This window comes from Enterococcus sp. BWB1-3, from assembly GCF_016745275.1.
In the GTDB taxonomy this organism is placed as follows: domain Bacteria; phylum Bacillota; class Bacilli; order Lactobacillales; family Enterococcaceae; genus Enterococcus_L.
Genome location: NZ_JADOEP010000028.1, coordinates 1 through 51,846, shown reverse-complemented (window position 1 = coordinate 51,846; position 51,846 = coordinate 1). Strand labels below are relative to the sequence as shown.

Below are 51,846 nucleotides of genomic sequence, written 5' to 3'. Positions count from 1 at the left end.
ATTTCGGCAATTTGTTCTGCAGAATAACGATGATATTTCATGGCAGGCACCTCGTTTTTACTTTAAGTGTAACACGTCTGGCAAGTTACGCTATGTCATCGATTCTTTTACAGGTTATATATATACTGTATTTAAAAATATAGCAGCAAGTGGCGGTTATTACATTTCTGCTGGATCAGATAAAATATTTGCTACGGAAGAAACAACAACTGGATCAATTGGTGTCATTATCTCTGGTTTAAATTATTCTGGCTTATTAGAAAAACTTGGCGTAACTGATGCGACGTACAAAAGCGGTGCATTAAAAGATATGATGTCACCTCAACACAAACCTTCAGAGGAAGAGAATAAAGTTATACAGGAATTTGTGATGAGTGCTTATAATCGCTTTGTCAATGTTGTAGCAAAAGGAAGAAATATGGATACGAATGCAGTAAAAGAACTTGCGGATGGAAGAATTTATGATGGTAACCAAGCAGTAGAAAATGGGTTGGTGGATCAAATTGGTTACTCTGAAGATGCATTAGATGCTCTAAAAAAAGAAAAGAAATTAACTGATGCGACGGTTATAGAATATAAAAATGACACAACTGGCTTTGCTTCTTCTTGGTTAGGTAATAAGATTGCTGAATGGCAAGGACTAAAGGCGACTACATCAGATCGTGTAATTTCAGTTTTTGAAAAACTTGGATTTTCTGATACTCCAAAACCAATGTATTACTATGGGGGGCTATAAAATGAATAAGAAGAGTGGTGTTGAAAATTTACCTAACTATGTATTTGCGGGATTTTGGTTACGATTTTTTGCTTTTCTTATTGATTTAATTTGTATTAGTATTATCACCCATGCTACTATAGGTCTCTTTTACAAAATCATGGGATTGGAATCTGACAAATCTATTATTACTTTTTATGGTATAGCGTCAGTAGCCATTTATTTAACCTATTTTGTACTTTTGACTAAGCTGAATTCAGGACAAACAATTGGGAAGATGATTTTTGGGATAAGAGTAGTGAGCTTTGAAGAAAAAGAGCTAAGTTGGCAAACTGTCTTTATTCGTGAGTGTGTATGCAGGTTTATATTAAAAAACTTTGTATTTCAAATTGGGTATTTGGTGGCTGCGTTCACATCTAAGAAACAACATGTTGGGGATTATTTTTCTAATACTTCAGTGGTTATTATTCATTCATTAGAAGCTATTAACTATGGAGAAAAAATTTCTAATTCTAAAACGCTTAATTTGGAGGGAATTCAATGAATAAGAGAAAAGCAGAGTTTATTTTGATTTTAATTAGTGGAATAACAGGGATTTTATGTAGTCTTTTAGCATTGTTGGGTGGTATATTTCTATCTTCTATTGATTCAACTACTTTAAATACTACAGAACTAACCAGTAAGGATATAGATATGTTAGTTAATCTAAGTGGAAATGTTGCTTTATTTGCAGGAATTGCCTTAGTTTTTTCGATAACTATTTTCATAATAGGTTTTTTAATAAGAAAAAATCTAAAAACAGGGGTCTATGGTATTAGTTTACTCATTTTATCTATTATTCCATTTTTTCTTTTAACATTATTGTGGGTAATTCCTGGAGTTTTAGGTATTATTGCGGGATTGATGCTTCTAATAAGAAAGTCTTAATTAGGTAATGTAGACAACATGAAACGAATTAATCAATAAAAAGCTAAATACGTTTTGAGAAATGATAACCTGTAGTCAATGGAAGACACGTAGATAAAAAAACTACGTGTCTTTTTTTTTTTCTAGTTTTTTCGAAAAATAGGCGCTCTCTGATCGTTGTATTAGTGGAAAGGGGAAAAAGGAGCATATTTATTATGAAACAAAACTCTAATGAAATTTCTATACAACACCAATTTGATGCCTACTGTAAATGGATAAATGTCAATAAAGTAGACACAAAAAGAGCAAATACCTAGTGAGAATCAAAGTATTTGTCCTCCATTTCATTTGGTGTAAGCATATTTAGGGTGCCGTGAGGGCGTTGGGAGTTATAGAATCCTTCGATGTACTCAAAGTATGCCAGTTGTACTTCTTTGAGAGAAGAAAAAAACTCTTCTGTTGAGTTCCTCTTTTTTCATATATTTGAAAAAAGCTTCTGTGACAGCATTGTCTCAAGGATAACCAGATAATGACTGAATAATAGAATGATCCTCTAAATATTGTCTGAATTCAAAAGAAGTATACTGAGAACCTTGATCTGTGTGAAAAAGAACAGAAGTCTTGAGCTTCCTAGTTTGAATGGCTTTTTCTATTATTGTAATAGCCAAAGCAGTATCTATTTTTTTGCTGACAGTCCAAGCAATGACTTTTCTGGAAAATAGATCTAGAATCACGCAAAGGTAAACAAAAGATTTTTCCCAAATAGGAATATAAGAAAAGTCACTAGTCCATACTTGATTCGGTGCTGGAGGATTAAAAGCTTGTTTTAAATAGTTTGGGCGCTTCAAAGAAACCTGACTTTTGGTCGTTTTAAAGACAGGTTTCACTGTAGACATTTCAGGTAAATTCATGGTACTCATTAAACGATAGACTCGACCAATACTTAATAGAAATACCATAGTCACGTAGAAGCATACATCTTACTTTTGCAGGACCTACTCGTTTTTTAGAAGTCGTATAGATTTCTAAAATGATCGTTCTTAATTATTGATTCTCTGCTATTCTAGGAGCTATTTTTCCAGAAAAGCGTTTGTAGTAAGTCGAGCGATTGACTTTAAGAACCCTGCAGAGAGTGACAACAGAGTGCTCATGTCGTAGGATACGAATCGCGCTTAATCGTTTGTTGAGTGTGGCGTGAATATGGCAATCGCTTTTTTTTTTAGGATTAGATTTTCTTCCTCCAATTGGAGATTTCTTTTCTGAAGTTGTTTAATCTGACGAGCCGTGAGGATCGTATCGTCATCGATTTTAACTTCAGAATATTGTTTCACCTGATGTTAGCATAGAGTTAGGACAAGGCAAAATGAGAATACTCTGACCGCATGGTACACTTGAAGTACCAGAAAGAAGGAGGAACTCATCATGGTCAAGCCGTATGATAAGCAGTTTAAATTGGCTGCAGTTCAGTATTATTCGGAGCATAAAAATCTGGGGTTGAAGGGATGTGCCAAGAATCTGGGCGTCAGTTACCAAACCCTCTCCCGCTGGAAAAAAGAACTACGAGAATCCAGAGTCATTCACCCTAGAGATTCTGGCAACTACAGCTCGGATTTAGCCAAAGAAAATGTCCGTCTCAAATGTCAGCTACGGAATACAGAAGAGGTACTGGATGTCCTAAAAAAAGCCATCAACATTCTGGGAAACTGACAGAGACACTTTATCAGAGCGTTTCTGATTAAGATGGAGGCAGAATCAAAGTAGGAGCGCCGTCCCTCCATCTCTGGAATGTTGGCAGTCTTAGGTGTCTCCCGATCCGGTTACTATGCTTGGTTGAATCCCCAGCCATCCGCCTGCCAAAAACGCAAGGAACAGGTCAAGAAGAAAATTCGAATACTCTACCACGCGTCTAAAGAAAACTACGGTGCTCCTAAGATTACGAAAGAGTTGCGCAAAGATGGAGAAATCATTGCGCAACGCACGGTAGGTAATTATATGCGTCAGGAAGGTATCCGGGCTCAGTGGGTCAAACCTTGGATGGTTACAACGAAACCCACTGATTTCTCTAGTAAACTTCAAACTATTTTAGAAGAAGACTTCAACCCAGAGCGTCCCAATGCGATTTGGTGTACGGATATCACGTATGTTTGGACAGAGACTGGCTTTGTCTATCTAACCAGTGTCATGGATTTGTTTTCCCGTAAAATCATTGCCTGGAACGTGACGGATACGTTGGAGGTTTCCTGCGTGGTGGATACTGTCAAAAAGGCCAAGAAAGGTCGGCACATTTTTCTGCCGTTGGTTTTACGCAGTGACCGGGGGAGCCAGTATATTTCCAAAGAATACCAACGCGTCACAGCTGATATACAACTGAGCTGCTTAGCCAAGGCTGCACCATGGGAGAATGCGTGTATCGAGCCCTTTCATGCTCTGATTAAACGGGAATGGTTAAATCGTTTTACTCTCAAAAATTTCACTCATGCCTACCATATGATTTTTGAATACATTGAAACATTCTACAATACAGTTCGAATCCCCAGCCATTGCAATTATCTGTCCCCAAATGAATTTGAAACGGTGTATGAACAAGCCGAGAAAAGGAAATGTCGACTCATTAGCTAAAAGCAGAGGGCGTTCTCATTTTAACTTGTCCCAATTCTTGACTTAGGACCATACAGTCTGACGCATGGTGGTTTGAGAGGTCGGTGAGTGAACTAATCGCTCACCTCCTACTCGATTGAGTCCTTCATGAGCAATAACTAAGTGGTGAAAGTTGGCTACAGGCTTGGGAGAAAAATTGTGTATTTTGAATGATGAAAATTAGGATGATTATTATTCTATACCTGCTACTATTCTATCTATTTATACTGTATAATTATTTTTGAAATAGGTTAATATGCGTAAGGCTTATTCAACAAATATTGGAAAGGTAGGTGTTTTTGCCGTTAAGATTGTTTTCATGTAGTTGTCATAAATGGGGTTAAAATAAGAAAGAAGTGGGGAGAAAAATGAAAAAAAAATTATTTTTGGGGATTAGCTCTTTAATGATACTGAGTACATTATCAGCCGTATCTGCTCAAGCGGTAGAACAACAGTCAGTTTTGAATAAAAATGCTGTATCTGCTGTTTCGACTCAAACAAATGAAAATGTATATCCTGTGTCATTAGAAGAGTATAATAATATTATCAGTATGCGTGATGAATACCGTGAGATTCAAAATGATGCTGTTTCAATAGAGAAATTTATTGAATTACCAGTTCTTCAGGATGGGGTTTATACACTAGGGACTTTCAAAGTTCAGACAACAGAGAATGCTACAAGAAATCTAAATTTCATGCGTAAGCTGGCAGGAGTTTCCGAGATTCCGTATTCTCAGTCTGACTTTGAAACTTCCCAATATGGGGCTGTAGGGATGGCGGCGGCACTATTGCAAAAACACGGACTTGATGATTCGAAGAAACCAGAAGATATGCCTGATAGTTTTTGGGAAAAGGCAAAGCAGGCAACAAATAGTTCAAGTATTCATTCTCATTTTAAAGAGGTGTCTCTTGAGTATCATACACGTGCGTTTATGACCGATTTTGGATATACAAATACCTATGCCGGGCATCGAAGCCATATGCTTGGAATCGCTAATACGAGTGTTGGATTTGGGTATGCGATAGCCAATGGAAATCCAGAATCAGGAATTAAGTATTACACTAGTGTGTATGCAACTCAAAATTATACTTCAATGAGCAGTCGTTACAGTAATGATACAATTGCTTATTGGCCAGCTGAGGGTTTATTTCCATATGAATTGTACAATACTGACAACCCGTATGCAGATGAAGCCTATGCAAACCGTCTGGGCCAGGATTACGAGAAGAATATGCGCTGGACAGTTCATTTTAATCTTTTTGGCTATAGACTAACAGAAAATATAAAGGTAACAATTGAAAATACAGAAACGAATGAATTAACTGTAATGAAGAATGATGATAACAGCGGAGAGTTAACAATAGCTACTGTCAGAGAGAATATGTATGGGAATGATGGATATAATACAGTAATCTTTAGACCCAACAATGATTTTACTGCTGAAAAAAATGTTTTGTATAAGGTAAAGATTGGAGGAATACTCAAAGATGGAAAAGAGTATACTCATGAGTATGAAACAAAATTTGTTGGTTTGGAAGATAACTATGAAATTAAAGCAGAAAAAATAGAATTACCTCAAGCTCTTGAAGTAGAACTAAATCAAGACATTCCGTTAACTGTTACGGTGCTTCCAGAAGAAGCGACAGATAAAACAGTTATTTGGACAACAAGTGATGAATCGATAGCATCTGTGAATGCTCAAGGAGAAGTAACTGGTCTGAAAGAAGGAACTGCCATAATCACAGCTTCAACAAAATCAGGAAAAGTAAAAAGTTCTTGTGTTGTAACAGTGACACCAGAGAAACCAAAAGGGACCTTTGGTACAACTACATGGGTATGGGATAAAGATAGTCAAACAGTGGCTTTTAGCGGCGGAGAATTTCCTGTTGGAGATTTTTCTGAACATTACATCAGAGATGATATAGAAAACCATTCATTATTAGGTGGATTGAAAATTAAGAAGATTGTTTTTACAGCACCGGTAAAATTGAATTCCAGAAGCAGCTATATGTTTTCTTCTCTATCTAATCTGGAGGCAATTGAAGGAATTGAGCTTTTGGATACCTCTGAAGTTGTAATGATGAAGTTTATGTTTAGTGGCTGCACTTCATTGAAGAAATTAGATCTAAGCCATTTTGACACTAGTAATGTCTATACTATGAGCAATATGTTTAAGGGGATGAGCCGCTTAACGGAATTAGACCTTAGCAGCTTCAATACTGGCAAAGTTCAGTTTATGGACTCGATGTTTAATAACGTAACAAATTTAACGGAATTAGACTTGAGTCATTTTGATACAAGTAGTGTTTTATCAATGGGTGCAATGTTTGATGGCATGAAGAATCTAACAAGTCTAGATGTAAGCAACTTCAACACAAGTAATGTAAGAGATATGTTTGCCATGTTTGCTTATCTTGAGAAGATTGAACTGTTGGATATAGGTCATTTCGATACTGGTAAAGTAACAAATATGGGTTCTATGTTTGCCAGAACCTATGAATTAAAAAAATTGGATGTCAGCAATTTTAATACAGAAAATGTGAATAATATGGCTGCAATGTTCAGCTATGCACGTAAGCTTTCTGAACTGGATGTGAGTAATTTTGAAACAGGTAAAGTAACAAGTATGTACAGCATGTTCAGAGAAATGCAGGAATTGCAACAAGTAGACGTCAGTAATTTTAAAACTGATAAGGTAACAGATATGTCTCATATGTTTAGAGAAATGACCAAAGTAACCAAAATAGATATGAGCAACTTTGATACAAGGAATGCGAAAAATATGGATGCTATGTTTCTTCATTCCAATAGGATTGAAGAATTAATACTTGGTACAAATTCGAAGTTGAGTACAGTTTCCATAAATTTAAATGAAATAGTCGATGAATTTTATACAGGGAAATGGTTAGGACCGGATGGAGTATCTGTATATGATACGACAAAAGAGTTCATTTTGAATTATGATGGAAGTCAGCCTGGAAAATATGTAAGAGAAAAAATTTAGATTTATAGCTTAATTAGCTAAAATTAAGGAAAAGTTAAATGGGATAAGTCTTTTAAATAAGAAAATGGGACTGTGACAAAAGTAGTCCTAAAATGATCAAAAAAGAAAAATGGTAATCGAAAATCTGTTGAAAGATTTCGATTACCGTTTTTCTTTATCTTTTCCCCGTGCTCTGGCAGCTAATTTTATCATGTTTAAAGCGAAAGTGATAATCCCGGATTCTCTCCGAACCTTCTCCATCCCTCCTACATGATAACGGGTGAAACCCAAACAAGCCTTCATGCATCCAAAAACAGTTTCCGCATCAATCTTTCTGCTAAGTATGATGATTATGTTATTGTTTTCTATTGCAGGTTGTGCCAGCACTGAAAATGGCAAAGACTCCAGTTAGGCTAACTCAAGCTTTACTGAGTCGCAGGAAGTGGTTCTCTATGTAGCCCTTCATGGGAAAACAATGTTTAATACAGCAGAGCGTGTACAAGTCTGGTCGGACAGCCCTTTGATTGATGAGGTATTGAGGCAGCTGGACAACTTGGAAAAGGGTTAGAGAAAGAAAATATCCAATTTGCTTCAGCTTATTCAAGTGATTCAGGTAGTGCCAGAGAAACGACTGAAGTTCTACTAAATAATGATGGACAAAATGATTTGAACTATACAGAAGATAAGAGATTGCGTGAAATTTGTTTTGGTACTTATGAACACGATACAAATAACAACATGTGGGAAGCTGCCACAAATTACAAGAATACTGAAAAGGTGTTGGTTGATGAAGAGTTTACCTTAGAAGGAATGTACGAAGCTATCTAATCGGCAGATGAAATTGGACTGGCAGAAGATCTTCCTACAGTGAAATCGAGGATGGTAGAAGCAATAGCACAACGCGAAAGTGATTGTCTTCTTGTTAAAATGAATAAGCTAGTTATTGAAAGCTTCTATGTCTGATTTTAGGATGTAGAAGTTTTTTTTATTTTAAAAATCTTGACAGAATGTTGTTCATTTGATAATATTCAATAGCTTAAAACGTAATGATTACGATTTGAGAAAGATGAATCGTAACCTAATGGGGGGATAATCAAATGAAAAAAACTCATTTTAGGTTCTAGTTTATTGGTAGTTGTCGGTTTGGTCAGTGTTTGTTCATCAAACAAGGAGGATGCTTCAGAAGAAAAGCTGCAAATTGTCACTTGCTTTTATCCTGTTTATGATCTTACAAAAAAGATTATGGGTGATGAAGGCGAAGTAGAAATGATAGTTTTAACAGAGGCAGAATTACTTTTAAGATATATATCCCATGTACAGGAGCTTTCAGATATATCCAATATAGCGACCACACGCTCACTGATATAGAAGAGGAGGTTATCGTCTTTATTTTGGGCGTGAAAAACAAGAGAAACTATAGAAATAATCAGATCATTGGTCCACTTATTATCAGTTAACTTAATAGGGTGGAAATTTGCTCAGGAAATATTGGTTCACTATTAAAAAGAAAAGGAGGAGGAAAATGCGTCAAACGATTATTTTAGAGTGTATTGAAACAGGGGAACGCTTGTATTCCACAAGTAAAAATCAACGAAATACGCCTGGCAGACTAGAGTTGAAAAAATATTCTCAAAAGCTAAGAAGAAAAGCGATTTTTAGAGAAATCAAGAAATGAGGGAAAAGGAACTTGGCTAAGAAATCAAAAGTTGCAAAATATGAAAAGCAAAAGTATTTAGTAGAACACTATGCAGCATTGCGATATGAATTAAAAAAGAAGAGGGATTATGAAGCATTGCGTAAGCTTCCGAGAGATTCGAACCCCAATAGAATGAAGTTAAGAGACCGGATTGATGGAAGACCAAGAGCTTATATGCGTAAGTTTGGTATGTCAAGAATCAACTTTAGACAATTGGCACATCAAGGAAAAATTCCAGGTGTTAAAAAAGCCAGTTGGTAATATAGAAAAGTTAGGAGAGATAGCTAATGCCTATATCAGCAAGGGAAATTTCCCAAAAAAAGAAGCCGTGATGTACCTATTAAAGTTTCAAAGTCTGAAATTTCTTATGACGAAACTTTGAGAGACAATAGGCAAAGTCATCCTATCTCCTTGAAAGGATAGTATAAAGAAAAAAAGTAATCGAATAGCAGGTAAGAATTTCAGATGGACATTCAAGGCATGGATCAGCTTATTTAGTCCAATATGACGACTTGTGAAGCAAAAGAAAATAAGAATGAGCTGATCATCATTGGACAGAATTTAAGTGAGGAAACGTTTATAGACTTATAGGCTTTTCAAAAAAATTAGTTGAGAAATCAGCAAAATATAAGGATTTAAGCTTCCACATAAGGAGGAAAATATGGAAAAAACAGATTTATCGAGTGCATATCGACGATTAAAAAGTCCGAATATCAAGACGCGTAAACGAGCATTAAAAATTATTAAAGAGACGAAAAGAAATAAACTAAGAAGATAGCGCTGTAGATACTTCAATGCAAATTATTGTGTTGGAGTATTCATTTTAACTACTCCTGGATATTCAGGCAAAGGAGTATGCAAATGAAAGAAAATATGGAAAATCCTTGAAAATATTTACTAAACATGATTAAATGATAATGAGAATCATTCTCAATTAAATTTTGTTAAAATAAATGAAAGGAGTTAAATGAATGAAAAACGAATCAGTTTTAATCCGATACATTAAACAAAAAAAAGGATTGCTGTCAATCTCGGGAATTTTAGCAACATTGGCGACCATGGTACAATTTATACCATTTTATTGTATTTATAAGATTATCGAATTATTGATGCTGGGAAACTATTCGGCGAATAGTCTTATTCATTGGAGTTTGATATCAATGGGAAGTGTTTTAGCCGGAATGGTTCTACTTTATGCCTCTGCCATGTGTTCTCATATTGCGGCTTTTGATATTTTATATGAAATTCGTATGGATATTTTGCAGCACTTATCTAAGCTTTCTATGGGTTTTTTCAATCAGAAATCCAGTGGACAATTAATGAAGATTATTGATCAGTGTGTTGAGAAGATGGAGTCTTTTATTGCTCATCAAATTCCAGACATTGTTTCTGCTTTAATTTTTCCCTTTATTTATCTTGGATTGATGATCACGATAGATTGGCGTTTAGGGTTGATTTCCCTGATTCCGCTTTTTTTAGCAGTTGGGATGTATTCTTATCTTATGGGACAAAGTATGAAGGGAAACAAGGTGAAGGAATATCATGATGCATTAGAAGCGATGAACAGTAATGGTGTGGAATATGTTCGGGCGATGCCGGCAGTCAAAATTTTTGGGTTGTCTGTGGACAACTTCAAACGATTTCATCAAAGTATCAAAGATTATCGAACCTTAGTAATGGGATGGTCACAAGAATTTCGCTCAGGTTATGTGCTGTTTACTACATTAATATCCTCTGTTGTCTTATTCGTAATGCCTTTTGGGGCTTTTTTAATCAGTCAAAACCCTCAGGATAAGTCGTTAGCTTTGACTGTCATGCTATTCATTATTTTAGCTTCGGGCACTACTGGGCCCTTCATGAAGTTGATGTATGCAGCTGCCACTTTTAGCAATGTAAATGAAGGTGTTAAGCGGGTGGATGAAATTTTTGCTGAATCGCCTGTAAAAGAAATCCAAACAGAGGGTACATTTTTTAATAATACTATTGCTTTTGAAAATGTTTCCTTTGCTTATACAGAAGGGAACCAGATTTTGAAACAAGTTAGCTTTGAGTTGAAGCCGAATACAATGAATGCGCTGGTAGGACCTTCCGGTGGAGGGAAAAGTACCATTGCACAGCTGCTTTTGAGATTCTATGAGCCGTCAGAAGGTACAATCAAAATTGGGAATAAGGATATCCGTGAGGTTACCATTGACACATTGATGCATGAAGTCTCTTTTGTTTTTCAGGATGTCACCTTGTTTAATGATACCATTGAAGAAAATATTCGAATGGGAAACAAGGAGGCTAGCTTAGAAGAGGTTATGCATATGGCTCATCTGGCACGCTGTAATGAATTTATCCAAGAATTACCTAATGGCTATGCAACAAAGATTGGAGAAGACGGTGTTTATTTATCTAAAGGTGAGGCACAGAGAATTTCCATTGCTCGTGCTCTTTTAAAAAATGCGCCAATCCTTGTTTTAGATGAGGCGACAGCTTATGCGGATGCAGAAAACGAAGTATATATTCAACAGGCAATTAATGAGCTGGTCAAAGGGAAAACAGTGTTGATTATTGCTCATCGTTTATGGACCATTCAACATGTGGATCAAATCCTTGTTTGTAATAAAGGGGAAATTCAGGCAAGTGGGACGCATCAAGAATTGCTTTCAACTAATCCCTTATATTATAGGCTATGGACTATTAATGAAGAAACAAAGGACTGGGAGGTAAAGTAAGATGCGAAAAATGATTTATAATATTACTTCTGGAGAACCCCAAAATTTAGTTCAATCTACTATTTGGGCAACATTGGAATCCTCTGTAAGACTGATACCTCCTATCATTGCTTTTTATGGGATTTCTGAATTATTTGAAGCCTACCAGCAAAATCGGTTGTTAAATACAAAACTATATTTTTATTTGATTTTTGCCAGCTTTGTTTGGTTTTTACTTCAACTCCTTATATCCACTGTTACGTATGATAAAGAGTATATTGCTGCTTATGAGGTTTCGGAAAAAGGTCGCACAAAACTGGCGAATCATCTGCGTAAATTATCATTGGGCTTTCTAGACAGTCGAGATCCTGGAGATCTCACAACAATGATGCTGGGGGATTACACGCTATTGGAAACGGCTGTTTCTCATATTGTTCCGCAAGCAGTATCTGCACTTATTCTTTTAGGGATTGCTTTTGTTTCCCTTTGTCTGATTGACTGGAAAATGACCATATGCTTATATGCTATGCTGCCCATTGCATTATTAGTGATAAAAGGTTCTAATATGCTAATGAATAAGCTGGGAGCCCAGCATATTCAAGCAAAGGTTGAGAGTGCTTCAAGACTACAGGAATATTTACAGGGAATTAAGGAAATTAAAGCTTACTCTTTAGGTGGAGAACAGTTTACCAGAATTCAAAAAGCATTTAATACACTGCGAAAAGAATCGATTCGGCTTGAAGGGGTACTGGGCCCAGTTGTGATGGTTTCTATTTCGCTGCTTAGAATGGGGCTGCCAATTTTAGTTTTTATGGGCTCTTATTTATTGGCACAAAAAAACATTACAGAATCTATCTTTTTAGCTTTTATCGTTGTGGCTAGTCGGATTTATGATCCCTTTACAGCGTTAATGATGAATTATACTGAAATGCGTTATGCATTGATCAGCGGCGAACGAATCATGGCTATTCGCAATCAGCCGGAAGTTGAAGGAAGTGAAAAACTGGGCGATGATTACACTATTCGATTTAAGAATGTGGGTTTTGCTTATAAGGAAGAGGCGGTACTGAAAAATATTGATTTAGACATTCATCCAAAAACCTTAACTGCTTTGGTAGGTCCTTCTGGGAGCGGCAAATCAACCATCGTAAAATTGCTTGCTCGTTTTTATGATGTGAATGAAGGAGCCATTGAAATTGGTGGTAAAAACTTAAAAATGATTGATCCGGAAAATCTTTATTCTCATTTATCAATGGTTTTTCAAGATGTTTATCTTTTTAAAGATACTATTTTAAATAATATTTGTGTGGGAAATCAACATGCCAGCTTTGAGGAAGTGATGGAAGCTGCAAAAAAAGCGCATTGTCATGAGTTTATTAGCGAGCTGCCAGATGGCTATGATACGTTAGTTGGGGAAGGCGGTTCGACGCTGTCCGGTGGTGAAAAGCAGCGGGTCAGTATTGCACGGGCTTTTTTAAAGCAATCAGAAATTATTCTGCTGGATGAAGCAACAGCTGCTTTAGATTTAGAAAATGAAGCCGGCGTTCAACAGGCAATCAAAAAACTGGTAGAAGATAAAACAGTGGTTGTCATTGCACACCGCTTAAAAACAATTATGAATGCCGATAGGATCGTGGTGTTGGACAAAGGGACAGTCAAAGCACAGGGGACACATGATGAGCTTTATCAACAGTGTGAGCTTTACCATAGGCTGGTAGACATGCAGAATGAAGCCGCAAATTGGAAATTTAGTAATAATTAGCTGATATCAAAAAGCAGTAAAGCTAGTTTGATTGCTTATTAATGATAAAGGAGATGTATACAAATGAAAAAGAAGACTACGGCTTCACTTGCTTCAAAGGATTATTTAACAATCGGCTTATATACCTTAGTACAATTTGTCATAGTGATGACTTTATCAATGGTAACGGTTCCTTTTCTTTTATGGCTATATCCTTATGCAACAGCCTTTGTTCTGTTTTTTACCTGCCCGATTTACTTATTAATAGCTTTTAAAGTAGGGAAAAAAGGAACTTTGTTAATTTTTGGTGCAGTTAACGGCTTATTTTATGCGATTATGGGAACGATTTATGTGCTGCCATTTACATTAATCGGCGCACTGATTGGTGAATTTATTTTGGCAAAAACTAAAGGATATCGTAAATTGACAGCCCAGACTGCAGCTTTTACTATTTATAATTTATTTTACGGCTTTTCAAATTACATTATATTGGCAATTTCTGCCGATTATTACTTTTCTACTATGCAAATTGAGGGAATTTTGTTAGAGGCATATACAAAATATATGATAACACCATTTTGGATTTTCATTTCTATTATGGCGCTAATTATGGCAATTAGCTTGGGCTGTTTATTTGGTTATCATTTATTAAGAAAGCATTTTATTAAAGCGGGGATTATTTCTCCTGTAAATTAAGTATTTGATTTGTAATGGGAAGCAATAAGCGCTGCTTCCTCTCTAACATGAAATGAAGGAGAAGATGATGAAAGGTAGTATTGATCCAAAAATTCAGTTTCTTATACTGATTGCTCAAAGTATTCTTGTCTTGGCTGCAAATGTAAATCAATTGATTTTATTAAATATTTTTGGCTTATTTTATTTAATTTATAATGGCTTTTTTAAAACAGCGGCTAAAATAGCTGTGTTAGTCTCAATAACAATAGGACTTCATTTATATATAGTGACTGCAGAACAGCAATGGTTAAAATATATCGGTTTTTTTAGCTTTATGTTTTTAAGATTTGGACCGGTCTTAATGATAGCCAGAGTCCTGCAGGATGTTCCTGCCGGGCGGCTAATGTCTGCACTGCAATCCTTAAAATTACCGAAAAATTTTAGTGTTACCTTAGCAGTAGTATTAAGATTTTTTCCAACTATCAGGCAAGAAAACAGTATAATCCAACTCTCCGCTAAATTGCGAGGATTATCCTTTTCACAGCCTAAAAATTGGCTGCATCCTTTAAAAACCTTTGAACACACGTTTGTTCCTTTGATGATGAGAACCATGAAAATAACAGACGAATTGACTGTCTCCGCAATGACTAAAGGAATTGAGTATCCTGGACAGCGAACTTCTATTTATCAAAGCCGGATTACCATAAAAGATCTTAGCATGGTGTTGTTTTTTATCGGCTATGTATTCAATGTATTTGTATTCAAAGTTTGGAGGCTCTAAAATGAACAATCCCATAATTAGATTGAAAGAAATTTCATTTTGCTACGGAGCTGAGGGGTATCAATTGAAGGATATTTCTCTAGATATTGCTGAGGGAGAATGTGTGCTGATGACAGGACCTTCAGGCTGCGGGAAAACAACATTAACTCGTTTGCTTAATGGGCTAATACCACATTATTACGATGGAGAACTTTCAGGAAGTTTCTATTTAAAGGAGAAAAATGTAAAGAATCTAGAGGTGTGGGAGTATGGAGAACTTATAGGAAGTATTTTTCAAGATGCACGCTCTCAGTTCTTTACTTCCAATGTTTTAGATGAGCTCGCTTTTGCCTCTGAAAATTATTGCCTTGATTTACAATTGATTAATAGTCGAGTAAATAGGGTTCTTGAGGTAAATCAAATTGCGTATTTAAAGGAACAAAAGTTAGACAGACTTTCAAGTGGAGAAAAACAAAAAATTGCGATGAGTGCGGTAGAAGTTCATGGACCTGAACTTTTTGTTTTGGATGAGCCGTCAGCTAATCTTGATCATCAGGGAAGTCTACAATTAACTAAAGCCTTGCACAAGCTAAAAAAGGAGGGAAAAACAATTATAGTGGCTGACCATCGAATCTGCTATTTAATGGATGTCGTAGACCGAATCATTTATATGGCAGATGGGAAATTGATTCAGCAGTGGAGCAGAGAGGAATTTCAACAGCTTTCTAAAGAAACATTAGACAATTTAGGAATTCGTGAAAAGCAGGAGATCATAATCACAGAAATTTTGAAAAAACAGGGCAAGGAGAATATAGAGAAGTCTCCTTTTTTGGAACTTTCAGATGTGGCTATTGGGCATCATCGTTTTTCTCCCAAGCTGCTCAGTAATATTAGTTTACAGCTGAACAAAGGAGATATTTTATTATTAACTGGAAAAAATGGTTTGGGAAAAACAACCTTGGTCCGTACTCTTTGTGGTTTAAATCATGAAAGGGGTGGGCAGATTTTCATTGATGGCAAGCAATCAGCTATGAAAAAAAGACGAGAAAAATGCTGGTTTGTATTGCAGGATGCTGATTACCAGTTATTTTCTGATAGTGTATTAAATGAGTTACTACTGGGGATTAAACATGATGCTGCAAATCTGAAAAAAGCAGAGAAGCTTTTAAAAGACTTAGGATTGTTAGAAGTTAGAGAACAACATCCAGCAACACTTTCTGGCGGACAAAAACAAAGATTAGTTTTTGCAGTAGGATTGATGAGAGAACCGGAGCTGTTGATATTGGATGAACCAACTTCTGGCTTGGATGCTGGCAATATGCTTCGTGTGCAGCAGATGATTTTAGATTATGCTAAACAGGGACTGTCTTTTCTGATTGTCACACATGATTTTGAATTTGCCAGAGGGTTTGGACAAAGAACAATTCAACTTATGGGAAATTAGTTTTTTTAAGTTCTGCATCATTTAAAAAAATCCGTATTCTGGGAGTAATTTTTCTATTAAAATGCAACTTCATGAATCGTTGTGGTCAAGCATTCGGACAGTGAGCCGCAAGCGATTCTACTGTGAAAAGCGGCTGCCCGATTTCATTGCTGAATTGAGTCAAATAAACGGCAGCTGTTCTTTTAAAACAGCTGCTGATTCCTGATTTTCCTTTGATATTTCGGAAATTCTTGACTATCCGATTTTCTCGTTTTTTACTAGCTCAAACATAAAGTGAGTGGGACAGCAATAAAGTTCCAAACGCTCTTCGTATCTAACTCTAAATAAACGGCGGTATAAAAGCAAAAATTCTTTTTGCGACGAGTAACCGCAGGAGCAACTCCTTCGGAATTAAGCCAAACGATCCTGAAAATATGAGGCGCCCAGGCCCTTCACCGAGTAGGTAACAGAACTTCATCTACTCTGCTAAAGTAATCCTAGTGAAGCCTGTCAACTCTTGTATGTTTCATGCATCGAAGTTGATATGATCGCAGCACAGCGGAGTGTATCCATTCATAGCTAATCATTTTATGATTAGTGTTCCTTGACAATTTTCGGAGCTGATTGCTTTTGTCTCGATCTCAAACGTTCTCTTACCAGGCTGCCCTTATTAAACAGCAATAGAGTGGAGTAATGTATGGACAAAGTCTTAGTATATTGATGATATTAAAAATTATCCAGGTCTTTAAACCAAGAAACGTGGAGCATATCCAATAGTAACATATGAGACCAAACAAAGTAGGGCTTGTAAAATAAGCATACATATGAAATAATCGATAATGAGAATCATTCTCAATTGAGAGAGGGGAACAGAAGTATGATTAAATTTTATGACACTTGGTGGCAGGAAGGAAGTAAGGGGGATCAAGATATGGAGGACAGTCACCAAACAGGATGGCAAAATGTCATAGGTCTAATAGACAGGGATGATGTATTAGACCGGGATATTTTAGATTTTGGGTGTAATCAAGGTGGTTTTTTAAGGAAATTATATGATGAAATTCCTTTCCACAGTGCTTATGGAATTGATTTGGCAAAGCAAGCAATAAAAACAGCAAATCAGCGTGCAGGTACTTATCCGATCTGCTATGTCCAAACGGGAGAAGCAAGAGCATTGAAGCAAAAGTTTCATACAATAATTAGTACCTCAGTATTGTACTTAATCAAAGATTTAGATAATCATTTTTCAATGATGTCAGATGTCTTAAATGAACAGGGTGTCTACTATGCTTTGTTTACAGATCAATCTAAGAATCCAAGCTTTGAGTATATGAGGGCTAAAATTGATCGTTTTGGAGCAACCAAAATGCAAAATAAAACGTTAACAGAAGTTGTGGATAGTTTAGTTAAAAATGGTTTTTCAGTTGAGCTGCGTAAAGAGTATACAAGTACAATTTATGATGTTACTAATTATCATGATTTTTATTTAACCGTGGATGACTATATTCTTTCTTGTGAAAGTTCATACTTGATTAAAGCTACTAAGAAAGGGGTGCAGCTATGAAGAAACTATCAGTAATAGGGGTAATTATGATCCTCTTTTCTTTGGTATTGACTGGCTGTAATGGTACAAACAAAGAATCATCCGATGAGAATAATCAGGAAGCAGAGACTGTCAATATTGCTATCTCGGATGAACCAAAAGCTGAACAATTAGATGCAACTACCTACAATTCTTCAATGGCGATTTACAGTGCAGTCTATGAACCTTTAGTGGAGTATGATGAAAAAGGAGCTTTTAAGCCGGGACTAGCTGCTTCTTGGGAAATTTCTGAAGATGGCAAAAAATATATTTTTTATCTGAATGAAAAAGTAAAATTCTCAGATGGCAGCCCAGTTGATGCAGAAGCAGTTAAATTTACTATTGAACGGGCAAAGTTTAATAACGAAATGAGTTCACTGCAATTGCTTTCTAATTTAGAAAAAATTGAAGTGATAGATGAACAAACAATCGAACTAACATTCACTGAGATTTCTAATCAGATATTAGCAGAGCTGTGCCAGACACGCCCATTAAGAATTATGAGTCCTCACTCCGTTGAAGAGGAGAAGGTATCGGGAAAATTCATAGAAGCGATTGGTTCAGGTGCATTTATGATCAAAGAAAGTTCTGCTGAACACGTGTTAATGATACCAAATCCTTATTACAATGATGAGAATCCTGTGAATTACCAAATAAACTTTAAGATGATCGAAGATGGAAGCTCAAGAACTTTGGCTTTAAAGAGTGGCGAAGCTGATATTATTGGCGGAACACTGGGAGCAGTAACAGATAGTGATATAGGTTCTTTTGAATCAGACACTGAGTATAATGTAGTAGAGTTTGAAGGGACGATGTCGCATTTTCTAGCGTTTAATCCTGATAATCAAGAATTAAATACAACCCTTCGGAATGTGATTGAGCTGGCAATTGATAAAGCTTCTTTATCGGATAAGGAACTTGTAGGGTTATTTCGTGAAAATGTACAGTATGTTTCTGAAGTAAATCAAAAAGCCGTTACTTATGACATTGAAAAGGCAATGAGCATACTTGAAAGCGAAGGATACGCTAAAAATAAAGCAGGTTACTATGAAAAAGATCATCAGGAGCTTTCTTTTGATTTAGTGATTCAAACAACTGAATTCCCAGAATGGAAACAGCAGGCGGAATTACTTGAAAATGATTTGAAAAAAGCGGGTATTAAAATCAATATAACTATTTTGGACAGAGAAGGTTATTATGATGCTTTATGGAAAACGAAGGAATATGATTTGATTTTTTATCGAACCTATACAGATGCATTGCTGCCTTATAATTTTTTGAATTCACTCTATCATAATACAGAGGAAGAACATGGTGTGTTAGCTAATGATGAGGTGCTGTCTCAGTTATTGGATGAGTTTGGTCAAGTCATTGATGAACAGCAAAAACAACAAATAGCTGATAAATTATTTAAACGTATCTCAGATGAAACCTTGGCGATTCCAATTGATTACAAAGATGAAAAATTTGTAGTCTCCGATAAAATTTCAGAATTTTCTTATTCTGGTTTATCTGATTCTCCGATTGATTATAAAAATTTAATGGTGAAGTAAAATGAAGAAAAGGTTTCTGTTGAAGAAAACTTTGCATTTACTGATAAGTCTATTGTTTTTTACTGTTTTGTTATACGGATTATTATATGTATCGACGGGTGATCCGGCACTGGGGGTTTTGCGCAGGTCGGGAGGACAGAATGTCTCGCTGAAAACAATTGAAGAAACAAGAAGGAAGCTAGGAATTGATGGTAATTTTTTTGAACAGTATTTTCATTGGCTGGGGAATATTTTAAAAGGCGACTTCGGCTATTCTTTTATGACGAATGTGCCTGTTCTTCAGATCATTGGCGAAAAGGCAAGTGTGACCTTTAAATTATTAGGGATTTCTTTTATCTTTAGTACAATCATTTCTTTAGGAAGTGGAAGTATTATTGGCAATTTTTCCTCTTTAAAGTGGGTTCAGCAGATTCTTTCTGTGGTATTGTCTTTTCCTATCTATTGGTTATCCCTTGTTCTCATTTTTATTTTAGGTGTTCAATTAAAATGGCTGCCATTTGTTGGCAGTAATTCTGGAAAGCACCTTATTTTGCCTGTGATGGTTATTTGCCTTTCTGAAGGAAGCTATTTGACAAAAATGGTCAGCGATTTGATTACTCTGGTCAGTGGTAGTGAATCACAAAGGATTGCAAAATTTAGAGGGGTAAAATGGTACTATCGCTTTTCCTATCAATTAAAAGAGTCTTTTGTACCCTTAATCTCTCTATATGGCAACAGCTTCACACATTTATTTGGCGGCACAGTAATGGTAGAAATCATTTTTAGCATTGCTGGATTAGGGAAGCTGTTAATGGAAGCTATTTCTACTAGAGATTATCCTGTTATCCAAGGAATTACGCTCTTTGTTGCTTGCAGTACGTTTTTACTTAATTATATAGTGGATGTTTTCATTCAAAAGGTGGATAGTCGTATACAGATCAATCAAGGGGGAGCTAAATGAAAAAGCGAGTCATTATTATTTTAGTCATCTGCCTAGCTGGTTGGCTTGTTATCAAGCATTTGAAAGACCCTTATGCGATTAACAAAATTGAAAGCTTGCAGGGGATAAGCTGGCGTCATGTATTTGGTACTGACTATTTAGGGAGAGATTTATTTAGTCGAATTGTGCACGGCAGTGTTTACTCTTTGTATATCGCTTTTCTTGCGCTGACAAGTGTTGTTATTATTAGTTTGCTGTTGGGCAGCTTAGCTGGCTGTATAGGAGGAAGAGCAGATACAAGTATAATGATTTTAGCTGATAGCTTGATTAGTATACCGTCCTTGATTTTAGCTTTGGTTTTTGCAGGTCTTTTTTCTAATTCAATTTCCACAGTAATGGTTGCTTTAGTGATAAGCTGGTCAGGAAAATATATTCGTTATGTCCGCAATTTAGTCTTGAATATTAAGAAAGAGGAGTTCATTCTTTTTGCACCTTTACGAGGCTCTTTTGGGAGTCATGCGTTTCTTCACCATATTATTCCTAATATGATGGCTGAGCTGTTTTCTCTATTTACGACTGACTTAGGCAAGATGGTTTTAAGTATTTCTGGTCTTTCGTTTTTAGGGATTGGTGCACAGCCGCCAACACCTGAACTAGGAACTATTCTTTTTGATGGAAAGGCGTATTTCTTTACTGCCCCGCAGCTCTTTATTTTCCCTGGAATAATTATTGCGATGATTGTACTTGTTACACAATCCATAAGTCGGCAAATAAATAAGTACTGGGAGGTAAATAATGATTGAATTAACAGAATGTTCAATTACCGCTGAACAAGGTAAATTATTAGATTCCATTTCTTTAAAAGTTCCCAAAGGTGCTTATTTCTGTTTGATTGGTGAAAGCGGGGGTGGGAAAACATTGTTAGGTAAAATGATTTTGGGAATTTTACCCCCAAATTTAAAAGTTAGCGGCAAAATAAATTGTGATCGTAAAAAAATGGAGATTATCCTGCAAAACCCCCTTGGAAGTTTGCAGAGTAATAGTAGGATTGACTCACAATTTCATCATTTACTAAAATCAAAAGGAATGAAGAATAAAGAAGATCGAAAAATGAAGATGTTCCAAGCGTTAAGCCGGGTTGGTTTTACAGCTATTCAAGAGATTGCTGCTAAACGTCCTTATCAATTAAGCGGCGGTATGTGTCAAAAGGCAGCTTTAGCAATGGCACTGATTTCACAACCGGAAATAATTATTGCAGACGAAGCAACTAGTGCACTGGATGAACAAAGTCAGGAAACAATTTTACAACTGCTAAGTAACCTTTATTTAGAAAAGCAGCTGACTATTTTTTTCATTACACATGATTTATCTATTGCTAAAGCATACAGTACTCACCTGGGTGTTATGCAAAATGGACAACTAATAGAAGTTGGCCTGACAGAGCAGGTATTAAATCATCCTACAGAAAATTATACGAAGGAGTTGATCGGAATTTTTGAACAAGACGACTCATTTATTACAGGTAAGCAATTTAACTAAAAAGTTTAACAATCAATTACTATTTAAAGCTCTTGATTTTGTGATTGACAACAATCAGTGGGTCGGGATCGAAGGTGAGAATGGTATGGGAAAATCAACACTAGTCAAGATGATAATGGGGCTGGAACACTATTCTGAAGGTAAAATTTATTTTAACGGGCAAACCATTGCTGAACTGACTAGACAAAAATGGTACCAAGAAATTCAGCTAGTTCCTCAATATACCAGAAGGTCTCTGGACCCAACGAAAACAATTAAGCAAATATTGGTTGAGCCATTAAAAAGGTTTAAATTGGTTGAGCGTGGAAAGTATCAGCTGAAAATAGAAGAACTTTTGGATGTATGCAATTTACCAGCTGGACTGTTAGATAAAAGACCAGGGGAAATCAGCGGGGGACAATATCAAAGGTGTTGTCTTGTCTTAGCTTTATTAGTACAGCCTAAGTTGTTAATCTGTGATGAAGCAACAGCCGGTTTAGATAAAATTAATGAATTAAGGATGATTCAGCTCATAAAAAAGCAAAAGGAAATGGCTGTTTTATTTATTTCTCATAATAAAAAGTTGTTAACAGAGGTCTGTGATCAACGAGTCCATCTAAAAAATTTTAAATGATGTAAAATAAGTTGTTCAATTAATTGAAGTACAGCAGATAAAATGATTTTTATTTGGAGAGGAGAGTATGTAAGGATGATAAAAAAGAAAAAAGTAAGTGTTACATTAAAAAATGAAGCAGACAAAGAAGAACAAGCAAATCAAGAGATGGTAACTAGTTTTACATTGGCGACTTCATCAAAAACATCAGGAAGCCAGCAGACCAAACGATCTGATAGTTGTTGTAAAGCAGCTATCGAAGAATATGAATGTGATTTTTATGGGATTCGTCCTAAGGAAATGGATCAATTACAAAGCGAAGTGATTAATAACTTATTTGGAGCAAAAAAAGATAGAGAAACAGATATGTCTGTTCATGAGCTTATTGCCGGGATAATTAGAAAGGCAAATGATAAAAATGAAAAGTAGGAGTAGAGATTATGCTTATGGTTTTCATGATAATGTTCAGCCTCTATTTTCAAGCGGGAGCGGATTAACAGAAGAAGTGATCAGGAAGATGTCAAAGATAAAGGGAGAACCTGAATGGATGTTAGACTATCGATTAACTTCATTTGAAAACTTTAAAAGATTACCCTTACCAAAATGGGGTCCTGATTTATCAGGAATTCGCTTTGAAGATGTCATTTACTATCAAAAGTTGAGTGAGCGGGTATCAACTGATTGGGAAGATGTACCGGAAAAAATCAAGAATACTTTTGTACGTTTGGGAATACCTGAAGCAGAACAAAAATTTTTAGCTGGAGCTGCTGCTCAATATGAATCAGAGGTTGTCTATCACAATATGAAAACAGAGTTTGAAAAATTAGGAATCATTTTTACAGATACAGACAGTGCATTGAGAGAATATCCCAAGCTTTTCAAACAGTACTTTGGAAGGCTGGTTTCTTCCTCCGAACATAAATTTGCTGCATTAAATGGTGCTGTGTGGTCTGGAGGTACCTTCATTTATGTACCAAAAGGGGTAAAATGTGAAATCCCTGTTCAAACTTATTTCAGAATTAACGGAGAAAATGCGGGTCAATTTGAACGTACATTGATTATTGTTGAGGAAGACGCTTCTATTCAGTACATTGAAGGGTGTACAGCTCCTAATTATACAACCAATAGTCTGCATGCTGCTACAGTAGAATTATTTGTAAAAAAAGATGCATTTTTCCGTTATACGACTATTCAAAACTGGTCAGATAATGTCTATAATTTAGTAACAGAACGAGGTTCAGTTGAAGAAAATGGGGTTTTAGAATGGATTGATGGAAATATCGGCAGTAAAGTAAATATGAAATATCCTTGTACTTATTTAAATGGTTCGCAAGCAAGAACTTCAATCCTGTCCATGGCATTTGCTAATTATGGACAACATTTAGATGCCGGATGTAAAGTGATTCATAATGCGCCAAAAACTTCTAGTACGATTGTCTCAAAATCAGTAGCTCGAGATGGTGGCAGAACGGATTATCGCGGCACAGTGAGATTTGGCAGAAAAAGTAGTGGAGCTAAATCTCATATCGAATGTGATACGATTTTGATGGATAATGATTCAAAGGCAGATACTGTTCCCTTTAATGAGATCTTAAATAGTAATGTAGCTCTGGAGCATGAAGCGAGTGTATCAAAAATATCAGAAGAAAAATTGTATTATTTGATGAGTCGAGGAATTAGCGAAGAAGAAGCCACGGCGATGATTATCAATGGATTTATGGAACCGATTACAAAAGAACTGCCAATGGAATATGCAGTTGAATTGAATCAATTGATTACAATGAGTATGGAAGGGTCGGTTGGCTAGATCTATGTTTTAAGAGGTTGTGACAGAAGTGTTCTGTCTCAAGAAATAAGTCGGAATATACGAAAATAGCTACTCATATTTTCAGTATAGTTCGACTTATTTCCGAAGAGACAACTTCTGGAACACCGTTTATTCGGTTTTAGGGATCTCAGACATACTTTTGTCACAGTCTCTTCTTTTTTTATATCTTGAATATACATTTTAAGTGCAACAGTTGATCATAAAAAAAGGCTCATAGCTAAAATCCAGTTAAAATAGGTTTGTCTAGAACACTATTCGAAAGGAAGATAGCTATGCGCCACTATAACCATCTTACAATACTTAAGCGAGAAAACATATTTTTATTATTCAACCAAGGGCAGTCCATTGTTTTAAAAAGTTGCTGGAAATCCAAATAGAAAATATTGAACAATGTAGAAATTATTTTAGAATTTTTTGATTGTTTACTGGTCAGGACTTACTAACTAAAATTAATTTCCAAATAGCTCAAGGATTTATTACAAAAAACTAAAGTTCTAAAGGAATATTGTTGACCAAAAGTAAAGTATAACATATTGTTGTAGATAAGATCTTTGAAGGAAAGGAGGAGAAAATGAAAAGGTTTTTAAAAGTTATTATAGTACTCAGTATATTGGTCGGGGTGGTCTATGTTTATGAAGTACCTTTCCAAAAAAAATAGCTGTAGAAAAATTTTATGAGTACATGAAGAAAGAAGAAGGCGTTGGAATGGCCCCCCTTTTCTTGACAGTTTTTATAAGGTGTTCATTGGAATGGCAAGACTTTTATGAACAAAAAGATAAGTTAATTTTGTGGATGGGTTATACTATAGTAGACATCAAGTTAGCAGATTTTCGAACAAAGTGAAATTCATGTGTTATCAGAGTGACTCACAGTTAATTTGATAATGAGGTGTCCGTCTGATTTCGGACAGGCTGGTTGTATCAGGCTTTCCAGATGTGAAATAGACCGCATGAGGTTTGTCTGACAGGTTTGTTCAAAACAGTCTAATGGCTGGCAACCATCGATACTGGCATCATTTGGAACAAAATGGCAAATCATACGATTGTGATTTTTATTGGTACTGTGCTCACAAGAGGTATAGGGGAAAAGCCCTGCTAACGGAATCAGTATTTTTTCATGTCAAGTGCCCGAATAATTTCAAACTGAGTTTTTCGTTTGCTGGCAGTCAGGTGCTGACCTTTGCACAGTATTGTGGTAGAATTTGAACAAATCATAGTGAAAAATCTCCCTATTAATTTGGTATGAGAACCCCAACAATACACGAGTTTTTTCACTATAATATTCTTTTATTTTTCAGGTGGCTAACTTGATTATAAAATTTCTGAATTTATTTTGACGCATGAAGGAGAGGTTTTCTTTTGGTAAATAAGACAATAAAGAAAGGTGAAAGAGGGATCAATTACCTTAAGACTATTGTTGATCAATATGAATGCTTTTTTCACAAAATTGATCAGGAAAATGATGTTGGATTAGATGGCTTTATTGAATTTACTAAAAATGGAGATGAGACAGGTAAAATAGTTGCCATTCAAGTAAAAAATGGTTCTTCCTATAATACTGCAGAAACTTGTAAATTTCCAATTGATGGTCATGAAAGATATTGGTCAAAATGTGTTGTTCCAGTTTATGGAATAGTAATGAATGAAGATGATAACAAAGATATCAGTTCAGCTTATTGGGTGGATATTAAGTCATATCTAAAAGAAAACTCTGAAAAAAATATGATAATTTATCCAAAAGCTCTTTGTAACAAATTGACTAGAGGTGAGTTTGAAAATTTTTTCTGTGAAATCATTCTAAATGGGTGTCCTTGTGTGGATGAAGAAACATTATTAAGTCTATTAAATTCCAAAATTAATTTAGATGTGGAATATGCTATAAAAGCAATAGATTTTCATAATATTAGAAACCCAGTATTGACAAGGAAGCTCATCTTAATTATCTCATCTACTTCAAATAGATCAGTCATTCATGACATTTTGAATTGTTTAATCAGTTTTTCAGATAATGAAATAGAAAAAAATAATTTGTTACCGATGCTTAATATATCTCATGTTTTAGAATACGTAGGAGAAGAAGATTACAGTCTATTATGTCCATTTTTTATTAAAGATATTAATTCTATAAGTTACATTCTAAACAATATAATCAGTGTTTCTAATCTTGAGCATAGATTTCAACTAGAAGAGATAATGGGTGACGTGATTTGTAAGCAACATAATAGATTTTACAATGAAGAGAATTATTGGAAGAATGTACTTTTGGTTCTATCTAATGGATTAGCGGTGGAAGCATGTATGCTTACAATATCCACTCTTTTTTCTAATCCAGATAGTTCCATATCAAAGTCTACTTCATCAAAACTTAGGAATGAAGTAAGGATTCGGACGAAAAAAGTAATACCGAAGATACTAAATTCAATATTAGATGAAGTTGTAAAAACAAGTGAGGACTTGGGTAGAGGTACATTATCTCAAGCAGTTGAAAGTATAATTTCTAGTATTGATGATAAAGAACAAATGCTTATGGATTTCATTTACAATGTTAATAATGAAAAAGAAAGTAGAGTAATTGCAGCATATTATTTTGCATACTATTTTCCAGAAAAGTTTATTGACTCAGGTTCATTCTCTGCTTTTTTAGAAGATGAAAGAATAGAAATCTTAAAAGAGTGTATAGTGATAGATGGAGAAATACTTCTGTATTAATTTAGTGTTTTTTCTGATGCTAACCAGTCGGCTGAAAATCAAAAAACGCTCCTCTAATTGAATAGAGGAGCGAAAAGGAGTATTTACTCAAAGAGTAAAATGAAAAATAAAAAGGTTGTTGTTGGTTTAAAGATATATTACCATCATCTATTTCATCCGACCAATAATAACACTTTTTATTGAAATCTCTTAAGGTTTTTTTAATAAATAACAAGTAGTATATTATGATTTGTTGGGAAATACGCAGTTGATAGCATACAAATACCAATATTCCAGTATCTGTTCTTATAAAATTAAAACAGTAAAAAGCTTAGCATTACAGCAATTCTTTTCTCAATTCTTCATCTGTTTTCGGTGAAAGGTATTTTGGTGCAATATCTAAAACAGTAAATGCTCCAAAGTTTTGTTCATCGGCTAAACGGACACAAGCTCTTGCATAAGCAACTAAGACACTGGCAGTGAATTCCGGATTACTGTCCAGATATAAATTGTACTCAATCACCTGATTGCTGGACTTATGTGTTGTTCCTGTATGAAGAACGGTTCCACCATGAGGCATTGTCTTGTGGTCGCGGTTTAATTCTTCTTGAGAAATAAAATGTACTTCTGTATCATAATCTGAAAAATAGTTTGGCATGGAAATAATTTCTTCCTGAATTTTTTTTGCATCAGCACCATCTTCCAAGACGACAAAACATTCTCTAAAATGCTTGTCACGGGTGGTGAGAGATAATTTTTCGCCTGCTTTTAATTTTTCAATAACTTCAGTGTTTGGAATGGTATATTGCGTTGCATCAGCCACACCGGAAATTCTTCTCAATGCGTCAGAATGTCCCTGACTGACACCTTTACCCCAGAAAGTATTCGTTTCTCCATTTGGTAAAATGCTTTGTGCGTATAGACGATTTAAACTGAACAGTCCCGGATCCCATCCAGTTGATATAATTGAAACGGTTTGATTTACTTTTGCAATTTCATTTACTTTAGCAAAGTGTTCTGGAATTTTAGCATGTGTATCGAAGCTGTCAACAGTATTGAAAGACTGGGTAAACTCTGGAGTTTGAACCGGCAAATCGGTTGCTGAACCACCGCATAAAATACAAACATCGATTTCTCCTTTTTTCTTCTTTAAATCATCGATATAGTAAGCTTTGGCTCCATCTGTTTCTACTTGTTCAGGAGCTCTTCTGGTATAGACACCAACCAGCTCGAAATCATTGTTTTGTTTTAATGCACGTTCAACACCTCTGCCTAAATTTCCGTAACCAATGATGGCTGCTTTTATCATTTGACACACTCCTTCCTATTTAAAATAAATTATACCAAAAAAGGATAGCTGACGAAAAGCAGCATTTAAATAAAAAGTACGGGGTCGGGACAAAAGCGATCAGCTCTGAGAATTAAGAAGGAATGTCCGAAGATTGTCAAGGAACACTATTCATAGAATGAATAGCTGTGAATTGTTACCTATCTGGAGGTCCTCATATTTTCAAGATAGTTCGGCTTAATTTCGAAGGAGTTGCTCCTACGGTTACTCGTTGCAAAAAGAATTTTTGCTTTTGTACCGCTGTTTATTCAGGGGTAGACACGAATAGAGAGTGAAACTTTATTTCTGTCTCACTCTCTATTGTATTAAAAATTTTCAGATGCTCAGATGAAAATCGTCCTTTTTGAATTTACCTATTTTTCACTAAAAGCTCTATTATATCAAGTAGTTACAGAAGCTGCTTTCTAAACAAATAAAATACACTTCAAAATACTGTTAGTTCAATGATTTTCTGTATTAGTTTCAAAAATTTGGGCTAAATTCAAATTTTGAACTGTTGACAATTACTCTAGTTAGACTATAATAGTTTTCGTTCAATAGTCTAATTAGACTGGAATGGAAAATCTTCTGAAGTAGAAAAAAGACTAGTTGCAAATAAAAATTCTATTGTTGAATGATGTATTGGAGGAAAAACAGATGATAAAATCATTTTTGATGATCGGTCAGTCAAACATGGCAGGGCGGGGATTTCTTGATGATGTAGAACCGATTTACAATGAAAGAATAAAAATGCTGCGCAACGGAAGATGGCAGATGATGGCAGAACCGATTAATTATGATCGTCCAGTTGCAGGGGTAGGACTGGCAGGCTCTTTTGCTGCTGCATGGTGTCTGGAAAATCGGACAGATGAAATAGGCTTAATCCCCTGTGCGGAAGGCGGCAGTACGCTAGCGGAATGGGCTGTAGACGGGATTTTATTCAGAAACGCAGTCAGTCAAGTAAAGCTTGCTATGGAAAACAGTGAGCTGGCAGGGATTATGTGGCATCAGGGAGAGAGCGACAGTTATGGAGAAAGCTATAAAACCTATTACAAAAAGTTCCTGATTATTTTGGATACACTAAGAAAAGAGCTGAATGTACCTGATATACCAGTTATTATTGGCGGACTGGGAGATTATTTAGGACAATCTGGCTTTGGCAAAGGATGTACAGAATACAAACTGATAAACAATGAGCTGGAGAAAATCGCTTTTAAACAGCCAAACTGCTATTATGTTACCGGACAAAATTTGACTTGTAATCCAGATGGTATTCATATTGATGCAATTTCCCAAAGAAAATTTGGTTATCGTTATTTTGAATCATTCTCAAAGAAAAAGCATATTATGGATGTGTTAACAGATGAAGAGAAATTCATTAATCCGGACATAAACCGTGTATATACTAAAAATGAAAAAATTTATTTGGAAAGTATGGAGTTTGCACTGGGGAAAATTTCCTATGACACATTTGAAGCAAGAATGATTGCTGTGAATGAAGAGGGTGAATAAAAGTGATTCCTTTACTAATATTAGGCTTGCTAAAAGAGAATCCGGGTGCTCATGGTTATGAGCTTCTGGTACTGATGAGAGAACGAAACTATAAATATATTGTGAATTTTACAAAAGGGTCATTCTATTATAATTTGCAGCAACTGGAAGAAAAAGCACTGATAGAACGAATTGAAACAGAAGTAGCCAGTTCTTTAAAAGAAACACATAATTATATTTTGACGGACGCAGGAAATCACGAGTTTAATCTCTTGATGGAAAAATATGGCTCAAAAACAGACTATGTCAATTTAACTTTTTATGCTGCCATGTTATTTGCAGAAGACTATGATCCGATAAAATTCAAGAAGCTGGTTCAAACTCAGATCAGTCAGACGAAAAAGAAAGTACAGAATATCGAAGAAGCATTGAAACATCGGGAAACAATTCTGCCGAGCTTTGCAAAGATGCTGGAGAATTCGCAGACACACCATCTTGTAAATATTCGGTGGTTTGAAGAATTACTGGAGGATGCAGAAAACATGCAGTAATGCAAAAAATGAAGAGCTGCTAAATAAAAAAGGGATAGGAGATTTTATTCGTTAATCAAGCTTCTATCCCATTGGTTTATGTACAGCAGTCTCAGTCAAAGGTTAGTTACTATTTCTAATAATTTCTGCTATTTCCTCTTTTGATAAATTTGTAATCGGAATAATTGGTTCCGGTGTTGTATAAGGACCTAGTTGTTTTTCATACCAGGCAACGTCAAACCATTGTCCGTTCTTAAATGCATTATTATGGTAGATCCCCATTTGCTCGAATCCAAGCTTTTCATGAAGCTGCTGACTTTTTCTGTTTGGCAGAGTAACTCCGCCTATCACTGTCTTAATACCCTGTTTTTTTAAAATAGAAATGAGAATTGTATAGAGTTGCATTCCAACTCCTTTGGCGGTTTGTTCCTTGTCCAGATAAATAGACAGTTCAGCGTTCCACTCGTAAGCTTTTCGTTCCATATGGCGATGAGCATAAGCATAGCCGATGATTTTTCCCTCTTCTTCACAGACCAGATAAGGGTAAGTTGTTGTAAAACTGTTGATGCGTTGGGTAAATTCATTTTTTGAAGGAAGAGCATATTCGCAGGTGATAGGTGTATCAATATATTGACTGTAAATACTTAAGACTGCTTCGATATCTCCCGGGGAAATAAGTCTGATTTTCATAGAGTCACTCCTGAATTTTTTATCTAATTTTAACGTAAACTATTAATAAATTCTAGTAAAAATAAATCAAAAAATTTCTTTGAAGTAAATGGGATGGAACGCTGTTGAGATAGGTTCTGAAATCAATTACCATAAATCTAAGAGGAAAGTCGTCAATATGAAGCGTTGTATTGTGCTCTTTGAAATAGTCTTTTATAAATGAACATTAAAGGTGGAAGCAATATGACTATTTCAGATAAAAAAATATATCCAAGAACAAATGATTTAGAAACAGCGTATTAAAGAAACAGCCATTTATAGGATATGTGTTGGATAGGAAATTGACCAAGGTACAACGAGTTGTATTACAAGGATTGTTTTGATCTATAGAAGAAATTCAGGTGCATATCACTGACCTGAACGACTATTTTGTCGAGTATACCACCAAATAACAAGAGGTATTCGAATGATTACAAGAATTGCCGGGAGCCAGTGCATGAACAGCAGAGATTTTCATGGTAGAAGTTGGCTGGAATGTTCAAGCATTTTCTACGAAAGAATATTTAGCGAGTTGGGCTGGACTTTGCCTTGGGAGCTATGAAAGCGGAGGCATTCACAAAAAAACTAAGAGTGGGACAGAAATAAAGTTCTGAACTTTCTTCGTATCTATCTCCGAATAAATGGCACAACAAACACTCATGAAGGCGGTAGCCCTCATGAGTGTTTGTCATAACATATACTTGTTTATATTAATGCCTTATTTTGGGGATAATGTATTAAAACAGATAATTATTTTTCCTGTAATATTTGCAGCCTATAAAGATAAACTACGAGAAGAAGTAGGTGCGTTTCACAGGTGCTTTCTTTTCATCGAGTAAATTTCGCTTATATATAATTGTGGGTGTATTTAAATTTGCTTTGTTGTCAGCAAATGCTGTTAAAGCATAGTATATTTTGTAGAAATTTTCAATGGGAGAGGTAAATTCATCATGCCATGGCTTAACATGTCCTGAATAATGAATGATATGAGGATGTTTTCTTGTTTCCTCATATTGCCTTTCTCCTTCAATAGTTGGATGCTTTTTTTCCTGATTAATAATATAGCTTTGAGCATTCCAGCTGGGATGAAGCGGCAGCCATTGGTCGTGAAGGATGGCATTCAGCGCATCCTGATCATGAAAACGAAGCTTTTCAGGATGATACTGGATATACTTCAGTACTTGTCTGGTTATATCTTTTTCAAGCCATGACTGGACATTAATCAGCATAAGTCCTGAATTAAAGTAAAGATCTGAGTCAGTCGAAATTCCCATTTTCTCAAATCTGTTATGAAAGCCGGCATCTTCAACAGCTGCCAAAGGATAATCCTTAAGATCGATCTCCCATAGATAGGAAAGGTCATCGACAGCAATCATATCACAATCTAAATAAAGGATTCTTTTTACATCCGTATCTCTGAAAAGCTCTGGAATAGCGATTCGATAGTAGGCAGTTTTTGGGATTCTTGAACTTTCAACAGCATTGGAAAAGAATCTTTTATTGATATGTAAAAGGTTTACTTGAGTATTGTAGTGACTCAAGGTATCAATTAAAAGTTTCTTATTTTGTTTGTTAATATTATCATCAATTACATAAAATGCGTATTCTTCATTTGATTCTTTTCTGTTTTCTAAAATAGACACAAAGAGTGTGGTCATATGTTTTGTGAATCCTGAATTGCAGCAGGAAACAATAATTCGCTTTTCTCTATTCATTTTGAGACCTCTCCCTTCTGCAGTATACTTTCAGATAATTTCTTCATATAAAGATCCTGATAAGGATGGTTTTCCAGTGTATTCCAAGGTTTATCATGTCCGGTAAAATGAATAACAGCCGGATTCCGAGAACCTGCTTTGTAAAGCTTTGTATAATGTTCATTAGGAGCAGGGTGTTTTTCAAAAATCAGTGAACTTTGCATGTTCCATCTTGGATGAAAAGGAGCCCATTGCTCGTAGAGAACAGCATTCAAGGCATCCTGATCATGATAAATAATTTTGTCGCCATGATCTGTCAAAAATTGAATCGTCTTTTCAGTAATATTTTCCTTATTCCAGCGTTCCAAATTAATGACCATGACACCAGAATTAAAATAGAAGTTATTTGAATCAATACCCAGACGCTTTAGTGCTTTTGTCTGTCCAGGATCAATTACAGCACCGATTGTTTGATCGTGTAAATCTAAATTAAACAACGTAGTAATGTCATCGAGAATCAGTGTGTCAGCATCCAAATAGAGAACTTTGCACGTATCATCTGCAGGTAAAAATTTTGGCAGCGATATTCTAAAATAAGCAGTTGTAGTGATATGATCGCTAACTAAGAAATCCTTATATAAGCTGTGATCAACACTTACAAATTCAATGGATGCTTGATCCGAATGTAAATTAACTGTCTTGCGAAGCTGTTCCTTACTCTTATCAGAGATATCGTCATCAATTACATAAAAGTGAATCCTTGAGTTAGGATCATTGACATTGTCAAGTAATGTAGCAATCATCACACTTAAATAAGGAGCATAGTGCTCATCGGATGCGGTCACAACGGGTACTTTATAAAAGTCCATAAATATCTCTCCCCTTTAAGGTTTATTAAATATACATTAAATGCATTTCTTTTTTTTTGCAAAAGATACACGCTTTTGAATATAGTGCAGTAAATACAACTTTTAGGTATACTCGATGGAAGTGCTTGATCTTCCAGCTCTTTTTAATGAATGATAAAAAAGTATTTTGTTGTTAAAGGAAGACTAAATCTTTTAGACTTAGAATGAAGGTGATAAGCGAATTGACATGATTTTCGGCTGCTTTAGTGCATCGGATTGATGATTTCAATTGAATCATTGACTTTTTCTGAAAAATGAAAGGACACAAGAGGAGCAGGAAAATAAATAGCAGGTTAAATGAACATTAATTTAGGGAACATAGGTGAATTAAATTTTGAGGACAAAATGGCTGCTGCTATTTCACTGGAATTTGCAGACGGCTTGTTGAATATAAATGGAAAGATTTTTTCTCATGCAACAGAGAGATTGGATGAAAATGAAAAGATTAGTGCTGATATTGATGTGGAAGTAGCTCAAAAGAAAATCGTTATTCAGGTGAACAGTATCATTGAGTATATTAAAAGTATACCAGTAATGTATGAAGCAATACAGAAAATTGACTCAGAAGAGGTTGAGCACATGACTTCATTTAATGTTGCAGAGCTGAATGTAAACATTATTGATGGAAAAAAGAACAGTTCAAAAAAAGTTAGCTAAAGGATAAGAAGATGTAATTGTTCCTGCTAGTAAGGTTTCTGATAGAGAATAACAGGAGGAGAAAAGTATAGTATATTTGGTTTCAAAATTGATGTAATAAAACAGAAGTAAGATTCAAGAGCCTTTTGATTTTCTGCTATGTGCTGGGATCGAAAGTTTTTTTGTAGTGGTAATAGGGGAGCGTGTGCCTTTGTCATAATATAAATACTAATAAAGTTGACAGATCATCAAGACCTTGGTAAACTATGCTTAATATTTATTTGATATCAATTTGATATCAAAAAGAAGGCGGGGAAGAAAATGAATGAAGGATTGAAAAGTAAAGTTCCATCAACAGAAATAGAATTGAAGGCTCGTAATGGGATGCCGTTTTTACTCCTTAATATTTTGGGGATTATTCTATCAATCGCACTGTTTATCTTCGGCATTGTCTATTTAGAAAAAGAGTCATTTGTACTTGGAGGTATGATGCTGGGGCTTGCTATTTTTTACTGGTGTCTGCCAATGATTCTTTTATTCGCAGGGCTTAAAGTGATTCGTCCGAATGAATCAATGGTTATGACGCTATTTGGGCGCTATATAGGTACCTTAAAAGGGGAAGGATTTTACTTCGTTAATCCATTTACCACTGCTATCCCAGTTCCAGTGAATCTTTCAAATCAGGATGGTGTGAATATCCTCGAACAGGAAACTGCAGCTGCAAAAGGTGCAGCAGCACAAAGAGCTGTTACGAAAAAGCTATCATTAAAAACGATGGCACTAAGTAACAATAAACAAAAAGTCAATGATCAGCAGGGGAATCCAATCATTATCAGCATCGTTGTCATTTGGCGTGTAGCTGACACTGCAAAGGCGATGTTTGATGTAGATAATTTTGTAGAATATCTGTCTATTCAATGTGATTCTGCTTTGCGGAATATTGTGCGGCTCTACCCTTATGATGCTGCTGATAACGAAGATGCCAATGAAAAAAGTCTTCGTGGTTCCAGTCAGGAAATCAGTACAAAGCTGAGCGAAGAAATTCAGTCAAAAGTGGAGGTTGCCGGTTTGGAAATTTTGGAAGCCCGCATTACTCATTTGGCCTATGCGCCGGAAATTGCGGCTGCAATGTTGCAGCGCCAGCAGGCTTCTGCAATTGTTGATGCACGTCAGCTGATAGTTGAAGGTGCTGTTGGTATGGTGGAAATGGCTTTAAAGGAATTAAACGCTCAGGGAATTGTTGATCTGGATGAGGAAAGAAAAGCTGCAATGGTAAGCAATCTGCTTGTTGTATTATGTGGAAATCGAGACGCACAACCTGTTGTCAACAGCGGGTCATTGTATTAAACTTAACCTGTTCCTTATTGACTGCTAAGGAGGTCTGCTGTTATGGAAGGGAAAGAGCAAAAAGCAAAAAAGCAAGTGCCCCTTCGTCTTTCAACCGCACTGTATAATGAATTGGCGGCTTGGGCAGAAGATGAATTCCGAAGTGTGAACGGTCAAATAGAGTATTTGCTGACAGAAGCAGTCAAAAAGCGTAAACACTCCGGAAAAACAAAAGAGTAATTAAAGCAACACCAAATAATAGTGGGAAATATATGAAGTACGGGACTGTAACATAAGTATGTCTGATACCCCTAAAACCGGATAAACGGTATTCCAGTCTTTGTATGATTCGAGCATTCATTAAGAAACGTAGGATCAAGTTCTTACATGCCCCTCAGACATGCTTCGAGGATCGAAACGAAGTCCTTGAATTCTTAGCGGCTCTGTCATTTAAAAAGTGATGAGATCGGAACGAAGACCTTCAATTCTTAGTGGCTTTGCCATTTAGAAATTGATGAGATCGAAGTGAAGTGTAGTGTAGTGAGAACCGAAGACGCAGAAAAACGGATATAGCGTAATGTTTTGTCTCGAGAATCGTTAGACTCGTAGAGACACAGTTCTTCTACGTAATGTTTTGTCTCGAGAATCGTTAGACTCGTAGAGACACAGTTCTTCTACGTAATGTTTTGTCTCGAGAATCGTTAGACTCGTAGAGACAGCAGTTCTTCTACGCTCCGCCACGCATACAATTCTACTACATCAAGTGAGCTGGTTTCATTCAAGGAATACTTATCGAAACTATGCATACCATTCTGCTAAAGTACAAATATGAGCAGAAGTGGCAAAGTAGAACTAGCACTTGTCGGTCCTAATCTGTGCCGAGTAATCGCAGGCAACATCTCAGAAATAAGGCGAACGATACTGAAACTATGAGCAGCTCCAGGGAGGTGTCAAGGAACACTATTCATAAAATGAATAGTGTTCCTTGACAATTTTCGTATATTCCGACGTATTGTCATAAATCACTACGATTGACTTGACGATTGACTTGTCAGAGTAGATGATACCTGCTTGGTTCTTGAGCTAGAATACTTCTGCTCCTGCGGTTACTCGTCGCAATTAAGTTCGTGCAAGTGCTCCTGCGGTTACTCGTCGCATGGAGAAGCTTTGTCACAACCTCGTACTTCATTTTTGTATACTTTTTCAGGTTGCCGTTTTTCTTTAAATACTAAACATTCTCCTTATTCCAATAGCACAATTCTATTGGATGAATTGCTCACTACGAACAACATTTTTTATAATGAAGGAAGCGTTAGTAATTACTGGGTATCTTTTCATTTTCTGCTTCTTACAACTCCTTGCAAACACTTAGACTGGTTTTTAACATTTCTTTGATTTTGTATCAGTTTTCGGTTGACGAAAGTCTTTATTAATGGAAGAATGTTATGGGAAAGACAAGGAGGAGACTTAGTGAGGAAGATTGGATTTGATTCAGAAAAATATCTTACAGAGCAGTCCCAATATATATTGGAACGTGTGAACCAGTACGATAAATTGTACTTGGAGTTTGGCGGTAAATTAGTTGACGATAAACACGCTAAAAGAGTTCTTCCAGGTTTTCAGGAGAACAGCAAAGTTAAGCTGCTCCAAAAGCTAAAAGATCAGGCAGAAATCTTGATTTGTCTTTATGCAGGAGACATTGAAAGAAATAAAATCCGCGGCGATTATGGAATCACCTATGATATGGATATTCTTCGACTAATTGATGAATTGAGAGGATATGGTTTGTTTATTAACAGTGTGGTAATTACCCGTTATAATAATCAGCCGGCAACGAAAGTGTTTATCAATAAGCTCGAGCGCCGCAATATCAAAGTATATAAACATGAAGCAATCGAAAACTATCCTTTAAATGTTGAAAAAATTGTTTCTGAGGAAGGTTTCGGTAAGAATGAATACATTGAAACTGAAAAGCCGATCGTTATAGTGACTGCACCGGGTCCGGGAAGCGGTAAGCTATCTACTTGTCTTAGTCAGCTCTATCATGAAAGTAAAAAAGGACATAATGCAGGGTATTCTAAATTTGAAACATTCCCTGTTTGGAATGTTCCGCTGAAGCATCCATTGAACATTGCTTATGAAGCTGCTACTGCAGATTTGGGGGATGTCAATATGATCGACTCTTTCCACTGGGATTACTATCAGGAAATGGCTGTCAATTATAATCGGGACGTTGAAACATTTCCTGTTATAAAACGGATTATTGAAAAAATAACCGGTCAGGAATCTGTCTATAAATCTCCAACAGATATGGGCGTTAACAGAATAGAATCTGGGATTATTGATGATGAAGTGGTTCAAGAAGCCTCTCGTCAGGAGATCATTCGACGCTATTTCCAAATAGAATGTGATTTTAAAAAAGGACTGGTGAATGAGGAAGCAGTCAGCCGTATCAGTTTGATTATGGAGGAAGTCGGTTTAAAACCGGAGGATAGAAAAGTTGTTACGCCTTCACACGATTATGCAGCAACATTCGAATCATCTACGACTGATCCAATTGCAGTGATTGCACTGGAATTACCGTCAGGAGAGATTATTACCGGCCGAACTACATCGCTGATGGAAGCTTCTGCATCGGTTATTTTGAATGCGATTAAGACATTGGCAAATATTGACGATGACATTCATTTACTATCACCAATTACACTGGAAACCATTCAACGATTAAAGAAGAATGAAATGCATATTTCAAACAGTTCTTTGACAATCAGCGAGGTACTGATTGCTCTTGCGATCAGTGCAGTTACTAACCCTACCGCACAGAGGGCTTATGAAAAGTTGGCAGAGCTGGAAGGAGCACAAGGGCATTCAACTGTTCTGCTGGGCAAAAGTAATGAACAGACATTGAGGAAATTAGGCATTGATATTACCTGTACACCTGCCTATCCATCAGAACAACTCTATTATCAATAGAATTTGAATAGGTTTGAATGAAAATAGATAAGTAAGAGGCTGTGCCAGTTTTTGCTTGTCTGAAGAGGGCATACAAGACATGCCAACGCTTTTCTAAATAGATGCATTTGTATTGAGCATCGAATATTGTGAGACTCGTAGATACAAGGATTTTATTTATTGTAGGAATATCTAGTGAAATTGTCAGTTCTGCTTCTAACCTAAGAAATGTGCATTCAGCATGGGAGAACAACTCGGTAGAAAACACCAAGTTGTTCTCTTCTGTTAATTGGAACAGCTGCCAATTAAGGATGAATGTTTACACATTCAAAGATTGTCGTCTGTATACCATTCCACAAAGCATACAAGTTAAAAATTTCCTATCATTGAACATCATTAATAGAATATTTTTTATGTAATTTATATTTTGGTCAGAGCACCAGCAGCAAGTTGGCATGAAATGCTCTGATTGAGATAGACAGGTAAAACATTTATATTCATATTGAAAAAGTTTGATTCCTTTTTTTGAAGAAATCAAACTTTTTATTGTTATCACTAAGGAATTAAAAAAAATTGTTCAAAAAAGTGAAAAAATTAATTTTTAGTGTAACCTTTTACCAAGTTATAAGGTATTATATATATATACTGATGTGAAAGCGTTATTTGAAAAGACATGTTATTGTTGTTATTTGTTAGTTAGCTGCAAAGTTTTTTTATTGGCTTCAATTATCAGTAAAAAATATTAATTACCCAGAAAAGGAGAAAGAAATGAAAAGTAAGAAAATGGTTAAATTAACACTGGTGACACTGCTGGCACCAACATTATTAAATGCTCAAGTTGCATTGGCAGATTCAGTTGAACAGACAGCAGATTCAACAGCAACAGCTGTTTCAGAAACAGTTGTACCTGCTGCTGAGGAAATTACACCTGCAGCACCTGTTGCAGAAGCTCCGGTGGTGGAAGAGGAAGCAGTAGTGGAAGAACCTGCTGCTGAAGAAGCTGCACCTTCAAATGAACTTCCATCAGTTGAGCTGCCTTCAGCAGAACTGCCACCAGTAGAACTGCCAGGAGCTACGCCTGCTGAGCCTGAAGTACCTGGTACAACTCTTGATGTTGACATTACGCATATTCCACCAGTTCCTAGTGAAGCGGATGCACCGATAATTTCAGTAGTTCCAATTAAAACAATCAGATTGGGTAAAGCATTTAATCCTCTGGAAGGTGTATATGCTTTCGATAATGTTGATGGAAATATTTCATCTAAAATAGTTGTAACAAGTAATAACGTTAATATTAATGTAGAAAATGAGACTCCTTATACTGTTACTTATTCAGTAGAAAATTCTGCTGGTAAAGTAACTACGGCAACAACGGATGTCTATGTTGTTGATGATATGCTGGATGTGTCAATTTCAGATTTCACAGTTGCACAAAATGGTGATTTCATAACTGAAATCAAAAATCGTATAGTTGTAAAAAATCCAGATGGCAGTATAACTGATCCTTCTGAATATCATCTCTATACTAGTGGTTCTGCTGGCGGAGGAGATGTGGGTGATTACCAACTCTCTGTCGTTGTAGAATCCTTAAAATACGGAATTGCAGAGACAACAGTAAATATTAAAGTAATTAAAGGAATTTCATTGGAAGCTTCAGATCGCACTGTTTTCTTGGGTGATACATTTAACCCATTAGAAGGTGTGACTGCAAATGAAATTAAAGCGGACGGCTCTACTGTTACTTTAGGAGCCTATGATGGAGCTTCTGATAAAGGAATTGCTGTTTATGGAACAGTTGATACAACAACACCAGGAGACTACCCAATCACTTACTCAGCTAAAACAGCCAGTGGTGTTGTTGAAAGAAAAACAGTAACCATTACAGTTGCAGCAAGTATAGTGACAATTACTGCTGAGGATGTAACTATCATGCAGGGCGAAGCATTTGATCCATTAGCTTATGCAAGTGCAACAGACGAAAAAGACGGTACACTTGCAGTAACAGTTACTGCAAACGATGTTGATGCAAGCACTACGGGAACATATAATGTGACTTATGCAGCAACTAATTCTTACGGAACAACTGAAACAAAAACTATTATAGTAAATGTAGTTGAGAGAACAGCAACTATTACTGCTGCAGATCAGGAAGTTTTTGAAGGTCAGGAAGTTACATCTAAGATGATTCTAGGCTGGGCAACAGTGACAGATCCTGTGGATACAGACCTTACGGTTTCTTATACAGTTGTTGAAGGTGATATTGATACATCTGTAATAGGTGCTGTTTATACAGTGGATTACTCAGTAACCAACTCTGCAGGAAATACAACAACTGCACAAATCTCTGTAACAGTTATTGAAAGAGAAGTGACAATTGAAGCTGCTGATCAGACTGTTGAAATCGGTACAGCTGTTACTGATGAGATGATTCTGAGCTGGGCAACAGCAAGTGATTCAGTTGATGGAACAGGTTTAGCAGTTACAGATTTTACAGTACTTGACGGACCAATTGATACAACGGTACCAGGTGTATTTACAATTGAATATTCATTTACAAATTCTATTGAGAATACTGTGACGAAAACAATTACACTGAATGTCGTAGATTCAATCGAACCGACAATTTCTGTTGAAGATAAGGTTATGTATGTTGGTGATAAACTGACTGAAGATATGATTCTTGAGTGGGCAGTGGCTGAAAATGCTGAAGCTGTTGGTTTTGAAATAGCAGGTGATCCTATTATGGTTAAGGCTTCGGACAGTACGTTGGTTGAAGCCGGCGTACACACCATTCGCTTCTATGCACTACGTGGAGAAAAAATGGCGGAAACAACAATGACTCTGACTGTAAAAGATAAAGAGGTTGTAACACCGGCTGATCCAGCAGCTCCTGATGCAGGAAATGAACAAAAAGCTGTTAAAACAGAAGCAATTAAGTCTTCAGAAAAAGAATTACCAAAAACAGGGGTTAAAGAAAGCAGCTTCATGTCCGCCATTTCAGGTATGATTATGGTAGCTGGTGCTTATTTCCTGAAAAAGAAAAAAGATAAAGAAAATAATTTAGACTTGTTTTAAAAATGATAGAAGAATAAATTGATTTTTGGTGAAGGTTTCTTATTAATTAAGGCAGGATTTGCATTTAGGCAAATCCTGTCTTTTGTTTGTCTGGCAGGGTCAAATTCTAAAGGTCAAAGTCCCTGATTACATCCAATTAACGAAAAGTCCTTAGTTGAAAACAAGGGTATCTATAGTGACGTGGAAACTGAAGGAAGTTGTAGACAAATCTCTGTTCCAACGAACAGGAATCATGTAGAAAGCAGGGGTTGAGGAGAGGACTGCAAAAAAAGTTGAAGCCCAATAGTTACTGGGGCAATCAAACGATGTAAATGTGACGGATAGACGGGGAGGAAGAGTTTGAGCTTTAATCCCGTATCTCTGTACCAAAAGTCTTTAGTGGTAGAAACCCGGAATATGTGAGAAGTTAGCCAAAATTCTTTTTGTCCCTGCGGTTATTCCGCAAATATAAAGACTGTGATGAGTAATCACAGGAGCGGATACCATAGTAATGAAGGCAACTAGCAAAAGCTGGTAAAAGTGAAAGGCTGAACAATTTTATTGTTAGGAAATTTCAATTGGGAGAAGAAAAAAGGACACTAGCAGAATACGAGAAAGAAGGGAGTAACACACATGTATACAGAAAATAAATAATTCAAATTCTAGAACCAGAAAATCTAAAGGAAGCAATAAAACAAGTGAAGCGAAAACAACGAGCTACTCCTTGTTTTGCTATATGATTTTTCGCTCATTTGAATAATTGATTCCTATTTGAGTTGCAGTCAATGCTTGTATGTTGGACCAGATTTTCATGAAAATAGATCGTTGTAAATTTTCTCGAGAAAGTCATACTCTATGTTAGAACAGCTTCTTTTTAATGAAAGATGAATATTCTGTTTTCTTTTATGTAATACTAATGTTTTACAATATAATCACACACTTTAAGAGGGTAGGGAAAAACTAAAAAATTGCGAAAAAAATAAATTTTTAATACAGGTTCAGTACAGGTTTGGATGTTATTATTTCTATTATATGAGTTTTAGGAGGAGTTTCCATGCGTGTTTTAATGGTTGAAGATGAAAAATATATGGCGAAAGCTGTTGCCGAAATATTAAAAAAAAATCATTATACTGTGGATTTAGTACATGATGGATCAGAAGGGCTTGCTTACGCACGTTCGTCCATTTATGACATAATTATATTAGATATTATGTTGCCTGGAAGAGATGGTCTAACAATACTCAGTGAAATTCGAAAAATCGGAATTGGTACCCCGGTAATTCTATTGACTGCAAAAGGGCAAATTGAGGACAGGGTTAAGGGCCTTGATTTTGGAGCAGATGATTATCTTGCAAAGCCTTTTCATACCGATGAGCTTTTAGCACGCTTGCGTGCTCTACACCGCAGAAAGCCGGAACTATGCAACAATGGTGTGATTACTTTTGGAGATATTGAATTTTCGCCTCATACGCTTGTGTTGAAATGCGTTAAAAATGAGACTATGCTTAAATTAAAAGAAGGGCAGCTTTTAGAACTTTTAATTGATAATAGAAATATCGTGGTTTCAAAGAATACTATTATTGAAAGAGTTTGGGGGTATGATACTGAAGCGGAGGACAATCATGTGGAAATCCACATATCACGTTTACGCAAACAATTAACGCGAGTCAAATCACGAATATCTATAAATACCATACGTGGAGCCGGATACACGTTAACCGGAGGGGAATAAAAAATGTTTAAAAAGCTACGCAATAAATTTTTGGTTTTGAATATACTTGTTACATCAATTGTGATGTTGATCGCTTTTTGCGTTGTTTATTTGACCACATACAGAAATACCCAGTCAGAAATTGAACAAAAGCTCAATAATGTGACAGGATCGTTTACCGTTAGTGAATCGGAATCTCCAGAAGATTCTGGTGTAGATTCGTCGGGCAAAAGCGTTGATGAGAAACGGGTTACTTCATTTAACAAGGTCACCTCCGACTATGCTCCCTCGTTTATTCTCACTGTTGACAAGTTTGGAAATATCTTGGAAATAAATAGTTTGATTGATATATCCGGCACTCAATATGCCGAGGCTGCAAGTATTGCATGGGAAGAAAATAACGATTCCGCTATTGTTATAGCAGGACGTACATGGAGGTATAAAATTGCACCTTTGCAAATTACCCATATACAAAATGGCGAGCAAACAAGATTTGAATCCGAAGAGCAGTTTCAAATCTTGTTCTTAGATGTTACTGATATGCAGAAGAATTTAAGTAACTTAGCAATAACCTTTTTACTTGTAGGAATGGGAATGTTGGCTGTTATTTTCGTTATCAGTATCATTTACGCCAATCGTGCCATCGAGCCTATTTCGGAAAGCTGGGAAAAGCAGAAGCAATTTATAGCCGATGCATCTCACGAATTAAAAACACCATTGACTACTATCATGACCAATTGTGATGTTTTAGAAGCCAATGAGGATGAAACCATCAAAAGCCAAAAGGAGTGGCTTGGTTATATTAGAATCGGTACTGATAGAATGAGTAAACTTATAAATAGACTTTTAACTCTTGCAAAGATAGAGGGAATGGAGACCAAAACCGAAAAGCAATCTTTTGATATATCAGCGATGATTCATGAGGTTATGCAGTCAATGGATGCCGCCGCTGCAATCAAGAATTTACGAATAGAACGAAGAATCGAGTTTGCTGGGGATATTTATGGGTATGTGGATTTTCTCCGTCAAGTATTTATTATACTATATGAAAATGCAATCAAATATACGGATGAAAGCGGCAGTATTGAGATAACGGTACAGAGGATGAGAAACCGTGTATCCTGTACAGTGAAAAATACGGGAAAAGGAATCTCTGCAAAAGACCTCCCCCATGTTTTTGACCGCTTCTACCGTTCTGATACTGTACGAAGCAATGATGAAAATAGTTATGGACTTGGATTATCTATCGCTAAAAGTATAGTGGAACAGATTGATGGGAAAATTACCGCTAAAAGCATGGAAAATGAATGGACTGAATTTACTTTTACATTTGAAATCTAAAACATATCTGATATTTTATCCTTTTTCCAGTACCTCGGAGTCGAAAAGTAAAAAATACTTTTCGACTCCGAGGTGTTTTATTGGTAAGTTTTTTTTTGAAATTATTTTCAGAGAATTCTAAATTTTTTATTTCAGTACAGGTCCATGCAAGGTTCGGATATCAAACTATTAACCATAGCAAGGCAGCAGCTATGGAAAGCAATTGGTATTGACAAAACAAACCAAAATTAGAAAAGGAGTTTATGAATATGTACATTGTCAAAAATGCATTACAAAACCTTGTTCGCAACCGTGGACGAAACCTGATGATTGGTGGAATCATTTTTGTCATAATCGTGTCAGTGGTAACGGCTCTGATGATTAACAACACCGCAAATGGTGTAATAACTGATTATAAAACACGATTTGGCTCGGAAGTCAACATTTCGCCTAATATGCAGAGGGTGCAAGAGGAAGCAATGAAAAATAACACAGGTGATAATCTTATAATAAGACAACCTAAAATCAGTTCGGAGGATTTAATTAAATTCGGGGAATCGGATTATTTACAAAGCAGTATTTATACCGCAACTACTAAAGGCAACAGTGACCAGTTAAACCCTATCGATAAAGAAAAAGGTACGGGCGGCGGTCCATCTCTCAGCTCTAAAACCGAGGGAGGAGATTTAATAACTGAGCAAGTCGGCAGGAATTATTACCACAAAATTATGGCAGGAGATTATATGGATTTTGAAAACGGCCTGCGTGAACTTACTACTGATAGCAGTTATCCTAAAAATAGAGATGAATGTATAATCAGTAAAGAACTTTTGGAGAGCAGTGGACTTAAAATTGGTGATACAATTACGGTTACTTCTGCACTGGAGGAAGTAGGGGATACTCCCGAAAATTCAAATTATACTGATATTGAATGGAAAATGACTATTGTTGGGACTTATACCGATATCACCGATGAATACAGCGCTGGTATGATGGAAAATGCTTATGCTAACCGCCGTAATGAAATTCTGACTACTTTTGAAACACTGAGTGAAAAAATTGTGGATGGATTGTTTGGGATTGAAGTGGCTGCAAAATATTATCTTAAAAATCCTGATTTGCTCGATGCTTTTACTGCTGAAGTTAAGGAAAAAGGACTTGAAAGTGTGTTTGATGTTACAACCGACTCAAGTAGCTACAGCAAGGTAGTCGGTCCTGTTGAAGGACTGAAAAATATATCAGTCACTTTTGTTATCATTGTACTTGCTTTTGGAGCAATTATCTTAGCATTGCTTTCTTCTATCGCTATCCGTGAACGTAAATATGAAATCGGTGTTCTTCGGGCAATGGGTATGAAAAAATCTAAAATCTTAGCAGGGCTTTGGTGTGAAACCTTAGTTATAACCACGATATGTCTGATTATCGGGCTTGGAGTTGGCGGTCTTGCTGCACAACCCGTAACTAACATGATGCTGGAGCAACAGGTTGCGGCAGCTGAAGAAGCTGCAAACAATAATAATATTTTGTCGCCAGGTGCATCATTAACACAAATAGGGGGAAATCCTGATGAATCCAATACACAACCACTTAAAAATCTTGATATTTCTCTTGAACTTATGACGATTATTGAAATTGTGGGGATAGCACTTCTATTATCTTCACTATCCGGTATTATCACTACAAGAAAGATTGTAAAATATGAACCGATTAAAATACTCATGGAAAGGAACTAGGTGAGAAAAATGACAAACGTATTAACACTGAACAACGTGACCTATCAATATGAGGATACAAAAAAGAATGTATTAAAGGGCATTGATGCCGCTTTTGAGAAAGGTTATGTTTATACTATTGTAGGTAAATCGGGGGCTGGTAAATCCACACTGCTTTCTCTTATTTCAGGATTAGATACAGCTACAAGCGGTGAAATTTTGTGCGGAGATATGAGTTTGAAAAAAATTGATAGAGACAAATACCGTGCTGAGAATGTTGGCGTTATTTTTCAAGGATATAATCTCTTAACGAATGCAACTGCGGTACAGAATATTGTATTGTCAATGCACATCAGTAAGTCTCATGAAAAAGATAAAAAAACTTATGCCTATAGATTGCTTGAAAAGGTAGGTATTGATAGGGAAACTGCAGACCGTAAAATTCTTAAGATGTCTGGTGGCGAACAGCAACGAGTGGGCATTGCGAGAGCTTTGGCACATAATCCTGCTATACTCATTGCCGATGAGCCTACTGGAAATCTTGATAAAGATACTGAAAAAGATATTTTGAATACTTTCACAGCCTTGGCACATGAAGAAAATCGCTGTGTTATTATTGTGACCCATTCACGAAAAGTGACTTCTATTGCTGATGTGGTATATGGTATACAGGATGGACGGCTTAATGTAATAAAGCAAAGAAGGGAGTCGTAGCAGATGAATGGAAATAATGATAATGAAGGGTATGCATTGGACGAGTTTTTGGATGAAACTCCGGCACAGCCGTACCTGTACTCTAATCCCTCGCAGGGACAGCCCTATCGCTATCCTAAAGATGTATCGATGAAAAAGAAGAGTCCAGTTATTCTCACTCTGCTTTGCGGTATTTTTATTACTGGTATTGCAATGTTCGCTTTTCAAATTTGGAGATCTTTAGACAATAATGGCAGTCAAATTCCGCAAAATCAGCCAAGTTACGGACAGCCGTTTCAAAACGGGGAGAATGCTTATGGCAATAGGGATAATGATACGTATGGGAATCATAATGGCGGCGAGGCTGACGGTGGTGAGCAATTTGGGCAATATCAGGCAGACGACGGCACGGTGATACAATTCCGCATAAACGACGGAAGAACTGAATACTCCACGGATAACGGCAAAACATGGAGCGAAACTTCACCAGAAGGAATGCCGCCTTTACCATGAAAATAAATGATGACCATAAAAGGATAACTACCCTTGTATATAGAAAAATCTAAAGGAAGCAAAGAAGCTGAGTAATGGAATACAATAAAAGTATGAAGAAATATTTTTCTGAAATGCATAGCTATTGATCAGAAAATTTGCAATTGATAAATAATAATCGTTTATTTCTAATAATCTGCCATCAATAAAAGTGTGTAGGAAATAGCAGAGAAATTTTTGATTCAGAACATAAACGATATGATTTTCATTGTTATTTTTTCTAGACTTTTGTACTGGTAAAGGAGTCGTTGGCGTGGACAGATACGAAGTTTCAAATTTTGGGGATGTGTTTTCTTCTATAATTCTCAAAGAAGAGAAGACCAAGCGAACCCCTGCCAGCTATCACTAGAATAATTAAAATATAAGTTAAATTGTCTGGCGAAGAAATGTCGGGATAGGTGTACAACATATCGTGCAGAGAAAATCAATCAGCTACTCAGTGTTTTACTGGTGGAGGGTGAAGAAAGTCTGGACAATTTTATTTCTGAAGAATTGAAGGTTGAGGAGTACAATGTAATCCATGCCTAAGACGGAGCAGAAGCATTGGGGCTTTTTAACGAGCATCAGGAAGAGCTGACACTGTTTGTGAAGTAAAAATAGAGGCTAAAACGGAAGCTGTGGCGAAAAAAGAAGAATGTCTGGATTTTAGATGAGCAGAATGGTGCGGAAAGAAACAACCAATAGCTTGATTTGGATGAGATTATGATATCGGTAAAGCGATGGTTGTCGCTGTGAAAACAGCAGGATAGGACGAAGTAATCAAAGGGTCTCTTGAAAGAGATCGGATAACTATTTACTGGAAAGTAAAAGATCAAAACGGTCGTTCAGAAGCTTTTGTGAAAATAGATGTGAAAACAGGCGATAGTTTAGAAATAGAATTAGATAACTAACATTAACTTACGCTTGAAAAAACAAAAGGAACTATAAAAAGCAGCCGTGAAAACTTTTCATAATAGAAGGTTTTCCGGCTGCTTTTTTTTAAGATAGACTAGAGCAAAATAGATAATCTCTTTGTAATTTTTCATGCCTCTTCCCTAAGTATTCCCGATTGAATCAGGTCCTGTTTTTTCTTCAAATCCTTCAGATTTTTTTGAAATTCTCTGGCGTACAGCATGGAGAAAAGTGTATCCAGAATATATTCAAATGAAACTTGAGATGAAAATGTTCCGATTTTAACAAAATCATATTCGTCCTGTATCGTAATAATTGGCAGAGAAACCTGTTTGACTAAAGGTGATTTATTGTTCCCTGTCAATAAAATACTGGGAACCCTTTCCTGTTGAAAATAGGACAGGATACGATGATATTTTTCGTTCCTCCCTGCATAAGAAATAAAAATGGCACAGTCTTTTTTTGTTAAACTTGCTGCATTCCAGGATTCATCTGAATACTCCTCAGCAATAATGACAAATTTATTTATTTTAATCAGTTTATTTTGAAAGCTCCGTGCCCGGAGCTGCGAATCACCTTTGGAAAATAGAAAGACTCTTTCTGCGGAAGAAATCATTTCAACCGCATTATTAAGTGTTTTGTCATCTAGCTGAACAAAGGTTTTTCTTACTGCATCCATGGTTAGATCAGCCATTTTCTTGGCAATAACCATTGGAGGATCATTTGGCTCAAAAGGAAAATTAACATTCACAGGTCCAGGTTTATGCAATTGACTGTGAACAACAGCTGAAACAGCCAGTTTAAATTCCCGGAACCCATTGCAGCCGATTTTCTTGCACAATCGAATCACTGCTGAATGTGAAGCATACGTCAGCTTGGCCAAATCTGCTATATAAATCGTTGGGATATCGGCTGTATTTTGTAAAATATAATCAGCTATTCTCTTTTCTGTAACAGTGAACATTTCCTGATCTTTCAGTTTATCAATCACTAACATACCAATTCCTCCCTGATGCTGTTTATTGTAACGCATTTTGGTTGTTTGGGCGACTGTTTTCAGTTAAAGATGTTCAATATCTTTGAACATTATGTTCAAGAATTTGCTGGTGTTTAGCAAAATTATGAAAATGATGACCTGTTTTATATATTTATCTTATCAAATCAAAGAATGCAGCTATAATTAAAAGTGCAAGTAAATGACAGGAGGAATTTCAATGTTAACAATCGCTTATATAGGAAATGGGAAAAGTACCAATCGCTATCATTTACCATTTTCAACAAAACTAACAGATAAAATCAAGGTTAAGACAATTTATTCGCCGAGAGAAAATACTGCTTGGGCAAAGCTGCCGGGTGTGCATTACACTACAGAGATTAATGACATCTTTAGTGATTCCGAGATTCAGCTGGTTGTGGTTTCCACACCAAGCAACCTCCACTTTCATTATGGAAAGATGATCTTGGAGCATGGTAAGAATGCGCTTGTTGAAAAGCCATTTACTGAAACTGCTGAAGAAGCAAGAGAGCTGTTTGCTTTAGCTGGAGAAAAAGGTTTACTTGTTCAATGCTATCAAAATCGCCGGTTTGACTCAGATTTTCTGACAGTTCAAAAAGTGATCGAAAGCGGCATTCTGGGTGACATATTAGAAGTGGAAATGCATTATGATTATTTCCGTCCAGAAGTTCCGGAAAGTGTAGAAGCTTACTCCAAAAACTCAAGCTATTTGTATGGTCATGGCTGTCATACTATTGATCAGGTACTGTCTTATTTTGGGAATCCGGACAGTATCCGCTATGATGTTCGTCAACTGCTGGGAGAAGGTCGGATGAATGACTATTTTGATCTGGATTTTTATTATGATATGAAGAAGGTTTCTGTTAAATCGAGCTACTTTAGATTGAAGGAGCGACCAAGCTTTGCAGTGTATGGTAAGAAGGGAACTTTTGTGAAGCAGACGAAGGATCGTCAGGAAGAGCATCTAAAAATGTTTTATATGCCTGAAAATAGTGATTTTGGGATTGATTTACCGGAGCATTATGGTATTCTGACTTATATTGATGAAAATGGTGTGTACCATGAAGAAAAAGTAGTATCCGAGGTGGGGGACTACAGTCGTGTCTATGACGGGTTGTATGAAACAATCATCAATGGAAAAGAAAAAGTGATTAAGGATGATGAAACAATCCGACAACTGGAAATACTTGAAGAAGGAAGCAAAATGATTCAGAAATAATCAGTAATAGAAAAGGAGCTGTATCTATGAAACTGGCAATTCTCGGAGCGGGAATGATTGTAAAAGATTTTTTGACGATGGTGGGAGCAATACCGGAAATAGAATTAAAGGCTATTGTCGGAACAACAAGAAGTATAGAAAATTTGCAGAATTTAAAAGAAAACTATGGGATTGAAGCGATGTATACGGATTTTGACCATTGTCTGACCGATAATTCATTTGATACTGTCTATATAGCTCTTCCTAATCATTTGCATTATGCATACGCTAAAAAGGCCTTGGAACATGGGAAAAATGTTATCTGCGAAAAGCCATTCACTTTGAGGCTGTCTGAGCTGGTGGAGTTGAAGGAAATTGCGCACGCAAATGACCTGATACTGATTGAAGCAGTGACTAACCAGTATTTAGCAAACTATCAGGCGGTCAAAGACGCTTTGCCGAAGCTAGGTGAATTAAAAATTATTGAATGCAATTATTCTCAGTATTCATCACGTTACGATGCGTTTAAAGAAGGGACAATCCTGCCTGCTTTTGATCCCAAAAAAGGCGGAGGAGCACTGATGGATATCAATATTTATAATATTCATTTTGTGGTTGGATTGCTGGGAATGCCGGAAAGTGTTCAATATAAAGCAAATGTTGAACGGGGAATCGATACATCCGGGCTATTATTTTTGAATTATCCGAATACAAAGGTTGTCTGCATTGGTGCGAAGGATTCTGCTTCAGCGATTCGCTCGACCATTCAAGGGAATCAGGGGTCAATGATAATTAATGGACCTACAAGTATTATCAATCAGGTTGAACTGCAGGTGAATAAATCTGAAGCTCAGGTTATTGATCAAAAACTGGGAGAGCATCGTTTGTATGAGGAGTTTTGGATCTTTAATCAGGTCATCGCTGCACATGATACTAAATTTGCGGAAAGAAGGCTGGAGCACAGTCTGAAAGTAATGGAAGTCGTTGAACTTGCTTTGGAAGATGCAGGGATTCAATTAGGCTGAAATGATAAGAAAAAAATCATTTATAAAAAATAATCTGCAAAAAAAGGCTCATTGTCAACTAGTGTTGGTGAAAGAAATACAAGAGAATAAAGCCAAGCAGTTAGGTGGGCACCTACCTAGCTGCTTGTTTTTCATGCATGGATTCTGTTAATGAGGGTTCTTTTTAA

46 protein-coding genes and 1 pseudogene are annotated in these 51,846 nt (G+C 36.2%); 40 read left to right on the top strand and 7 right to left on the bottom strand.

Going from position 1 to position 51,846, the window contains the following annotated elements:
- The 3 genes from sppA to IW492_RS15445 all read left to right on the top strand — a co-directional run.
- Positions 1 to 736: signal peptide peptidase SppA (sppA, locus tag IW492_RS15455; RefSeq protein ID WP_236671951.1), on the top strand; the 736-nt coding region annotated here is incomplete at its 5' end.
- A 1-nt stretch (position 737) separates the two neighbouring features.
- Positions 738 to 1,259: an RDD family protein gene (locus IW492_RS15450; RefSeq protein WP_202068732.1), complete on the top strand. Its 522-nt coding sequence runs from the start codon at positions 738 to 740 to the stop codon at positions 1,257 to 1,259.
- Positions 1,256 to 1,642 (top strand): DUF4064 domain-containing protein, encoded by a 387-nt coding sequence (locus tag IW492_RS15445; RefSeq protein WP_202068731.1) that lies wholly within the window; start codon positions 1,256 to 1,258, stop codon positions 1,640 to 1,642. The genes IW492_RS15450 and IW492_RS15445 overlap by 4 nt, the downstream gene beginning before the upstream one ends.
- A 292-nt stretch (positions 1,643 to 1,934) precedes the next feature.
- Here the strand turns inward: IW492_RS15445 and IW492_RS18760 are convergent.
- A pseudogene (locus IW492_RS18760) lies at positions 1,935 to 2,069 on the bottom strand (IS3 family transposase); the annotation flags it as partial.
- A gap of 64 nt (positions 2,070 to 2,133) precedes the next feature.
- A complete protein-coding gene (locus IW492_RS15435) occupies positions 2,134 to 2,532 on the bottom strand; it encodes a DDE-type integrase/transposase/recombinase (protein ID WP_202068730.1) in 399 nt (132 codons plus the stop codon).
- Between the two features lie 511 nt (positions 2,533 to 3,043).
- On the opposite strand from IW492_RS15435, the gene IW492_RS15430 reads away from it, so the two are divergent.
- The 22 genes from IW492_RS15430 (at position 3,044) to IW492_RS15325 (ending at position 26,957) form a co-directional block, all read left to right on the top strand.
- Positions 3,044 to 3,328 carry a transposase gene (locus IW492_RS15430; RefSeq protein ID WP_202068729.1) on the top strand — a complete coding sequence of 95 codons (285 nt, stop codon included), beginning with the start codon at positions 3,044 to 3,046 and terminating at the stop codon, positions 3,326 to 3,328.
- 78 nt (positions 3,329 to 3,406) lie between these two features.
- Complete coding sequence (locus tag IW492_RS15425) at positions 3,407 to 4,240, top strand: IS3 family transposase (protein ID WP_202068728.1); 834 nt, start codon at positions 3,407 to 3,409, stop codon at positions 4,238 to 4,240.
- Between the two features lie 386 nt (positions 4,241 to 4,626).
- Positions 4,627 to 7,263, top strand: coding sequence for a BspA family leucine-rich repeat surface protein (locus tag IW492_RS15420; protein WP_202068727.1), 2,637 nt, complete (start codon positions 4,627 to 4,629; stop codon positions 7,261 to 7,263).
- Between the two features lie 513 nt (positions 7,264 to 7,776).
- Positions 7,777 to 8,070: a histidine phosphatase family protein gene (locus IW492_RS15415; RefSeq protein WP_202068734.1), complete on the top strand. Its 294-nt coding sequence runs from the start codon at positions 7,777 to 7,779 to the stop codon at positions 8,068 to 8,070.
- A 300-nt stretch (positions 8,071 to 8,370) separates the two neighbouring features.
- Positions 8,371 to 8,610, top strand: coding sequence for a hypothetical protein (locus tag IW492_RS15410; protein ID WP_202068726.1), 240 nt, complete (start codon positions 8,371 to 8,373; stop codon positions 8,608 to 8,610).
- Between the two features lie 154 nt (positions 8,611 to 8,764).
- A complete protein-coding gene (rpmG, locus tag IW492_RS15405; protein ID WP_202068725.1) occupies positions 8,765 to 8,917 on the top strand; it encodes a 50S ribosomal protein L33 in 153 nt (50 codons plus the stop codon).
- Between the two features lie 12 nt (positions 8,918 to 8,929).
- Positions 8,930 to 9,199 carry a 30S ribosomal protein S14 gene (gene rpsN, locus IW492_RS15400; protein WP_202068724.1) on the top strand — a complete coding sequence of 90 codons (270 nt, stop codon included), beginning with the start codon at positions 8,930 to 8,932 and terminating at the stop codon, positions 9,197 to 9,199.
- A 400-nt stretch (positions 9,200 to 9,599) separates the two neighbouring features.
- Positions 9,600 to 9,716: a putative metal homeostasis protein gene (locus IW492_RS15395; protein ID WP_202068722.1), complete on the top strand. Its 117-nt coding sequence runs from the start codon at positions 9,600 to 9,602 to the stop codon at positions 9,714 to 9,716.
- 193 nt (positions 9,717 to 9,909) lie between these two features.
- Positions 9,910 to 11,658 carry an ABC transporter ATP-binding protein gene (locus IW492_RS15390; RefSeq protein ID WP_202068721.1) on the top strand — a complete coding sequence of 583 codons (1,749 nt, stop codon included), beginning with the start codon at positions 9,910 to 9,912 and terminating at the stop codon, positions 11,656 to 11,658.
- A 1-nt stretch (position 11,659) separates the two neighbouring features.
- Positions 11,660 to 13,399, top strand: coding sequence for an ABC transporter ATP-binding protein (locus IW492_RS15385; protein ID WP_202068719.1), 1,740 nt, complete (start codon positions 11,660 to 11,662; stop codon positions 13,397 to 13,399).
- Positions 13,400 to 13,462: 63 nt separating this feature from the next.
- A complete protein-coding gene (locus IW492_RS15380; protein WP_202068717.1) occupies positions 13,463 to 14,074 on the top strand; it encodes an MptD family putative ECF transporter S component in 612 nt (203 codons plus the stop codon).
- A gap of 67 nt (positions 14,075 to 14,141) precedes the next feature.
- Complete coding sequence (locus IW492_RS15375; RefSeq protein ID WP_202068715.1) at positions 14,142 to 14,834, top strand: energy-coupling factor transporter transmembrane component T; 693 nt, start codon at positions 14,142 to 14,144, stop codon at positions 14,832 to 14,834.
- Between the two features lies 1 nt (position 14,835).
- Positions 14,836 to 16,257, top strand: coding sequence for an ABC transporter ATP-binding protein (locus IW492_RS15370; protein WP_202068713.1), 1,422 nt, complete (start codon positions 14,836 to 14,838; stop codon positions 16,255 to 16,257).
- An 856-nt stretch (positions 16,258 to 17,113) separates the two neighbouring features.
- Positions 17,114 to 17,800 carry a class I SAM-dependent methyltransferase gene (locus IW492_RS15365; RefSeq protein ID WP_202068711.1) on the top strand — a complete coding sequence of 229 codons (687 nt, stop codon included), beginning with the start codon at positions 17,114 to 17,116 and terminating at the stop codon, positions 17,798 to 17,800.
- Positions 17,797 to 19,371, top strand: a complete 1,575-nt coding sequence (locus IW492_RS15360; protein ID WP_202068709.1) for an ABC transporter substrate-binding protein — start codon at positions 17,797 to 17,799, stop codon at positions 19,369 to 19,371. Before IW492_RS15365 ends, IW492_RS15360 begins: the two co-directional genes overlap by 4 nt.
- Position 19,372: 1 nt before the next feature.
- Entirely contained in the window at positions 19,373 to 20,311 is a 939-nt protein-coding gene (locus IW492_RS15355; protein WP_202068707.1) for an ABC transporter permease, read from the top strand.
- Entirely contained in the window at positions 20,308 to 21,093 is a 786-nt protein-coding gene (locus tag IW492_RS15350) for an ABC transporter permease (RefSeq protein WP_202068705.1), read from the top strand. Before IW492_RS15355 ends, IW492_RS15350 begins: the two co-directional genes overlap by 4 nt.
- The gene (locus IW492_RS15345) at positions 21,086 to 21,829 is read left to right on the top strand and encodes an ATP-binding cassette domain-containing protein (RefSeq protein ID WP_202068704.1); all 744 of its coding nucleotides are present in this window, start codon (positions 21,086 to 21,088) and stop codon (positions 21,827 to 21,829) included. The genes IW492_RS15350 and IW492_RS15345 overlap by 8 nt, the downstream gene beginning before the upstream one ends.
- Entirely contained in the window at positions 21,786 to 22,442 is a 657-nt protein-coding gene (locus IW492_RS15340) for an ATP-binding cassette domain-containing protein (RefSeq protein ID WP_202068703.1), read from the top strand. The genes IW492_RS15345 and IW492_RS15340 overlap by 44 nt, the downstream gene beginning before the upstream one ends.
- A gap of 75 nt (positions 22,443 to 22,517) precedes the next feature.
- Positions 22,518 to 22,850, top strand: coding sequence for a hypothetical protein (locus IW492_RS15335; RefSeq protein ID WP_202068698.1), 333 nt, complete (start codon positions 22,518 to 22,520; stop codon positions 22,848 to 22,850).
- Positions 22,840 to 24,228 (top strand): Fe-S cluster assembly protein SufB, encoded by a 1,389-nt coding sequence (gene sufB / locus IW492_RS15330; protein ID WP_202068697.1) that lies wholly within the window; start codon positions 22,840 to 22,842, stop codon positions 24,226 to 24,228. Before IW492_RS15335 ends, sufB begins: the two co-directional genes overlap by 11 nt.
- Before the next feature lie 1,379 nt (positions 24,229 to 25,607).
- On the top strand, positions 25,608 to 26,957 hold the full coding sequence (locus tag IW492_RS15325) for a DUF4365 domain-containing protein (protein WP_236671950.1): 1,350 nt from the start codon (positions 25,608 to 25,610) through the stop codon (positions 26,955 to 26,957).
- A 316-nt stretch (positions 26,958 to 27,273) separates the two neighbouring features.
- Here IW492_RS15325 and IW492_RS15320 read toward each other — a convergent pair whose 3' ends face one another.
- Positions 27,274 to 28,245 (bottom strand): diaminopimelate dehydrogenase, encoded by a 972-nt coding sequence (locus IW492_RS15320; RefSeq protein ID WP_202068696.1) that lies wholly within the window; start codon positions 28,243 to 28,245, stop codon positions 27,274 to 27,276.
- 675 nt (positions 28,246 to 28,920) lie between these two features.
- On the opposite strand from IW492_RS15320, the gene IW492_RS15315 reads away from it, so the two are divergent.
- Together IW492_RS15315 and IW492_RS15310 are read left to right on the top strand one after the other, a co-directional pair.
- Positions 28,921 to 29,775, top strand: coding sequence for a sialate O-acetylesterase (locus tag IW492_RS15315; RefSeq protein ID WP_202068695.1), 855 nt, complete (start codon positions 28,921 to 28,923; stop codon positions 29,773 to 29,775).
- A 2-nt stretch (positions 29,776 to 29,777) separates the two neighbouring features.
- Complete coding sequence (locus IW492_RS15310; RefSeq protein WP_202068694.1) at positions 29,778 to 30,305, top strand: PadR family transcriptional regulator; 528 nt, start codon at positions 29,778 to 29,780, stop codon at positions 30,303 to 30,305.
- A gap of 102 nt (positions 30,306 to 30,407) precedes the next feature.
- Here the strand turns inward: IW492_RS15310 and IW492_RS15305 are convergent, their stop codons facing one another.
- Positions 30,408 to 30,974 (bottom strand): GNAT family N-acetyltransferase, encoded by a 567-nt coding sequence (locus tag IW492_RS15305; RefSeq protein ID WP_202068692.1) that lies wholly within the window; start codon positions 30,972 to 30,974, stop codon positions 30,408 to 30,410.
- Between the two features lie 488 nt (positions 30,975 to 31,462).
- On the opposite strand from IW492_RS15305, the gene IW492_RS18755 reads away from it, so the two are divergent.
- On the top strand, positions 31,463 to 31,606 hold the full coding sequence (locus tag IW492_RS18755) for a transposase (protein WP_442896362.1): 144 nt from the start codon (positions 31,463 to 31,465) through the stop codon (positions 31,604 to 31,606).
- A 174-nt stretch (positions 31,607 to 31,780) separates the two neighbouring features.
- Here IW492_RS18755 and IW492_RS15295 read toward each other — a convergent pair whose 3' ends face one another.
- On the bottom strand, positions 31,781 to 32,707 hold the full coding sequence (locus tag IW492_RS15295; protein ID WP_202068688.1) for a glycosyltransferase family 8 protein: 927 nt from the start codon (positions 32,705 to 32,707) through the stop codon (positions 31,781 to 31,783).
- The gene (locus tag IW492_RS15290) at positions 32,704 to 33,555 is read right to left on the bottom strand and encodes a glycosyltransferase family 8 protein (RefSeq protein ID WP_202068687.1); all 852 of its coding nucleotides are present in this window, start codon (positions 33,553 to 33,555) and stop codon (positions 32,704 to 32,706) included. Before IW492_RS15290 ends, IW492_RS15295 begins: the two co-directional genes overlap by 4 nt.
- A gap of 336 nt (positions 33,556 to 33,891) precedes the next feature.
- Between IW492_RS15290 and IW492_RS15285 the strand changes: the two genes are divergently transcribed.
- The 10 genes from IW492_RS15285 (at position 33,892) to IW492_RS15240 (ending at position 47,511) form a co-directional block, all read left to right on the top strand.
- Positions 33,892 to 34,251, top strand: a complete 360-nt coding sequence (locus tag IW492_RS15285; protein ID WP_202068686.1) for an Asp23/Gls24 family envelope stress response protein — start codon at positions 33,892 to 33,894, stop codon at positions 34,249 to 34,251.
- A 300-nt stretch (positions 34,252 to 34,551) separates the two neighbouring features.
- On the top strand, positions 34,552 to 35,577 hold the full coding sequence (locus tag IW492_RS15280) for an SPFH domain-containing protein (RefSeq protein WP_202068685.1): 1,026 nt from the start codon (positions 34,552 to 34,554) through the stop codon (positions 35,575 to 35,577).
- Between the two features lie 42 nt (positions 35,578 to 35,619).
- A complete protein-coding gene (locus IW492_RS15275; protein ID WP_202068684.1) occupies positions 35,620 to 35,796 on the top strand; it encodes a ribbon-helix-helix domain-containing protein in 177 nt (58 codons plus the stop codon).
- A gap of 1,230 nt (positions 35,797 to 37,026) precedes the next feature.
- Positions 37,027 to 38,529 (top strand): DUF1846 domain-containing protein, encoded by a 1,503-nt coding sequence (locus IW492_RS15270; RefSeq protein ID WP_202068683.1) that lies wholly within the window; start codon positions 37,027 to 37,029, stop codon positions 38,527 to 38,529.
- Between the two features lie 747 nt (positions 38,530 to 39,276).
- On the top strand, positions 39,277 to 41,583 hold the full coding sequence (locus IW492_RS15265) for an immunoglobulin-like domain-containing protein (protein WP_202068681.1): 2,307 nt from the start codon (positions 39,277 to 39,279) through the stop codon (positions 41,581 to 41,583).
- A gap of 1,033 nt (positions 41,584 to 42,616) precedes the next feature.
- Complete coding sequence (locus IW492_RS15260; RefSeq protein WP_202068679.1) at positions 42,617 to 43,294, top strand: response regulator transcription factor; 678 nt, start codon at positions 42,617 to 42,619, stop codon at positions 43,292 to 43,294.
- Between the two features lie 3 nt (positions 43,295 to 43,297).
- On the top strand, positions 43,298 to 44,614 hold the full coding sequence (locus IW492_RS15255) for a sensor histidine kinase (protein WP_202068678.1): 1,317 nt from the start codon (positions 43,298 to 43,300) through the stop codon (positions 44,612 to 44,614).
- 248 nt (positions 44,615 to 44,862) lie between these two features.
- The gene (locus IW492_RS15250; RefSeq protein WP_202068677.1) at positions 44,863 to 46,326 is read left to right on the top strand and encodes an ABC transporter permease; all 1,464 of its coding nucleotides are present in this window, start codon (positions 44,863 to 44,865) and stop codon (positions 46,324 to 46,326) included.
- 9 nt (positions 46,327 to 46,335) lie between these two features.
- Positions 46,336 to 47,019, top strand: coding sequence for an ABC transporter ATP-binding protein (locus IW492_RS15245; RefSeq protein ID WP_202068676.1), 684 nt, complete (start codon positions 46,336 to 46,338; stop codon positions 47,017 to 47,019).
- Positions 47,020 to 47,022: 3 nt separating this feature from the next.
- Positions 47,023 to 47,511 carry a hypothetical protein gene (locus IW492_RS15240; protein ID WP_202068675.1) on the top strand — a complete coding sequence of 163 codons (489 nt, stop codon included), beginning with the start codon at positions 47,023 to 47,025 and terminating at the stop codon, positions 47,509 to 47,511.
- A gap of 1,060 nt (positions 47,512 to 48,571) precedes the next feature.
- On the opposite strand, the gene IW492_RS15235 is transcribed toward IW492_RS15240, so the two are convergent.
- Positions 48,572 to 49,438 (bottom strand): MurR/RpiR family transcriptional regulator, encoded by an 867-nt coding sequence (locus IW492_RS15235; RefSeq protein WP_202068674.1) that lies wholly within the window; start codon positions 49,436 to 49,438, stop codon positions 48,572 to 48,574.
- Between the two features lie 217 nt (positions 49,439 to 49,655).
- Here IW492_RS15235 and IW492_RS15230 point away from each other — a divergent pair, with 217 nt between their 5' ends.
- Positions 49,656 to 50,675: a Gfo/Idh/MocA family oxidoreductase gene (locus IW492_RS15230; RefSeq protein WP_202068673.1), complete on the top strand. Its 1,020-nt coding sequence runs from the start codon at positions 49,656 to 49,658 to the stop codon at positions 50,673 to 50,675.
- Between the two features lie 26 nt (positions 50,676 to 50,701).
- Positions 50,702 to 51,679, top strand: coding sequence for a Gfo/Idh/MocA family protein (locus IW492_RS15225; protein ID WP_202068671.1), 978 nt, complete (start codon positions 50,702 to 50,704; stop codon positions 51,677 to 51,679).
- Positions 51,680 to 51,846: the final 167 nt, after the last annotated feature.

Bases quoted from the DNA above. Each gene is read 5' to 3' on its own strand.
- IW492_RS15450 (WP_202068732.1), top strand. From the start codon at position 738: ATGAATAAGAAGAGTGGTGTTGAAAATTTACCTAACTATGTATTTGCG.
- IW492_RS15445 (WP_202068731.1), top strand. From the start codon at position 1,256: ATGAATAAGAGAAAAGCAGAGTTTATTTTGATTTTAATTAGTGGAATA.
- IW492_RS15435 (WP_202068730.1), bottom strand. From the start codon at position 2,532: ATGAATTTACCTGAAATGTCTACAGTGAAACCTGTCTTTAAAACGACC.
- IW492_RS15430 (WP_202068729.1), top strand. From the start codon at position 3,044: ATGGTCAAGCCGTATGATAAGCAGTTTAAATTGGCTGCAGTTCAGTAT.
- IW492_RS15425 (WP_202068728.1), top strand. From the start codon at position 3,407: ATGTTGGCAGTCTTAGGTGTCTCCCGATCCGGTTACTATGCTTGGTTG.
- IW492_RS15420 (WP_202068727.1), top strand. From the start codon at position 4,627: ATGAAAAAAAAATTATTTTTGGGGATTAGCTCTTTAATGATACTGAGT.
- rpmG (WP_202068725.1), top strand. From the start codon at position 8,765: ATGCGTCAAACGATTATTTTAGAGTGTATTGAAACAGGGGAACGCTTG.
- IW492_RS15395 (WP_202068722.1), top strand. From the start codon at position 9,600: ATGGAAAAAACAGATTTATCGAGTGCATATCGACGATTAAAAAGTCCG.
- IW492_RS15390 (WP_202068721.1), top strand. From the start codon at position 9,910: ATGAAAAACGAATCAGTTTTAATCCGATACATTAAACAAAAAAAAGGA.
- IW492_RS15385 (WP_202068719.1), top strand. From the start codon at position 11,660: ATGCGAAAAATGATTTATAATATTACTTCTGGAGAACCCCAAAATTTA.
- IW492_RS15380 (WP_202068717.1), top strand. From the start codon at position 13,463: ATGAAAAAGAAGACTACGGCTTCACTTGCTTCAAAGGATTATTTAACA.
- IW492_RS15375 (WP_202068715.1), top strand. From the start codon at position 14,142: ATGAAAGGTAGTATTGATCCAAAAATTCAGTTTCTTATACTGATTGCT.
- IW492_RS15370 (WP_202068713.1), top strand. From the start codon at position 14,836: ATGAACAATCCCATAATTAGATTGAAAGAAATTTCATTTTGCTACGGA.
- IW492_RS15365 (WP_202068711.1), top strand. From the start codon at position 17,114: ATGATTAAATTTTATGACACTTGGTGGCAGGAAGGAAGTAAGGGGGAT.
- IW492_RS15360 (WP_202068709.1), top strand. From the start codon at position 17,797: ATGAAGAAACTATCAGTAATAGGGGTAATTATGATCCTCTTTTCTTTG.
- IW492_RS15355 (WP_202068707.1), top strand. From the start codon at position 19,373: ATGAAGAAAAGGTTTCTGTTGAAGAAAACTTTGCATTTACTGATAAGT.
- IW492_RS15350 (WP_202068705.1), top strand. From the start codon at position 20,308: ATGAAAAAGCGAGTCATTATTATTTTAGTCATCTGCCTAGCTGGTTGG.
- IW492_RS15345 (WP_202068704.1), top strand. From the start codon at position 21,086: ATGATTGAATTAACAGAATGTTCAATTACCGCTGAACAAGGTAAATTA.
- IW492_RS15335 (WP_202068698.1), top strand. From the start codon at position 22,518: ATGATAAAAAAGAAAAAAGTAAGTGTTACATTAAAAAATGAAGCAGAC.
- sufB (WP_202068697.1), top strand. From the start codon at position 22,840: ATGAAAAGTAGGAGTAGAGATTATGCTTATGGTTTTCATGATAATGTT.
- IW492_RS15320 (WP_202068696.1), bottom strand. From the start codon at position 28,245: ATGATAAAAGCAGCCATCATTGGTTACGGAAATTTAGGCAGAGGTGTT.
- IW492_RS15315 (WP_202068695.1), top strand. From the start codon at position 28,921: ATGATAAAATCATTTTTGATGATCGGTCAGTCAAACATGGCAGGGCGG.
- IW492_RS15305 (WP_202068692.1), bottom strand. From the start codon at position 30,974: ATGAAAATCAGACTTATTTCCCCGGGAGATATCGAAGCAGTCTTAAGT.
- IW492_RS15295 (WP_202068688.1), bottom strand. From the start codon at position 32,707: ATGAATAGAGAAAAGCGAATTATTGTTTCCTGCTGCAATTCAGGATTC.
- IW492_RS15290 (WP_202068687.1), bottom strand. From the start codon at position 33,555: ATGGACTTTTATAAAGTACCCGTTGTGACCGCATCCGATGAGCACTAT.
- IW492_RS15285 (WP_202068686.1), top strand. From the start codon at position 33,892: ATGAACATTAATTTAGGGAACATAGGTGAATTAAATTTTGAGGACAAA.
- IW492_RS15280 (WP_202068685.1), top strand. From the start codon at position 34,552: ATGAATGAAGGATTGAAAAGTAAAGTTCCATCAACAGAAATAGAATTG.
- IW492_RS15275 (WP_202068684.1), top strand. From the start codon at position 35,620: ATGGAAGGGAAAGAGCAAAAAGCAAAAAAGCAAGTGCCCCTTCGTCTT.
- IW492_RS15265 (WP_202068681.1), top strand. From the start codon at position 39,277: ATGAAAAGTAAGAAAATGGTTAAATTAACACTGGTGACACTGCTGGCA.
- IW492_RS15260 (WP_202068679.1), top strand. From the start codon at position 42,617: ATGCGTGTTTTAATGGTTGAAGATGAAAAATATATGGCGAAAGCTGTT.
- IW492_RS15255 (WP_202068678.1), top strand. From the start codon at position 43,298: ATGTTTAAAAAGCTACGCAATAAATTTTTGGTTTTGAATATACTTGTT.
- IW492_RS15250 (WP_202068677.1), top strand. From the start codon at position 44,863: ATGTACATTGTCAAAAATGCATTACAAAACCTTGTTCGCAACCGTGGA.
- IW492_RS15245 (WP_202068676.1), top strand. From the start codon at position 46,336: ATGACAAACGTATTAACACTGAACAACGTGACCTATCAATATGAGGAT.
- IW492_RS15240 (WP_202068675.1), top strand. From the start codon at position 47,023: ATGAATGGAAATAATGATAATGAAGGGTATGCATTGGACGAGTTTTTG.
- IW492_RS15235 (WP_202068674.1), bottom strand. From the start codon at position 49,438: ATGTTAGTGATTGATAAACTGAAAGATCAGGAAATGTTCACTGTTACA.
- IW492_RS15230 (WP_202068673.1), top strand. From the start codon at position 49,656: ATGTTAACAATCGCTTATATAGGAAATGGGAAAAGTACCAATCGCTAT.
- IW492_RS15225 (WP_202068671.1), top strand. From the start codon at position 50,702: ATGAAACTGGCAATTCTCGGAGCGGGAATGATTGTAAAAGATTTTTTG.